At 49.8% G+C, this 57,671-nt stretch carries 42 protein-coding genes, 4 tRNA genes, 1 pseudogene and 1 riboswitch (1 of these 48 running past the window's edge); of the genes and pseudogenes, 33 read left to right on the top strand and 14 right to left on the bottom strand.

All coding sequences use genetic code 11. The features are described 5' to 3' along the window. The 3 genes from BQ2674_RS00235 to BQ2674_RS00225 all read left to right on the top strand — a co-directional run. Positions 1–646: the 3' portion of a 3-hydroxyacyl-CoA dehydrogenase family protein gene (locus BQ2674_RS00235; RefSeq protein WP_075571892.1), read on the top strand. The gene continues 278 nt to the left of window position 1, outside the view; only the last 646 of its 924 coding nucleotides appear in the window; its start codon lies beyond the left edge, outside the window; the stop codon is at positions 644–646. Between the two features lie 26 nt (positions 647–672). Beyond that, a complete protein-coding gene (locus BQ2674_RS00230) occupies positions 673–2,061 on the top strand; it encodes a short-chain fatty acid transporter (protein WP_075571891.1) in 1,389 nt (462 codons plus the stop codon). 204 nt (positions 2,062–2,265) lie between these two features. After that, a complete protein-coding gene (locus BQ2674_RS00225; RefSeq protein ID WP_075571890.1) occupies positions 2,266–4,299 on the top strand; it encodes a sigma-54 interaction domain-containing protein in 2,034 nt (677 codons plus the stop codon). A 650-nt stretch (positions 4,300–4,949) separates the two neighbouring features. On the opposite strand, the gene BQ2674_RS00220 is transcribed toward BQ2674_RS00225, so the two are convergent. After that, on the bottom strand, positions 4,950–5,312 hold the full coding sequence (locus tag BQ2674_RS00220) for a cupin domain-containing protein (RefSeq protein WP_075571889.1): 363 nt from the start codon (positions 5,310–5,312) through the stop codon (positions 4,950–4,952). A 14-nt stretch (positions 5,313–5,326) separates the two neighbouring features. Beyond that, entirely contained in the window at positions 5,327–7,162 is a 1,836-nt protein-coding gene (locus tag BQ2674_RS00215; RefSeq protein WP_075571888.1) for a phosphoethanolamine transferase, read from the bottom strand. 283 nt (positions 7,163–7,445) lie between these two features. Between BQ2674_RS00215 and BQ2674_RS00210 the strand changes: the two genes are divergently transcribed. The 4 genes from BQ2674_RS00210 (at position 7,446) to BQ2674_RS00195 (ending at position 8,752) form a co-directional block, all read left to right on the top strand. Next, positions 7,446–8,360: an FAD-dependent oxidoreductase gene (locus BQ2674_RS00210; RefSeq protein WP_075571887.1), complete on the top strand. Its 915-nt coding sequence runs from the start codon at positions 7,446–7,448 to the stop codon at positions 8,358–8,360. 137 nt (positions 8,361–8,497) lie between these two features. Then, positions 8,498–8,573, top strand: a tRNA-Asp gene (locus tag BQ2674_RS00205). Between the two features lie 5 nt (positions 8,574–8,578). Continuing rightward, positions 8,579–8,654 (top strand) — tRNA-Phe (locus BQ2674_RS00200). Positions 8,655–8,666: 12 nt separating this feature from the next. Next, positions 8,667–8,752: transfer RNA gene (locus BQ2674_RS00195), tRNA-Leu, on the top strand. Positions 8,753–8,900: 148 nt separating this feature from the next. Here BQ2674_RS00195 and BQ2674_RS00190 read toward each other — a convergent pair. Continuing rightward, a complete protein-coding gene (locus BQ2674_RS00190) occupies positions 8,901–9,623 on the bottom strand; it encodes an NAD-dependent protein deacylase (RefSeq protein ID WP_075571886.1) in 723 nt (240 codons plus the stop codon). A gap of 363 nt (positions 9,624–9,986) precedes the next feature. On the opposite strand from BQ2674_RS00190, the gene BQ2674_RS00185 reads away from it, so the two are divergent. Both BQ2674_RS00185 and ileS read left to right on the top strand, forming a co-directional pair. After that, positions 9,987–11,402, top strand: coding sequence for an alanine/glycine:cation symporter family protein (locus BQ2674_RS00185; protein WP_075571885.1), 1,416 nt, complete (start codon positions 9,987–9,989; stop codon positions 11,400–11,402). A 336-nt stretch (positions 11,403–11,738) separates the two neighbouring features. Next, positions 11,739–14,540 carry an isoleucine--tRNA ligase gene (ileS, locus tag BQ2674_RS00180; protein WP_075571884.1) on the top strand — a complete coding sequence of 934 codons (2,802 nt, stop codon included), beginning with the start codon at positions 11,739–11,741 and terminating at the stop codon, positions 14,538–14,540. 69 nt (positions 14,541–14,609) lie between these two features. Here the strand turns inward: ileS and BQ2674_RS00175 are convergent, their stop codons facing one another. From BQ2674_RS00175 to BQ2674_RS00150, 6 genes are all read right to left on the bottom strand, one after another. Beyond that, on the bottom strand, positions 14,610–16,118 hold the full coding sequence (locus BQ2674_RS00175; RefSeq protein WP_075571883.1) for an ABC transporter permease/substrate-binding protein: 1,509 nt from the start codon (positions 16,116–16,118) through the stop codon (positions 14,610–14,612). Further along, entirely contained in the window at positions 16,111–16,845 is a 735-nt protein-coding gene (locus tag BQ2674_RS00170) for an ATP-binding cassette domain-containing protein (RefSeq protein ID WP_075571882.1), read from the bottom strand. The genes BQ2674_RS00175 and BQ2674_RS00170 overlap by 8 nt, the downstream gene beginning before the upstream one ends. Further along, complete coding sequence (locus tag BQ2674_RS00165; RefSeq protein ID WP_075571881.1) at positions 16,845–17,717, bottom strand: SDR family oxidoreductase; 873 nt, start codon at positions 17,715–17,717, stop codon at positions 16,845–16,847. Before BQ2674_RS00165 ends, BQ2674_RS00170 begins: the two co-directional genes overlap by 1 nt. 5 nt (positions 17,718–17,722) lie before the next feature. After that, positions 17,723–18,187 carry a MarR family transcriptional regulator gene (locus BQ2674_RS00160; RefSeq protein WP_075571880.1) on the bottom strand — a complete coding sequence of 155 codons (465 nt, stop codon included), beginning with the start codon at positions 18,185–18,187 and terminating at the stop codon, positions 17,723–17,725. Between the two features lie 144 nt (positions 18,188–18,331). After that, positions 18,332–18,532, bottom strand: coding sequence for a DUF1858 domain-containing protein (locus BQ2674_RS00155; RefSeq protein WP_075571879.1), 201 nt, complete (start codon positions 18,530–18,532; stop codon positions 18,332–18,334). Positions 18,533–18,636: 104 nt separating this feature from the next. Further along, positions 18,637–19,956 (bottom strand): purple acid phosphatase family protein, encoded by a 1,320-nt coding sequence (locus BQ2674_RS00150; RefSeq protein WP_235828771.1) that lies wholly within the window; start codon positions 19,954–19,956, stop codon positions 18,637–18,639. Positions 19,957–20,388: 432 nt separating this feature from the next. On the opposite strand from BQ2674_RS00150, the gene cytX reads away from it, so the two are divergent. Further along, the gene (cytX, locus tag BQ2674_RS00145) at positions 20,389–21,546 is read left to right on the top strand and encodes a putative hydroxymethylpyrimidine transporter CytX (RefSeq protein ID WP_075571878.1); all 1,158 of its coding nucleotides are present in this window, start codon (positions 20,389–20,391) and stop codon (positions 21,544–21,546) included. Between the two features lie 54 nt (positions 21,547–21,600). Here cytX and BQ2674_RS00140 read toward each other — a convergent pair whose 3' ends face one another. Beyond that, positions 21,601–23,640, bottom strand: coding sequence for a transglycosylase domain-containing protein (locus BQ2674_RS00140; protein WP_075571877.1), 2,040 nt, complete (start codon positions 23,638–23,640; stop codon positions 21,601–21,603). A 321-nt stretch (positions 23,641–23,961) separates the two neighbouring features. Between BQ2674_RS00140 and ppsA the strand changes: the two genes are divergently transcribed. The 4 genes from ppsA to BQ2674_RS00120 all read left to right on the top strand — a co-directional run bounded on the left by ppsA (position 23,962) and on the right by BQ2674_RS00120 (position 29,341). Further along, positions 23,962–26,355: a phosphoenolpyruvate synthase gene (ppsA, locus tag BQ2674_RS00135; protein WP_075571876.1), complete on the top strand. Its 2,394-nt coding sequence runs from the start codon at positions 23,962–23,964 to the stop codon at positions 26,353–26,355. A 130-nt stretch (positions 26,356–26,485) separates the two neighbouring features. Next, a complete protein-coding gene (locus tag BQ2674_RS00130; RefSeq protein ID WP_159427190.1) occupies positions 26,486–27,682 on the top strand; it encodes a YadA-like family protein in 1,197 nt (398 codons plus the stop codon). Positions 27,683–27,877: 195 nt separating this feature from the next. Further along, on the top strand, positions 27,878–28,519 hold the full coding sequence (locus BQ2674_RS00125; protein WP_075571874.1) for a helix-turn-helix transcriptional regulator: 642 nt from the start codon (positions 27,878–27,880) through the stop codon (positions 28,517–28,519). After that, the gene (locus tag BQ2674_RS00120) at positions 28,520–29,341 is read left to right on the top strand and encodes a pyruvate, water dikinase regulatory protein (RefSeq protein ID WP_075571873.1); all 822 of its coding nucleotides are present in this window, start codon (positions 28,520–28,522) and stop codon (positions 29,339–29,341) included. A 94-nt stretch (positions 29,342–29,435) separates the two neighbouring features. Here the strand turns inward: BQ2674_RS00120 and rpmB are convergent, their stop codons facing one another. Continuing rightward, entirely contained in the window at positions 29,436–29,627 is a 192-nt protein-coding gene (gene rpmB / locus BQ2674_RS00115) for a 50S ribosomal protein L28 (RefSeq protein ID WP_075571872.1), read from the bottom strand. A 169-nt stretch (positions 29,628–29,796) separates the two neighbouring features. Here rpmB and recG point away from each other — a divergent pair. The 12 genes and pseudogenes from recG to BQ2674_RS00055 form a co-directional block, all read left to right on the top strand. Then, positions 29,797–31,842, top strand: a pseudogene (gene recG, locus BQ2674_RS00110) (ATP-dependent DNA helicase RecG); the annotation flags it as partial. A gap of 107 nt (positions 31,843–31,949) precedes the next feature. Then, positions 31,950–33,407 (top strand): IMP dehydrogenase, encoded by a 1,458-nt coding sequence (guaB, locus tag BQ2674_RS00105; RefSeq protein WP_075571870.1) that lies wholly within the window; start codon positions 31,950–31,952, stop codon positions 33,405–33,407. Between the two features lie 16 nt (positions 33,408–33,423). Beyond that, on the top strand, positions 33,424–34,161 hold the full coding sequence (locus BQ2674_RS00100; protein WP_075571869.1) for a WecB/TagA/CpsF family glycosyltransferase: 738 nt from the start codon (positions 33,424–33,426) through the stop codon (positions 34,159–34,161). 5 nt (positions 34,162–34,166) lie between these two features. Further along, positions 34,167–34,805, top strand: coding sequence for a phosphatidylserine decarboxylase (locus BQ2674_RS00095; protein ID WP_075571868.1), 639 nt, complete (start codon positions 34,167–34,169; stop codon positions 34,803–34,805). Then, positions 34,802–35,470, top strand: coding sequence for a CDP-diacylglycerol--serine O-phosphatidyltransferase (gene pssA, locus BQ2674_RS00090; protein ID WP_075571867.1), 669 nt, complete (start codon positions 34,802–34,804; stop codon positions 35,468–35,470). The genes BQ2674_RS00095 and pssA overlap by 4 nt, the downstream gene beginning before the upstream one ends. Positions 35,471–35,483: 13 nt before the next feature. After that, entirely contained in the window at positions 35,484–36,737 is a 1,254-nt protein-coding gene (locus BQ2674_RS00085) for a glycosyltransferase family 2 protein (RefSeq protein ID WP_075571866.1), read from the top strand. 10 nt (positions 36,738–36,747) lie between these two features. Next, positions 36,748–37,518 carry a 5'/3'-nucleotidase SurE gene (gene surE / locus BQ2674_RS00080; protein WP_075571865.1) on the top strand — a complete coding sequence of 257 codons (771 nt, stop codon included), beginning with the start codon at positions 36,748–36,750 and terminating at the stop codon, positions 37,516–37,518. Positions 37,519–37,719: 201 nt separating this feature from the next. Next, positions 37,720–37,812, top strand: a riboswitch (glycine riboswitch). A gap of 103 nt (positions 37,813–37,915) precedes the next feature. After that, positions 37,916–39,301 carry an alanine/glycine:cation symporter family protein gene (locus BQ2674_RS00075; protein ID WP_075571864.1) on the top strand — a complete coding sequence of 462 codons (1,386 nt, stop codon included), beginning with the start codon at positions 37,916–37,918 and terminating at the stop codon, positions 39,299–39,301. Between the two features lie 124 nt (positions 39,302–39,425). Next, a tRNA-Leu gene (locus BQ2674_RS00070) sits at positions 39,426–39,510 on the top strand. A 125-nt stretch (positions 39,511–39,635) separates the two neighbouring features. Next, complete coding sequence (locus BQ2674_RS00065; RefSeq protein WP_075571863.1) at positions 39,636–40,043, top strand: twin-arginine translocase TatA/TatE family subunit; 408 nt, start codon at positions 39,636–39,638, stop codon at positions 40,041–40,043. Further along, positions 40,027–40,734 (top strand): twin-arginine translocase subunit TatC, encoded by a 708-nt coding sequence (tatC, locus tag BQ2674_RS00060; RefSeq protein ID WP_235828770.1) that lies wholly within the window; start codon positions 40,027–40,029, stop codon positions 40,732–40,734. Before BQ2674_RS00065 ends, tatC begins: the two co-directional genes overlap by 17 nt. Before the next feature lie 132 nt (positions 40,735–40,866). Next, positions 40,867–44,301, top strand: coding sequence for a pyruvate carboxylase (locus tag BQ2674_RS00055; RefSeq protein WP_075571862.1), 3,435 nt, complete (start codon positions 40,867–40,869; stop codon positions 44,299–44,301). Between the two features lie 54 nt (positions 44,302–44,355). On the opposite strand, the gene BQ2674_RS00050 is transcribed toward BQ2674_RS00055, so the two are convergent. Beyond that, on the bottom strand, positions 44,356–45,546 hold the full coding sequence (locus tag BQ2674_RS00050) for an MFS transporter (protein ID WP_075571861.1): 1,191 nt from the start codon (positions 45,544–45,546) through the stop codon (positions 44,356–44,358). 198 nt (positions 45,547–45,744) lie between these two features. On the opposite strand from BQ2674_RS00050, the gene BQ2674_RS00045 reads away from it, so the two are divergent. After that, entirely contained in the window at positions 45,745–46,410 is a 666-nt protein-coding gene (locus BQ2674_RS00045) for a metal-dependent hydrolase (protein WP_075571860.1), read from the top strand. A gap of 67 nt (positions 46,411–46,477) precedes the next feature. On the opposite strand, the gene BQ2674_RS00040 is transcribed toward BQ2674_RS00045, so the two are convergent. Continuing rightward, complete coding sequence (locus tag BQ2674_RS00040; RefSeq protein ID WP_075571859.1) at positions 46,478–50,782, bottom strand: 2-hydroxyacyl-CoA dehydratase; 4,305 nt, start codon at positions 50,780–50,782, stop codon at positions 46,478–46,480. Positions 50,783–51,070: 288 nt separating this feature from the next. Between BQ2674_RS00040 and trpS the strand changes: the two genes are divergently transcribed. From trpS to BQ2674_RS00010, 6 genes are read left to right on the top strand one after another with little or no spacing between them, the layout of a single operon-like run. After that, complete coding sequence (trpS, locus tag BQ2674_RS00035) at positions 51,071–52,054, top strand: tryptophan--tRNA ligase (RefSeq protein WP_075571858.1); 984 nt, start codon at positions 51,071–51,073, stop codon at positions 52,052–52,054. 11 nt (positions 52,055–52,065) lie between these two features. After that, positions 52,066–52,644: a 5'-deoxynucleotidase gene (gene yfbR, locus BQ2674_RS00030; RefSeq protein ID WP_075571857.1), complete on the top strand. Its 579-nt coding sequence runs from the start codon at positions 52,066–52,068 to the stop codon at positions 52,642–52,644. Between the two features lie 26 nt (positions 52,645–52,670). Next, positions 52,671–53,969 carry an NfeD family protein gene (locus tag BQ2674_RS00025; protein WP_075571927.1) on the top strand — a complete coding sequence of 433 codons (1,299 nt, stop codon included), beginning with the start codon at positions 52,671–52,673 and terminating at the stop codon, positions 53,967–53,969. Between the two features lie 18 nt (positions 53,970–53,987). Beyond that, positions 53,988–55,013 (top strand): flotillin-like protein FloA, encoded by a 1,026-nt coding sequence (gene floA / locus BQ2674_RS00020; RefSeq protein WP_075571856.1) that lies wholly within the window; start codon positions 53,988–53,990, stop codon positions 55,011–55,013. 8 nt (positions 55,014–55,021) lie between these two features. Then, entirely contained in the window at positions 55,022–55,426 is a 405-nt protein-coding gene (locus BQ2674_RS00015; RefSeq protein WP_075571855.1) for a hypothetical protein, read from the top strand. Continuing rightward, complete coding sequence (locus BQ2674_RS00010) at positions 55,426–56,157, top strand: alpha/beta fold hydrolase (protein WP_075571854.1); 732 nt, start codon at positions 55,426–55,428, stop codon at positions 56,155–56,157. Before BQ2674_RS00015 ends, BQ2674_RS00010 begins: the two co-directional genes overlap by 1 nt. Before the next feature lie 42 nt (positions 56,158–56,199). On the opposite strand, the gene BQ2674_RS00005 is transcribed toward BQ2674_RS00010, so the two are convergent. Next, a complete protein-coding gene (locus BQ2674_RS00005) occupies positions 56,200–57,165 on the bottom strand; it encodes an exonuclease domain-containing protein (protein ID WP_075571853.1) in 966 nt (321 codons plus the stop codon). Between the last annotated feature and the right edge of the window lie 506 nt (positions 57,166–57,671).

Here is a 57,671-nt window from a genome sequence, read left to right as displayed (position 1 = left end):
GGAGTTAAAGCAGCATGTATTTGAAAAACTGGAAACGCTTTGCAGGGAGGATACGATTTTCTGCACCAATTCTTCCGTCATGAGTCCGACGGAAATCAGCGCGCTCATAAAGCATAAAGCGCGTTTTGTAGGTACTCACTTTTGGAATCCGGCCACACTTATTCCCCTTGTTGAAGTTATTAAGGCTCAAGACTCTTCGGAAGAAACGGTTCAGATCATATATGATTTGTTGGCGGATATAGGGAAACAGCCGATTATATGTCAAAAGGATGTTCCCGGATTTGTAGCCAATCGGCTGCAGCATGCATTGTGGCGGGAAGCCGTTTATATTGTCGAGCAGGGGATTGCCGACGCGGAAACGGTGGATAAGGCCGTTAAATACAGTTTCGGCTTGCGTTTGCCGCAGCTGCCGCCTCTCGTTAACTCGGACATGGTCGGTACCGACCTGACCTATAACATTCATAAGTATATTTTAAAATCTCTTTGCGATTCTCATGAACCGTCACCGCTTCTTGTGAAAATGAAGGATGAAGGAAAACTGGGATTCAAATCGGGTTCCGGATTTTATACATGGGATGATACGTCCATTAAGCGGGAAAACGGTAATTTGAACTCGTATCTGATAAAGATGCTTTATGACAAATAAGATGATTGAAACAGGAGGACCTTCATATGGCACAACCTAATACCGGTGCTGCAGCCGCTTTGAGCAGAAAAGAGCGGATTATGGATGCATTTACCAATTGGAGCTTGCGCTGGATTCCGGATTCCATGGTATTTGTGTTAATCTTAACTGTCCTGGTTTTTACGCTTTCCTTGATTTTTACGGAACACGGGCCGTGGCAATTAGTAGATGACTATGCAAAAGGCTTTTGGTCGCTTTTGACCTTTGCCATGCAAATGAGCATTATGATGGTAACCGGATTCGTTATTTCCGATGCTAAACCCGTAAAAAGAGGTATTGTTAAGCTCATTGACATTCCTAAGACGCCTAAGGCTACAATTATTGTTTTTGCCCTGATTACGGGTATTATTTCCTGGATTCACTGGGGTATGGGACTCATGCTGACCATTATTATGGGTAAGGAAATTGCAATCCGCAAAAAAGGAATGGGCCTTCATTACCCGTATATTGTAGCCATTGCTTATACAAGCATGAACATTATGGCCAACGGCATATCGCAGGCGGCACCCTTGTTATCGGCAACGCCGGGAAATTTTCTGGAAAATGTTATGGGCGTCGTTCCCATTACACACACGTCGCTCTCGCCGTTCATGATGACTTTTTTGGTATTTGAGTTGCTTTGCCTGCCTCTTATTTACTTACTTATTAAACCTAAAAAGGAATATGCCGTAGAAATTTCGGAAGACCTGTATGAAGAATTTACGAAGCCTGCACCGAGTGTGGCGAAAAATGTAAAGCCGACACCGGCACAGCGTATGGAACAGTCGCGGATACTCACCTTTCTGGCAGGTATTTTAATTTTACTTTGGGTCGGCAATTTGCTTATTACCGAAGGGGCCGCCAAAATTAATTTGAACACGATCAATTACACCTTCTTCGGTTTAGCAATGCTTTTACATGAAAGTCCTGCCAGCTTTGTCGAATCCGTAAAGACCGGTGCGAGTACGATTTACGGTGTTGTTATCCAATTTCCCTTGTATGCCGGCATATTTGGAATTATCAGTTATTCCGGCTTTTCCGAAATCATTACACACTGGTTTATTTCCATTGCTACGGTTGAAACCTATCCGTGGATTGTCTTCGTCTATACGGGAATTATGGATTTCTTCGTTCCTTCGGCAGGTTCGAAGTTTGTAATTGAAGCGCCGTATCTCGTTCCTGCCGCACAACAATTGGGTGTTCCCGTTTATCAGGTCATTAACGCTTACGGTACGGGTGCACAGGTTGCCAACTTGATCCAACCGTTTTGGGCTTTGGCATATTTGGCCGCGTTTAAAATAAAGTTCCAAGATATTCTCCCTTTCACTTTCTTGTTGTGGTTATTTTCCGGGATTGCAGGTTCCCTGTACTTCCTGATCTTTCCCTTAGGTTGGTAAGAAAATACGAAGAACGATATAGTAGTACCCGCATGGCCGCGAAATTCGGTATGCGGGTGCTTTTCATGGAAGAGCGCAGTTAAATACCGTTTTCCGTGGATTTCTTTGTTTCTTTTAGAGTATACTGATGGCAGATGCTGTTATATTCAATTAACGGCAGTATGATTCGGAAAAGGCTGTTGCTATTATAACAGGAGCATGATTATGTCTAGGGAAACAGCAAAATTGTTTACACCGGAAAATATTTTGCACGTAGGCAAAATGCGGGAGCAATATTTTAAAACAGGGTCTGCTGACGGCATTACAGGAGTTCGTGAAGAAATTTTGAAAGGATGGAAGTTATCATACAACAGCCCGTTTAGAGAGCCTTATTCTCAAAAGCCGACGGTCCGTAATTTGCAAGCACATCTGGAGAGGTCGAAACGATTATTGGATGTAGCTATTCCGTATATGAAAAAATTACACTCGTTTTTACAGCAAAAGAGTTTTTGGCTGACCTTGTTGGATGATAAGGGCGTTATTATAAAATTGGTAGGGTCGCCGGAAATGTTGGCAGAGCTGACGGCAACGGGTTTGGTTGAAGGCTCCGACAGGGGGAGTGATGTGCCTTATTGCGGTTTGTTCCATTTGGAATATTTAATGAAGAAGCCATTTATGCTTGTTGCTACGGAGCATGCTTCGCCTGTCGATGATAACCTGGCCGGTGCGGCTTGTCCGATCATTGACTTGAATAAAGAGGTCCCTATCGGCTTTTTAGCCGTTTCCGGTCATTGGTGGGATTCGCATGTCCATACGTTGGGGCTGGTTATTATTGCGGCAGAAGCTATTTCGCAGCAAATACGTTTGCGTGAAGCCAATTTGCGAATGAAGGAATTAAATGCCGTCGTGACACATGTGAATCACAGGCTGAAGCGCACTGTGGAAAATGTAAATTCAGGCTTAATTTATATAGATAATGCAGGCCGTATAAAAATGATTAACCGGGCGGCGGTTGTACTCCTGGGAATAAAAAAAGAAGAGGCGGATGTTGTCGGAACAAATGTATTTGCTTATTTGGATGCCGACATTACGGTGGACATAATCAGGCGAAATACAGCTGACGGCAAGACCTTCCAATACGCTCTGTCCAATTCGGCGAAACACAGGGACATGTATCATACCCGCTCTTCCCTGTATTTGTTCGTCAATACGATGGGCGGAGATGCGGATGAACAGGGGGCGGAGTATATTATTCAAGTTTGCAAGCAGAACAGTATTCACAAAACCGCGTTAAACCTCGTGTATTTGCAGGCGACATATACGTTTGACAGGATTATCGGCAGGTCTGAAGAAATAAGCGAAGTAAAGCGGATTGCCAAAGTCGCGGCGGCCCATGATACGCCTATATTGCTTTTGGGAGAGAGCGGTACGGGAAAAGAGCTCTTTGCCCAAGCTGTACATAATGCAGGCCCGCGTGCAGGCGGTCCTTTTATTGCCATTAACTGCGGCGCTATTCCGCGAGCTTTAATTGAGAGCGAGTTATTCGGCTATGAACCGGGCGCCTTTACGGGGGCCGATAAAAACGGTCGACCCGGTAAATTTGAATTGGCCGACGGCGGCACGCTGTTTCTTGATGAAATCGGCGATATGCCTTATGACGTGCAGGTGACTTTATTGCGCGTCTTACAGGCAAAAGAGGTCGTTCGCATCGGCAGCCGTAAAGCGAAGAAAATTGACGTACGCATTATTTCCGCTACCAATCAGGATTTGGAAAAACAGTTGGAAAACCGTACATTTCGTTCCGACTTATATTACCGCCTGAATGTCTTTACAGTCATGCTGCCGTCTTTGCGAGAGCGTCCGGGCGATATTGCATATTTGACCGATTATTTCATCGATCTTTATAATCGGAAATATGAAAAAATGGTACGGGCCTGCTCGACTGAAGTAGTGCGTGTATTTAACGAATATGCCTGGCCCGGAAATATTCGGGAATTGGAAAATGTCATTGAGCACGCAGTCATACTGAGTGAAAACGGTCGTATCGAGTTGGGTGATTTGCCCGATAAGTTCCAAAAAAAGAAAAAGCAAGCGCCGGGGTCGGCAAAGAACGGGGCTGAGAAAGAGAGGCTTATAGCCCTTTTACAGCAATATGAATATAATGTTTCTCGCGTAGCCAACGAGCTGGGCATCAGTAGGCCGACATTGTACAAAAAGATGAAAGCTTGCGGTATCTCTAAAAAAGACAATAAAAACTAATTGGAAAAAGGGTATAAGAGGACAAAAAGAGGCCGTAACGCAGCAGAGAGTTTTCACTGTTTGCGTTACGGCCTCTTTGTAAACCAAAAGAAGCCCTTCGGCAAACACTCGACATATGTTTACCGAAGGGACTTTTTAATACATTACCTAACCTTATTACTTCTTTAATATAATGGACTTACTACATATAACACTCACTATAACCGAATACATGCAATGATACTACGTTCTGCTATAACATAACACTCAGAAGTGGCATTGCCGGATAACGTTCTTCCGGCTGCAAGAAAACAAACAGTTAAGATGCTATATGTTAACTGCAAATCCTCTTTTGCAGAGTACGAAGTAAGGACGAGCGAACCGCCTCACCTTACGTACACCTCCTGTTTTGTTATTTGCGGCTTGACGTATGCCGCCTTTTATTGGCTGTAAGGCTGTTGCGTGTCGCTGTGTCCTGTCAAAACGTGATCCCGCGAGTCTATAGAGGAATAGTTTATCGTACGCGGGAATTCACTAACCGGTTCTATTTCCAAGGGAATCACCTCATTTCTATTATTTGCCTACAGTATAGCATAATATATTGCGTTGTCAAGATATTTGAAATGCAAAATACGCATTCCGGAAGTAAGCATATGAGAAACGGGGTTGCTTTATGAACGAAGGTTGTCAAATATAATGAGCGCCATAAAGACGATATCTTCGTCACCCGTATTATCCAGTCCGTGCGTGCAGCCGTCGGGAGTAAAGGTCACATCGCCGGGTCCGATCGGGCGATCCGTGCCGTTATCGTGATACGTACCGCGGCCGGACAGGATGTAATAAGTTTCGCTTTCACCTTTGTGCTCGTGAATTCCCAGTGAACAGCCCGGAGGAATGGTGACCTGAGCATAAAGCCCGCATTTTCCGTTTAATTCCGTTTCGTCGAGGAGACGCTTGATCAGGATATAGCCTTTGCCGCCGGAGGCATTTTCTTTTTTGATGACGGGCAGTTCATTTTTTACAAAGCTTTTCATGAATTTCATCTCCTTTAATATTCCGTATCTTCCGTTAAGGGAGTTTTGCCGAAGCGTGTGACGAGGTCTTTCTTTTCCCAATGCCACTTAGACGAAGCGAGACTGATGGAATCGTCGTAGTTGGGCGACTTTATGTTGAGGAGACCGCAAACGAGTTCGTAGACGAGATCGTTCGTAAAATAGGCGTTTTCATGGGACTTGAGTGCCGCCGTGATTTCCGGGTTGCGCCGCATGTAGTCGTCGGATAAGTAGATGAACATGGGAATGCGCAGGACCTTGAAGCTTGCGCCGTCGGGCTGGCGGGCAATATTCGGGTCGGAACCGTGGTCGGAGAAATAGAGGAGTGCATCCAAGTGAAGATGAGCCTCGGCGTAGCCGAAGACTTGCGACAGGAACCAATCCGTATAAAGGATTGTATTGTCGTAGTCCGCTTCCTGATTTATCTTGCCGTCATTAAAGTGTTGGAACTCCGCAGGATAGCGGTTGCGATATTCAATGTGGCTGCCCATGATATGAAGGACAATGAAATTTTTCTCATTAGGATTGACATTTTTAAGGAAGTGCAGCAAGGCACTGTCCAAGGTGGATTCCTTCAGGTCTCTATCGACCCATTCGGCTACGTCCGCCGTATTGGCAATAAGGGAAATGGGTGTATCCGCAACGCCGACAGAGCCTTGGTTACTGAACCAATATGTCCTATAGCCGGCTTTTTTTGCCATGTCAACGATAGAAATAGATTCGTTAAATTCTTTGTCATTGTAGAAATTCGATTCCGTCAGGGCGTGTTCCAATACGGGAACCGTATACCAGACGCAACTGTAAACGTTCGTGAATAAGGTGAAATGAGAGTCGTCTTTTACAGACGTCAGCCACGGCGTATTTTTCGGTGCCGCCGGATTATAGGCGTTCATCAGTGTGCGCGTCTCCGATTCTCCGATGATGACGATGACCGTGTTGGGCCCGATTGCAGGGTTCAATTGCACGGCTTGCAGGGCGGCGAACTTGCTGTCGTGGTTTGCCGCGTAAAGGCGGGAGCGGTCCAAGTAGTCTTTAGTGTCGAGAAAGGTCCGTATGGGGAAAGAGTTGGGCAGGAGTTCGTCGCAGAGCATCCAGACCGACGGTATGATAATAAGAAGAGATAAAACGGGCAGTATCTTGCGGTAGACCGTTGTTTTCGGCAGCGGTGGCAATGTATAGTGCGTTAAAAAGAAAAACAGCACAATAACGAGCAAAGTAAAGGTCGCACCGGCAATCATGGCCGGACCGAGAGAATGTAGGTATTCCAGCGTTTCCGCCGGGCCGGTCTGAAAAAGAATGAGTGATCCCGATGTGGTGATGCAGGAACCGTACAGGTCATAATAGGCCCATTGAATGAGATTGACAAAAATGGCCGCAAAATAGATTATTGTCAAAAGCGCTGCGCCGATAACGCGGTGAATATACTGCTTCACTGCCATGGAGAGACAGAAAAGAACGGCAAAGAGAAAGAGCCCGTTATAAATATCGTAAATATTATTTAAATAAATAGTATTGCCGTTTATGAGCGTCTTATAACTGAGGAGAGGTCCCGTAACGATCCACGATATGCCGGTGATTGCCGGCGGCAGGATGTTTCGCCAGGACAGTTTTTTTATATATAATGCCAACGAGAGGACAACTGCGCCGACAGCCGGAACAAGTCCCCAAATCATATCGGCTATGTTGTCTTCGCCGAGACCGAGAGAAACGAAAAATTGCCATTGTACGCAAAGTGCATAAATGATAATAAAAACGGTGATTAGCGAGAAAATTCGTTTTTTCGTATACGCGCCTGCATCAGCCTGTACAGATAACGCGCTTGTCCGTGTCATGCAGAAAGGCTCCTTATAATAGGTAAAATCGATACATACCGAACTTATTATACAGCAATGCATGTAAATAACCTAGTATTTCTCGAAATGATTGCCAATTTATATAGACGGGATTGCAGTATGCGTTCACAAAATAGATGATTTTATAATATTAAGGATTGATAATATGTAGTTGCGTATATTTCATAGTATGGTACACTGGAAAAGTAAGGAACTCCGGTTTGATCCGGTAAAAAGCTTGATAAACGGTTGGAGTACCAAGTCTGAAGGGAGTGTTTGTTCAGTGAGTGATACAGGAAAAAAAGTTGCCGTTATCGGCGCAGGGCCGGCAGGATATACGGCTGCACAGGAATTATCGAAGAACGGGTACAGCGTAGACATATTTGATAAAGAAAGCCGTATCGGCGGCGCTATTTATACGGGGATTCCCGAATATCGCATGTCCAAAGCCTTTTTGGATAAGGTTTATGACGTTATGACAAAGGATGCGAACATTACCTTTCATTTTGACACGAAAATTGACGGCAAAGCATTTGCCGAACTGCGGCAAAACTACGATAAGGTTCTCATTGCAACGGGCGCACAAATTGAAAACACTTATGATTTCACTGTCGGACAGGGGCTTGGTGCAGGGCTTACGCTCCTCTACGATTTGAATATCCTCGGCAAACAGGACGATTATAAAAAGTACAAGGAAGCTGTCGTCTGGGGCGGCGGTAATGTTGCCATGGACTGCGCCCGATCGCTCATTCGTATCATTGACAGGGTAACTGTCGTGTATAGGCGGTCGGAAGCGGAAATGCCGGCAAACAAAAGTGAGATCCGCGATGCCAGAAATGAACATGTCGACCTGGAATTTCTCAGCAACATTAAAGAAATCATCCGCGATACCGAAGGCAATGTCACAGGTGCCGAGGTTATCAAGATGGAATTGGGCGAACCTGATGAATCGGGACGTCGTTCGCCCCATGAAATTCCCGGTTCCGAATACGTCCTGCCGGCGGATCTCATTATCATGGCTATCGGGCAGAAGGTGGACTTGTCCGTTCTCGACGAAACACTGGCTATCGAGGATAACTTCCGGACGAATTTGGAAAATGTCTACATTGCCGGCGATGCCAACGTAGGCCCCGCCACTATCGGCAAGGCTCTCATGGAAGGCAAAGCGGCAGCTGCAATGATGCAAAAACCGTGGTAAATAGATGTAAGGCCATGCAAAAAGAGAATGCCTCTTTGCATGGCCCTCATTCCAAGATATAATCTTGCCAAGATCTGTGCGTCTATGGTATAATCCAATTTGTTCGGGGCGATTACGTCGCCTTGAGAGTATGAAACGGCCTCGTGGTGTAGCGGTTAACATGTCGCCCTGTCACGGCGAAGATCGTCGGTTCAAATCCGATCGAGGTCGCCATATTTGCTCAGGTAGCTCAGTCGGTAGAGCAGGGGACTGAAAATCCCCGTGTCGGCGGTTCAATTCCGTCCCTGAGCACCATCAATTTTATATGCGGTTGTGGCGGAACGGCAGACGCGCTACTTTGAGGGGGTAGTGAACGTAAGTTCGTATGGGTTCAAGTCCCATCAACCGCACCATGCTGACAGTAAAGCGCTTTACGGACATTTCGTAAGGCGCTTGTTTTTTGCTGACTACGTTTAATCTTGAGCGGTTTGACTACATTTTGACCACATAAACGAATGACCGCCCTTGCCGCTGCAGCGGCAAGGGCGGTCATTCGTTTGTTTACACGGAAATGGTACTGAATACTTCGCCGATAGGCTCGCGAAGGACAAGGTCGGCACTGTCGTCCATGTCCGTTGCGCCCTTGTTGATGAGGACGAGTTTATTGCCCTTGTAGTAATGTATAAGCCCGGCTGCCGGATAGACGACAAGAGACGTACCGCCGATGATGAGCATGTCGGCCTGACTGATATACCGGATGGTAGCCGTAATGACCGAGTCATCCAAACTTTCTTCGTAGAGGACGACGTCCGGTTTTATAGGACCGCCGCAAGCGTCGCACATAGGAATACCTTCGGCCGCTTTCATATACTCGGCGTCAAAAAACTTGCGGCAGTGCTCGCAGTAGTTGCGGTGTACGCTGCCGTGAAGTTCCAGGACGTTCTTACTGCCCGCTTTTTGATGGAGACCGTCGATATTCTGCGTAATAACGGCTTTCAATTTTCCTGCTTTTTCCAGCTCCGCCAATTTTAAGTGGGCCGCATTGGGCTTCGCATCAAGACAGAGCATTTTGTCGTGGTAAAAACGATAAAATTCGCTCTTATTATTTTTGTAAAAGGTGTGGCTCAAGATCGTTTCGGGGCGAAACTTATAATGCTGATTATAGAGGCCGTCAACACTGCGAAAGTCGGGAATGCCGCTTTCCGTAGAGACTCCGGCGCCGCCGAAAAAGACGATGTTGTGAGAGCTGTCAATGAGCTTGGCAAAACGTTCCGTGTCGGTCATGATATATTCTCCTATACAAATAATGGGTAAACGGCGTCAGTTTTTATTCCACTATACCATTATTTTAGGAGATTGACCAATTGAAAGTATAAAAAGCGAATATATTTTTCTTTGGACGAACACAATAATTTCATAATGCGGGAAAGAAGAAATAAGCTTTGTGCAGGAAAATATCCGAGTAATAGCGAGTAAAAACTTATAACATAAAGATTTTGCACCTGAATTATAAATTAAATCAAATATCATAATTTAAACCGGACAATATGCTTTAGAGAAATAAAGTGAATATTTATTGACGATTACGGTAATAGATATTATAATTTCTGTATGTGAAAACGAATTTTAATAAAAAGGAGTGTTCGTATGACCGCATTGATTTTAAACGAGCTGGATTACCTGGACAGTGTCCTCTATTATCCCGTTCTCGTTGTTATCTTGGTAATTGCGGGCTTTTATTTTTCCTGGAGCACGAAGCTTGTGCAATTACGTATGTTCGGAGAGAGTATTCGCGTTGTCATGGAAAAGCCTCGGGAAGAAAAATCTATTTCGTCCTTTCAGGCGCTCATGGTATCGACGGCGTCCCGCGTAGGTACGGGAAATATTATCGGTATTTCTACGGCTATTTGTCTCGGCGGTCCGGGCAGTGTCTTCTGGATGTGGCTCATGGCTCTTATCGGCGGCGCCAGTGCTTTCATTGAAAGTACGCTCGCACAGATTTACAAGCGCCGTGACGAGCACGGCGGCAGCTACGGCGGCCCGGCTTACTATATCGAAACGGCTCTGCACAGTCGTTTTCTCGGCGCGGCCTTTGCATTCTTTCTGATTTTAACGTATGCAGTCGGCTTTAATCTCTTGGCATCATTTAATTTGCAGTCGACCTTTGCGGTATACGATTTTTATCAACCCGGCAGGACGTCCTGGATTATCGGTGCAGTCCTGGCTGTTCTTGTGGGCTATTGCATCCTCGGCGGCGGCAGACGTATTGTCCGCGTGACCGCTTGGATTGTGCCGCTCATGGGCGGCATTTATGTACTGGCGGCGATTTTTGTCATTGTAACGCATATTACAATTTTGCCGGACGTTTTTATGATGATTTTTACCGATGCCTTCGATTTTCGGTCCATCTTCGGCGGTATTGCCGGCTCTTGCCTTATGTACGGCGTAAAACGCGGCCTTTATTCGAATGAAGCCGGCATCGGTTCCGCCCCGAATGCGGCGGCTACGGCCGATGTAAGTCACCCTGTCAAGCAGGGCCTCGTACAGATGCTCTCGGTATTCCTCGACACACTGCTCATTTGCTCGGCAACGGCTATGATGTGCCTGTGCTCGGGCGTGCCCATCACGAAAGGGGCCGCCGGTGCGGTCTACGTGCAGCAGGCCATGATTGCCGAGTTCGGCGGCTACGGCCCTGTCCTTATTACGGTATGCATGGTTCTCTTTGCATTCTCCACACTTATCGGCAACCTCTTCTATGTCGATAACTGCCTGAACTTTCTTCATAAGAAAGTGCCGAGTACGACTTTCATGGTCTGCTACCGTATTATAGCTGCGATCATTATTTTTGTCGGTGCCGGTATGTCCATGGCGGCAGCTTGGGATGTGGCCGACATTTTCATGGCCTTCATGTGTCTTATTAATATACCGTCCTGTGCCATTTTGGGCGGCGTAGCCGTAAAGGCGATGAAGGATTATGAAAAGCAGAAAATGGCCGGTCAAAATCCTGTCTTTCTGGCTAAAAATATCGGTCTCGATGACGCAAATCTGGATTACTGGAAATAACAATGCACGGCATAGAGGCGGCACCCGTATAGAAGCACCATCTTGACAAAGGCTGTAAATGCCGCTACAATACGGCTATATATAGAAGTATATGTAAAAGCGATGAAAAAGACGGTTAAGGCGACAGCTTCGCCAGCGAGTCGGTGACGGTGGGAGATCGACGGAAGCGGGTTTTGACGGATCACTTTGGAGCCGCAGCCGTGAGCCGGTTGCCGGGAAGTCCCCGTTAACAACATTGAGCGGCTGCGTTTGCAGCCAATAGGGTGGTACCGCGGTGATTACATCTTCGTCCCTTTGGGGATGAAGATGTTATTTTTTTTTGGAGGAGGAAAGACAATGGACTACAGCAAGACCTTACATTTGCCGGAAACGGAATTTCCCATGCGCGGCAATTTACCGAAGCGGGAACCGGAATTTTTGAAATTCTGGCAGGAGCACGACATTTATCGGAAACGCTTACAAAAACGGGAAGGCGCGCAGAAATTTATTCTCCATGACGGCCCTCCTTATGCGAACGGCAAACTGCATATCGGACATGCTTTGAATAAAGTGCTGAAAGATATTATTTTAAAGTATAAGACGCAGAACGGTTATTATACGAAGTACGTGCCCGGCTGGGATACGCACGGACTGCCTATCGAGCACGCCGTCATTAAGGAAACGGGTCTCAATCGTCATGAAATGGCGCCCCTCGACTTACGCAAGCGGTGTCATGATTACGCTCTTGAACGGGTGGCCGAACAAAAGGCCGATTTTATTCGCTTCGGCGTTCTCGGTGACTGGGACAATCCGTACCTCACCTTGGCGAAACATGTAGAGGTGGCACAGATCGGTGTTTTCGGCCAAATGGCCAAGAACGGCCACATCTATAAAGGCTTGAAATCCGTATACTGGTGCCCTCACTGTGAAACGGCTCTAGCCGAAGCGGAAATCGAATATAAAGAGGTCAAATCCAACTCCATTTACGTGCGATTCAAAGCGGTCGACTTGGGAAAACATGCGCCGGCCGGCTTTGACCTCGATCATGCGTATGCACTGATTTGGACGACGACGCCGTGGACTATTCCGGCCAATGTGGCTATCTGTGCCAACGAAGAAATCGAGTACGCTTGGGTTGTTATAGGCGATGCTGCTTTCCTGATGGCAAAAGAACTGGTCGCAGGTACGATGGAAGCGGCTAAGATTACGGAGTACGCCGTTCTTCCCGACGTCATGACAGGGAAACAAATTGAAGGCCTCGTGTTCCGTCATCCCTTCTATGAGAAACGGCGCGTTCCCGTTATTCTCGGCGAACATGTTACGCTCGAAGCCGGTACGGGTCTCGTACATACGGCTCCGGATCACGGCGCGGAAGACTTTGAAGTCTGCAAGAAGTACGCCGCCTGGGGCCTCGGACCGCTCGGTACGGTTGGTCCGGACGGCAAGTACACGAGTGTTGTGCCCGGCTATGAAGGCAAATTCGCCTTGGATATGAACGTGGAAATGATTAAAGAACTCGCAGCTTGCGGCGCTCTTTTTGCCAAAGGTTCCTTGCGCCATCAATATGCCCATTGCTGGCGTTGTAAGAATCCCATTATTTACCGTGCGACGGAACAATGGTTTTCCTCCGTCGACGGATACCGCAAAAAAGCCCTGGAAGCCATCGACCGGGTACGTTGGATTCCGTCCTGGGGTCATGACCGCATTTATAATATGATTCGCGATCGCGGTGACTGGTGTATTTCCCGTCAACGTGTATGGGGCGTGCCCATTCCCATCTTCTATTGCCGAGGATGCGGCAAGCCGACCATTAATGACGATACTATTTCGCACTTGCAGGAAGTCTTTGCGGTTGAAGGATCCGATGCGTGGTGGGCTCACGACGAAAAAGAATTACTGCCGCCCGGCTATAAATGTCCGGAATGCGGCTGTGAAGACTTCCGCAAGGAAACGGATATTATGGACGTCTGGTTCGACAGCGGTTGTACGCACCAGGGCGTGTTGAAGCACGATCCGGAACTGGACTATCCTTGCGAAATGTATCTTGAAGGTTCCGATCAGCATCGCGGCTGGTTCAATTCATCTCTGCTCACGTCCGTCGCCATTAACGGATATGCGCCGTACAAGTCCGTCCTGACACACGGCTTTACGGTTGACGGAGAAGGCCGTAAGATGAGTAAGTCCGTAGGCAACACGGTGGCGCCGCAGGAAGTCATTGACCAGTACGGTGCCGACGTCATGCGCCTTTGGGTGTCGTCCGCCGATTATCAGGGTGATGTACGGTTGTCGCCGAAGATTTTGAAGCAGCTCGGCGACGTATATCGCAAGATTCGCAACACCTTCCGTTTCCTCTTGGGGAACATCAGCGATTTCGACCCCGAACGGGATGCGGTCGCTTATGAAAATATGACGGAAATCGACAAGTGGGCTCTCCTGCGGCTGGAACAGGTCCTCGAAACGGTTACGGCCGCATATGAAGACTACCAGTTCCATGTCATGTACCATGCAATTCACAACTTCTGCACCGTCGACCTCAGTTCTATTTACCTCGACGTCATGAAGGACTGCATGTATACGGAAAAAGAAGACGCACCGTCCCGCCGCAGTGCGCAGACGGCCATGCACATTATTTTAGATACGCTGGTCAAAATCGTTTCTCCCGTTCTTTCCTTTACGGCGGAAGAAGTTTGGCAGTTCATGCCGAACGTTTCGGGCAAGGAAGAAAGCGTCCTCCTGACGGAGTGGCCGAAGTTTCACAAGGAATATTTGGATGAAACGCGGGCTGCCCGCTGGACCGAATTTCTCTCGTATAGAGGCGATTTGACGAGAATCCTCGAAGGCGCCCGCCGGGAACGCAAAATCGGTCATTCCCTCGACGCGGCCGTTACGATTTATACGGACGGTACGACGTACGATTTCCTGAAAGAGATGGAAGACCGCTTGGCAACACTTCTCATTGTCAGTGAAGTGCGGCTTGTAAACGGCAGCGCGCCGGGTAATGCCGTTGCCGGCGAAGACCATCCGGACATGCGGGTTGTCGTGGAACCGTCGCAGTATGATAAATGCGAACGCTGCTGGACTCATGACGTGACAGTCGGCAAAGACCGTGAGCATCCACCCCTTTGCCGCCGCTGCGTGAATGTATTGGAAAATAAATAAACTTGAGAAAGATATAGAGGCGTGCTCGTTATCTCGACAGTACGCCTCTCTTGTTTTATCCGGGTCGAATTAAATCAGTCCGCGGGATTGCAAGTACTCGACGGCCACATCATGAGCACTGCGGCCGTTGACACGGACATCGTAATTCATAGTACGCATTTCTTCTTCCGTAATGCGGCCGGCCAGTTTTTCCAGGGACGTTTTCAGTTCCGGATGTACTTTCAGCGTTTCTTCCCGTAAGAGGGGTGCGCCCTGATAGGGTGGGAAGAGGTGTTTGTCATCCTGCAGGGTGACCAGATCGTACTCTACGAGTTCGCTGTCCGTCGAATACGCATCTGTTATAGTAACGGCACCGCTTGCAATAGCCTGATAGCGGAGGGAAGGTTCCATCGTTTTCACATTCAGCGTCAAACCGTACAATGATTGGAGGCCGCGGTTACCGTCTTCACGGTCTGCAAATTCCAAGGTGAAGCCGGCGACGGCGCCGCTCTCCACCTTGTGTAAATCGGAAATGGTCTTTAAATCGTTTGCCTCCGCATAAACGCGGGGCACGGCGACGGCATACGTGTTTTCATAGGACATCGGTTCCAGGAAAATGAGATTATCTTGGGCCTTTATACCGTCCCGCGCCTGTTCATAGACCGTGCGTGCATCGTTGGAAGGGGCCGGCCCGTCTTTTAATAAAGAAGCCGTAACGGTTCCCGTAAATTCGGGATATATGTCGATATCGCCGTTTTTCAGGGCTTCGTAGAGGAAAGAGGTCTTGCCGAAATTCGGCTTTACTTCGACCGGGAACGAGGTGTCATGCTCAATGAGTTCCTTATACATATTAATCAGAATTTCCGGCTCCGGTCCGAGCTTTCCGGCAATGACAAGGGTATTGCTTTTGGCCGTCAGGGGAACGAAGGAAAGGGCCAAGCCTAAGAGGGCGACGGCAAAGAAATAGGCCAGGTACCGCAGCGAACGATGTTCGAGGAAATGCAAAATACTGTTGAAAATAACCGCCAACAAGGCGGAAACGACGGCGCCTATGAGAATTAAGGCGCTGTCGTTGCGGTCGATCCCGAGGAGAATAAAGGAACCCAAGCCGCCGGCGCCGATGAGGGCGGCCAGGGTAGCCGTGCCGATGATCATGACGGCAGCCGTACGAATCCCCGCAGTAATCATGGGCAGGGCTAAGGGCAACTCGTAATTTTTCAGCTTTTCCCATTTCGTCATGCCCAAGGCTTCGCCCGCTTCCTGCAAGGACGGGTCTATTTCATGCAGGCCCGTAACCGTACTTTGCAGAATCGGGAAGAGGGCATAAATGACGAGTGCCGTCAAGGCGGGCAGGACACCGATGCCGAGAAGGGGAATCATAAGGCCCAGAATAGCCAGGGACGGGACGGTCTGCATGATACCGGTAAGCTGCAAGATAAATTCCGCCGCCGCTGTACTACGGCACGCCAGGACAATACCGACCGGCAAGGCGATGAGAACGGCCAGAAAAAGTGCACTCAGTGAGAGCTGCAGATGCTGCAGCAAGGCGACATACAAGTCATATTGCCGTTCGGCCAGGGTGGTGAATAAGCTAGTCATGGAACTTGTCTCCTAAGGCGAAAAGGTTCTTAACAAAGTCGTTCCCCGGATTCGCTTTAATTTCTTCGGCCGTGCCGATTTGAATAACGGTGCCGTTTTCCATGATACAAAGTCGGGTGCCCAAATAGCACGCCTCGCCGATATCGTGGGTGACGAATACGACGGACAAATGAAATTCCCGGTGCAGCCGTTTTACCATTTCCCGCAATTGGCTGCGGGAAATGGGATCCAAGGCACTGAAGGGTTCGTCCATGAGAAGAATACGCGGTTGGCCGATAAGGGAACGAATAATGCCGACGCGTTGCTGTTGACCGCCCGATAATTCGCGCGGGTAACGACGGGCATATATGGAGGGATCCAGTCCGAGAATGTGAAGCCATTTTTCCGTCAAGCGGGCAATCTCTTTTTTCGCAAGGCCTTTCATCGTCGGGACAAGGGCAATGTTTTCGGCAACCGTCAGGTTGGGAAAGAGCGCGATTTGCTGCAGCACGTATCCCGTATCAAGGCGCAGATCGCGCAGCGGGATGGAACGAATATCCCTGTTGTCTCGCAAAATGGTGCCGCCTGTGGGCTCGAGCAGACGGTTCAACAGTTTGAGAAATGTTGTCTTGCCGCCGCCGCTTGCGCCGACGAGGACAAAAAACTCGCCGTCATCAATTTTCAAGGTTGTTTCCTGCAGAGCCGTAGAGGAACCGTACGATTTATAAACCTTATCCAGCGTAAACATCAGCCGCTCTCCCGTATACGCGCGTAATCTTCCGTCAGAACGGTACGAAGGTCTTTGGCCGGCCGCCCCGTAATCAGGCGAAAATCGTCCGTAACCGTATTTAAAAGTCCTCTTTCGGCAGCTTCGTAGAGGGACGCCAGGACAATGCCGAAGCCTTTCGGCGTATCGTACTTTTGCGCAAAGGCGGCCGTACTTACAGGCGAGAAAGCGATTTTTTTGCCGCCTACGGCAGTGAGAATATCCGCCAGTTCAGGCATCGTATAGTTTCGTTCCTGCGTGAGTGTGTATGTCTTTTCCAAGTAATGACTGTCCCTTGCCGCTTTAATAATGGCCGCAGCGCTTTCGGCGCGGGAAATAAAGGATATCGTGCCGTGCGGTACGGGATAAATCAGTTTTCCCATAGTCTGCAATTCGGGCAAGTACGGTATGAGGGGATCCGTATACATGGCGTTTTTTATAATCGTATACGAAAGACTGCTGCAGGCGAAGCGGCGGTTCGTGTATCCGAAAAAGGGGGCCATATGGAAAGGATTCGTATCCTGATCGGCGAAGAAACCGACAAAGATGACGTGTTTTACCTTTGCCCGTTCCGCCGCGGTGATGACATTTTCCGTTTCCGGCACGCGGACAATACTGGGATGCGTAATGCTGGGGATGTAAATGAGTATTTCCGTATTATGGAAGGCAGGCACAAGCGTTTCCGGCTGTAAGTAGTCCGCCTTGACGACTTCAAGTCCCTGCTCCGCGTATGCTGCGGCTTTTTGCGGGTTTCGTACGGCTAAACGGATTTCGTCCGTTTGAAAATGCCGCAGCGCTTCGCTTACGACGTGTGTGCCCAGCCGGCCTGTCGCGGCCGTAATAGTGAGTTTCATCGCTATCAGTCCTTTCGGTTGGCTAAAAGCATCAGCTCTTCCGTCAATTTTTCCGCGAAGAGCGCCGTTGTTTGCACGAGAGTTTCCTGCTGTTCGGCCGTCAAGCGGGCCAGGGCTTTTTCTTCGGCTTTATCCATGGGCTCGATGACGGAAGCCGCAAAGTCCCGGCCCGTGTCCGTTAAGGTAAGCAGTTTTTTTCGCTTGTCTTCGGCTGAAGCCGTAACGGCAATGTAGCCTTTTCGGGCAAATGATTTTACGGTCGCGTTGACGACCTGCTTGGTTGAATACGTGCGCATCGCAATGGAATGCTGTGAAATCCCGCCGGGTGTGTGATACAGCCAAAGCAGAATTAAGAGGGACTTTGATTGGAGGCCGCGTTTTCGGGCATAGTTTTCATATAATGAAAATTGCGTATCTCTAAGTCTCGTATACATGCGATTTAAATCCTTTGTCTTTGCGGTAACGGTCATAGTCGGTCCTTTTAATAGTAATAAATAGTCAAATAATTTTACTGAAATACTAAACCTGAACAGGCGGCTTGTCAAATAAAAGTTTGAGCGGGCGCAACAAAAAAAGACGAACCGCCGTTCGTCTTTTAGATGTATTATTTTTACTTATGCTTCCGCAATGCAGTCATTCAGATCCGCAATCAAAGCGTCTACATCAATGCCGTGGGCACCGGCGCCTTCACCGATGGTTTCAAAGTGAGAAGCCATGCAGCCTACACAGCCCAAGCCGTAGTCCTGAAAGATTTCAATGATTTGCGGATATTTCTGAACCGCTTCAATAATATTGGTGTCTCTTGTAATGGCCATGATATAATATGCCTCCCGTTATTTATACTAAGTTGGTAATCTTTTGCTAGCCATATTATAACATACTTCCTGCGTATTACTATAGGTAAAGGCCCTGAAATTGGTTACTTTCTTATTTCTGCCGTATCGAGGAGCGTGCCGTCCGGCAAGAAGCAACGGAAGCGGACGGAGTTTGCCGTGGCTTCCATGGTCATGTAATTGTCCGTTTCCGGCTGCGGCGGGACATAGATATCAAGGGAATGCCGCTTCCACAGGCTCGGGTAGCGTACATCCCCGGCAACGCCGGTAAGAAGATACAGCGTACCCGTTTCGTCGCGTTTAAAATTTCTGATTCGGCCGCGGTTGCGGTATGTGTGCAAGTGGCCTGAAAGGACGACGTCCACGCCATACCGGTCGAAAAGGGGCATAAAGATTTTTCCTTCATCGGAAAACCCTTCTTCACGGGCCGTCGGCCGTGTTTCCGGGTTGAACGAGTATTGGAGCACGTCTTTGTGCATGAGGACGATTTTCCACGGCGCCTTCGTTTTTTCCATATCTTCTTTAAACCAGGCCACTTCATCTTCGAGCAGATTGGGCTCAAAGTCTTTTAATTCCGTAAACTGCGTGTCCAAGACGGTAAAATGAATATCGCCCCAGTCGAAGGAATAGAATTGATTAGGATAATCGGGCAGACCGTTTTTCGGCAATTCAAAGAGATGTGTATAAGATAGGGGCATGTGCATTTGCCAATCCAAGTCGTACATTTCGTGATTGCCGTCCAAGGGAACGACGGGAATACGGCGAATCATGTCTTCACAGGCATCGAACCAGGCATTCCACTGGTAATCGGCCTGCCCGTTGTCGACGAGGTCACCGATATTGATGAAAAAACGGGCATCTTGATTGCGTTCCCAAGCCGGCATGGCCGTATTACGCCAAACGCTGTAGTCGGCCGATTGGGAGTCCGGGAAAATGAGAGCCTTGAAATCGGTTCCGTCTGCCGTTTTCAGAGGCAGCCAGCTGCTCCGTTTGTCCGCATAGCCGACCCGGTATTCGTAGTCCGTGCCGGGGGTCAGGCCGCTGATGGCGGCGCTGTGGATATAGGTCTGTCCGCCGCCGTCGCTGAACTGTGTGTCCGTTGCGCTTACGGTCAGCGTATCTTCCGCGTCTTTCAGACGATATTCGACGACCGCTTCCGCTTCATCGTAAGACGATTGCCACATAATTGTGCGGGACGTGCGGCTGTCCGCCGTAATGACCTGGCGGATATTGGCTGCATCGACGTCACTTGTCAGCTTATAATGAGCAGCCGTGGCTTTTGTAGCTTTTACAGCCTGCTTCGCGACCGACTTCGTCCCCGGTATGAATTCATATACACCGAAAGCGGCTGCGACGACGGCGGCGCCTGTTGCTTTCAGAAAATCCCTGCGCGTTAACTGCTTCAAGATGATACCTTCTTTTAATAAAAATAATAAAAAATGTAAGTGTATAATATGACACCGTGTCAAATTTGTCAATGTAGTCAGTGTAAAATAATTATGGAAAAATTTTACAGGTAAAGGCAAGAACGGTACCTTGGAAAAACTGATAATGCGGCGCCTCGCCGGAGATGATTTTTATTTGGCCCGGTATTTGACACATTGTCGGACAAGCATCTGAGGCAGTATTTATGAGACCTTGAAAAAGGGACGAAAAGCATTGACACCCATATGAATCATGGTATACTGAAAACAGAATTCAATAGGGGAGCTTAACGGCTGAGAGGAAGTATTAGCTTCGACCCGGAACCTGATGTGGATAATCCCACCGTAGGAAAGAACGGCAGTTTCGCGGTCATTTTGAGATGGCCGCTTTTTTTGTGCCTAAAGGAGAAGTGTATGGAAAACGGAAAAACATCGGTTATAAACAACAGCTTGCTTTGGTTCGGCGCCGGCATTTCTATTGCTGAAATATTAACGGGGATGCTTGTTGCGCCTTTGGGGTTTGAGCAAGGGGCAATTGCCATTTTGTTAGGTCACGTTATCGGCGGTATCGTTATGTATGCTGCCGGACTTATCGGTGCGAAAACGGGGTTAAGTGCCATGGAAACAGTGCAGATGGCATTCGGCCGCAACGGCGGCAAATGGTTTGCCCTGCTCAATGTAATCCAGCTTATCGGTTGGACGGCAGTTATGATTACTACTGCCGCTGTTGCGGCCGAAGCCCTGGTTCCTTTAGGCAATGTCTTATGGAGCGCTGTCGTCGGCGCCGGCATTGCTTTGTGGATCGTCGTGGGCGTGAAAAACTTGGGCAAAATCAATGTCTTTGTTATGGCCGCCCTCTTCGTATTGACCCTCTTTTTGTCTCATGTTATCTTTCGCGGCGGCCTGCACGGCATAAACGGTACCATTACTTTCGGCGGTGCCGTGGAACTTGCCGTCGCCATGCCTTTATCGTGGCTGCCCGTCATTGCCGATTACACGCGATATGCCAAGTCGCCCGTTAAGGCGACGGCCGGCAGCTGCATTACTTACTTTGCGGCCAGCTGCTGGATGTTTTTCATCGGCATGGGCGCTGTCTTATATGCGGGAAATGATAATTTGGCGGACATTATGGCACAGGCAGGTATGGGTGTGTCGGCTATTTTAATTATTTTATTGTCCACCGTAACGACGACCTTCCTGGACACTTTGTCGGCCGGCATCAGCTGTAAGTCCGTCTGCACCGCTTTTTCCGAAAAAGGAGCGGCTCTCGTTGCCTGCATTCTCGGCGTCGCCTTGGCCGTTTGGACTGATGCGGGACGGCTGCAGGACTTCTTATACCTCATCGGCTCCGTCTTTGCACCCATGACGGCCATATTGTTGACCAATTATTTTATCCTTCGCGAAGACAGGCGGGATGAGAACGTAAATATTTTAAACATGGTGCTGTGGATCGGCGGATTCGCTCTTTATCGTTATGTTCTCGACGCGGATACGCCCTTGGGGGTTACCTTCCCGGTCGTCATTGTCATTATGGTTTGCAGTGCTCTCCTGCATAAGCTGATACGTAAATAAATTTATAGCAAAAAAGAGATTCGCTCCGTCGGGAACGAACCTCTTTTTTTGCTTTTAGCGTTTCTTTTTATTAGCCGGTTGCTTAGGAGTTTCTTTTACCGAGTCTTTTTGGTCGGGTTCTTTTACTGTTTCTTCTTTACCGGCGTCCTTTTTATCGTCTTTCTTTTCTTCCTTTACTTCTTCTTTTTTCGGCGGCGGTTTGTAGGAAATCCGCCCCATGCCGGCAGGCACGTCAAAGTCGTCGGCAGGTGAGTCGCTTACGGCCGAGGTCATATAATCGTGCCAAATTTGTGCCGGCACGGTACCGCCGTAAACTTCGCCGAGGCTTTGATCGCCTGTATCATCGCCGACCCAGACCGCCGTTACGATATCCGGCGTATAGCCGATAAACCAGGCGTCATGGTTATCATCGGTCGTACCCGTTTTTCCGGCTGCGGCGCGGCCGATAGAAGCGGCCGTACCGGTACCGTGATTAATCACTTCTTCAAGCATGGACGTCATTTCATATGCTTCCTTTTCGGACATAACCTGTGTTTTTTGCATGTCACTGTCCGAGGAGTTGTCCTCCAGTACATTGCCGTTGCGATCGAGAATTTTGACGATTGCCGTCGGCTTGACGTGGACGCCTTTATTGGCAAACGTTCCGTAAGCACTTGCCATTTCCAGAGGTGTTACGCCTTTGGTCAAGCCGCCGAGCGCAGCTGCCGCCAAGTTGTTGTCGTTCGGGCTGCCGTCTTCCACAAGGGTTGTAATTCCCATTTTTTTGGCATTGGCAATGACATTGGACGGCCCCACTTTGTCAGCCAGCTGCACGGCAATCGTGTTGACGGAGAGTGCGAGTGCCAGGTGTAAGGGTATGCTGCCTCTGTAGGAGTTGTCCGCATTGTTCGGTGACCAGTCGCCATAGGTCACTTTTTTATCTTCCATTACCGTTTCAGGCGTCATATCGTGCTGCAGCGCCGTCATATAGACGAAGGGTTTGAATGAGGAGCCCGGTTGGCGTACGGCCATGCTGGCGCGGTTGAAGCTGTCCTGTCCGCGGCCGCCGACCATGGCTAAGATGTGACCGTTTTTCGGGTTGATGGAAATGATGGCGCCTTGCGGCTGTGTTAAGCCCTGTCCGTCCGTATGCGTTTCCGGCAGATTTTCCAGGGCTTTGACGGCGGCATGCTGCTTATCCGTATCAAGGGAAGTGTAGATTTTAAGTCCTTCTTTATACAGTGCGTCGTCACCGTATTTTTGGGCGACTTCCTGAGCGACGTAGTCAATGAAGTATGCCGTTTCATCCGGTGAGTTGTTGGCTGCTTTCTGCTTGAATTCTAGGTCCGTGCTTTTGGCTTTTTCCGCCTGATCGTGAGAAATATAGCCGTACTTTTCCATTTGTCCGATGACTACATTCTTGCGTGCCGCCGCTTCACTTTGACTGGAGGAGTAATAGTTCGGGCTCTTCGGCAAGCCGGCAAGGAGGGCGCATTGCGCTAAATTCAATTCGCTTACGTCTTTGTCGAAGTACGTCTGTGCCGCCGTCTGAATACCGTAGGCGCCGCGGCCGAAGTAAATCTGGTTCATGTACAGTTCCAATATTTCTTTCTTGCTGTACTTGCGTTCCAGCTCCAGTGCCAGCATGGCTTCCTGAATTTTACGTTTCAGCGTCTGGTCCTGCGTGAGGAAGGCGTTTTTGGCGAGCTGCTGCGTAATCGTACTCCCCCCTTGGGCGATGCCACGGTTCGTCAGGTTTGTGACGACGGCACGCAGTATGCCGATGGGGTCGATGCCGATATGGTCGTAAAAACGATTGTCTTCAGCAGCAATAAAGGCGTTCTGCAGGTTTTGCGGTACCTTGTTGATATCGATAGGCAGCCTGTTCTGATCGGAATGTAAAATCGTTATCAGTCGACCCTGGCCGTCAAAAACTTGTGATGAAACGGCGGGACGCATGTTATTGCCCACTTCCGGCAAGCTTTGATAGGCCGCGAATATATAGCCGAACATGAGGCCTGCAACGACGACGAGTAACAGAGCCGCTATGACGCGAACGGAATGGAGCGGTCCTCTTTTCTTCGCGCGCTTGGCCCTGTGTCTGGGTATATACATTATATCCTCCTCCGGTATAATCCAATAGGATAGCGATAACGCATATCGTCGGAATATTATCGTTCCTATTATAGCATATATACATATGATGGGAATACAGAAAAAGCCCTGTTAATCGCGAGAAATGGAAAGAATCGAAACATCTTTTTTCATCATCCAGGCATAGATATGGAGCTATAAAATAAATAGCATATACTAATAAAAATAAAAACCTCGATTACTGCAAAAATATTGACAGGAGAAGGTTGAATTGTATACTATATAAGCGAGGAAAATTAAAACAGGTATTTACCAAAGACATTTCATTGGAGGTAATCACACATGGACAGAAATACTGCATTTGTTTTATGGTTTGATGAGCTGCGCCGGGAAGATGTGAATATTGTAGGCGGTAAATCTTCTTCTTTAGGAGAATTAACATCGGCTACAAACGTGCCCGTTCCTTACGGATTTGCGACAACGGCTGCAGGCTACAGATATTTCATGCGGAAAACGGGCCTCGATAAGAAAATAGAAGAATTATTGAAAGAATTGACGGATGTGGAAGACCCTGTACAGCTCCGTATCGTTACGGCGAAGGTGCGTGACGCCATTTGCGCGGCCGACATGCCGCAGGAGTTGGCTGAATCCATCAGAAAAAGTTATGATGAACTGGGTAAAAAGGTGGGCGAAGCGGAACCGTTCGTTGCTGTTCGTTCCAGCGCCACGGCGGAAGATTTGCCTGATGCCAGCTTTGCGGGCCAACAGGATACATATTTGAATGTCAAGGGCGCGGACATGGTTATTCAAAAAGTAAAGGAATGTTATGCCTCGACCTTTACGGACAGAGCCACTTATTACCGCACGAAGAAGGGATTTGATCATCTTGAAGTCGCCCTCAGCGCTGCCGTACAGATGATGGTTTTTTCCAAGAGCTCCGGCGTTATGTTTACGGTCGACCTCGTCACCGGTGATGACTCGACCATTACCATCGAAGGTGCCTGGGGTCTTGGTGAATACGTCGTACAGGGAACGGTTACGCCCGATAACTTCCGCGTGAAAAAAGATGACCTGTCCATCGTTTCGAAGATGATTAATACGAAGCCGATTCAACTCGTACGCAAAGCAGGCGGTGATTGTGAAGAACTGCCTGTGCCGAAGGAATTGCAAAAGGTGCAGGTTTTGACGGAAGAACAGGTCAGGGAACTGGCATCTTATGCCAAAGCCATTGAAAAGCATTACGGCTGCTACATGGATATGGAATGGGGCGTTGACGAACGGAACGGCAAGATTTGGCTCTTGCAGGCCCGCCCGGAAACGGTTTGGTCCAAAAAGAATAAAGACGGCAAAGGCGCTGTACAAGGAGATGCTATGGAAACGACAACGGAACGCGTAATCGTAGTAAAAGGATTGCCTGCCAGCCCGGGACGCGCTGCAGGTAAAGCGCATGTCATCTTGGATCCGTCCCGCATCGGCGAGTTTAAGGACGGCGAAATTCTCGTCACGACCATGACGGCGCCCGATTGGGTTCCGGCCATGAAAAAAGCTAAGGCAATTGTCACGGATGCCGGCGGTATGACCTGCCACGCCTCCATCGTCAGCCGCGAGCTGGGAATTCCCTGCATTGTCGGTACAAAGAGCCGCAGCACGGAAGCGACGACTACGATTAAGGACGGTACGGAAATTACGGTTGACGCGACGAACGGTGTCGTCTACGAAGGCTATGTGGAAGATCTCGTCAAACCGCAGGAAGGGGCTGCGCAGGGCGGTTCCGTAACCGTTGCGGAAGCGGCACCCGTTACGGGAACGAAAATTTACATGAATCTCGGCAATCCCGATATGGCGGAAAAATACAGTGTATTACCCTGCGACGGCATCGGGCTCATGCGGGAAGAATTCATTTGGACGACTTTCATTCATGAGCATCCGCTCTATCTCATCGAAATCGGTCATCCCGAACGGGTTGTCGACCAGTTGGCCGAAGGTATCCGCAAGATGTGCCAGGCTATGGCGCCCCGCCCGGTAACGCTGCGCTTCAGCGACTTTAAGTCCAGCGAGTACCGCGATCTTAAAGGCGGCGATAAATTCGAGCCCGTGGAAAGCAGTGCTCTTCTCGGTTGGCGCGGTGCTTCACGATACTATGATCCCAAGTACATTGAGGCTTTCAAGTTGGAATTGAGAGCGGTCCGTAAAGTACGTGAAGAGTTCGGCCTTAAGAATTTGAATGTCATGGTTCCTTTCTGCCGCCGCGTTGACGAAATGGAACGGATTGTATCCCTCATGGATGCGGAAGGATTACACCGCGGGCCGGATTTCAAAGTATGGCTCATGGCGGAAATTCCGTCCAATATTATTTTGGCGGATCAGTTCAATAAATTTGTTGACGGGTATTCCATCGGTTCCAACGATTTGACCATGCTCGTCATGGGCTGCGACAGGGATAACGAAACGGTAGCTCCTCTCTTTGACGAACGGAATCTCGCCGTTAAACGGGCTATTCGCCATCTCATCGAAGTGGCTCATAAAGAAGGCAAGACCGTTTCCATTTGCGGTCAGGCGCCGAGCGTATATCCGGACTTTACGGAATTCCTGATTAAGAGCGGTATCGATTCCATTTCCGTCAACCCCGATGTAGTTGCGGCTACACGCAAGAGCGTAGCTCAAATCGAACAGCGCATCCTTATGGATTCTCTCACCGGCAGGGGCAGAGCGGATACGGAAGATTATAATTGGTAACTGTAAAATAAATATGTCTTGTAAACCGGCTTCAAGATATAGAAGTACCTTTCTTTATATCTCGGAGCCGGTTTCATAAATATAATTTAAGGAGATCTTTGTTATGAACATGTTCAGGAAAACCGCAAGTATGAAAATGGTAACGGCCGCAGTTTTAGCGACACTGGTGTGCAGTGCGAATGCCGTTTATGCAGCAATACCCGAAACGGGCACGACCCCGGAAGTTAAATTTGATAGTGATCAAAATGGAATTTTTATCGGAACTAATCAAGGAATTGCAAGCACAGGGTGGAGTAATAAAAATGTACTCGCCATAGGCTACGGACATCACGGCACAATGGATGATTTGGGCCGTGATACGACCGTGTTGGGAAACAGCTCCGGCGGAGCCGGAGAGGGGTCTACCCTTGTAGGACAATTAACGGGAGCAACGGGGTCTAAAAACGCTGTCGTCGTCGGCAGCAACGCATCGGCCGGCATGAATAGAACAGGAGATGTCGCTATCGGCTCCTATGCGGACAGCCGCGGTGATGAAAGCGTATCGGTCGGCTATTTCTCCAAATCCAGGGGAAACGGCAGTGTAGCCTTGGGCGCCCGTTCCGAAACGGGAGATATCGATGCCGGACGTGCCGGGTATTTGGCTGACGGAAAGACGACATCAGCTTGGCAGTCTACACGCGGGCCTGTTTCTGTCGGTTCAAGTGCAAGCGAAATTACGCGGCAAATCATCGGTGTTGCCGCCGGAACGGATGATACGGATGCCGTAAACGTAATTCAATTGAAAACGGTGGAAGAAAAGGCCTTGACCGTCGTAGCTGCCGGTCAGGCACAGACGGCGCAGGAAATCGGCCGTGTCGATAACCGTATTGCCGGCGTGGAAAGCATGCAGGTACAAACGCAGCGGCAAGTGCAGCAGCTTGACGGTCGTCTCGACAAGGTCGGTGCTCTTTCGGCAGCCATCGGCGGTTTGCAGACATTGCAGTATGATGCGGCGGCACCTACGCAAATCATGGCAGCCGTCGGTCATTACAGCGGTAAGACGGCAACAGCCCTGGGTATTGCCCACTTTACGGACAAAAATCTCCTCCTCCATGCCGGCGCGGCTTTCGGCAACGGTGAAAAAATGTATAATGTCGGGGCAACGATCAAAATCGGCAGCGGCGATAAGGCGCAGGGAAAGATGCTTTCCGGGCAGGAGCCGGAAGTGCTGAACCGATTAGTCAAGGAAAATGAGGCCTTGAGGAAGGCCAACGAAAAGCAGCAGGAACAACTTGACATGCTGCAGCAGAAGCTCGAAGCCATGTCCAGGCATATCGGCATGAATTAAGATAAGGTGCGAGAGACGGTATAGCCTTTTGCCGGATAAGATGAATCCCGTCCGCTCACGCTGTGAGCAGCGGGATTCTCTCGTTATGCAAATGAGTATATGCCGATATGGTCTGCATACTTTTAATTTACGTATAAATATAGTAATATAAATAACAACAGCATATACTGATTTTGTGCGCAGGAGGTGAAATGCGTGCTATCTGAGCGACAGGAACGAATTTTGGAAATTGTACGTACAAGCAGCCCTATAACGGGGCAGCACATAGCGGCGCAGCTGCACGTGACAAGGGCGGCCTTGCGGTCGGATTTGGCTATTTTAATGATGCTCGGTCTTATTGGCGCGCGGCCGAAGCTGGGCTACTTCTTTACAGGCCATAAGGAAGAAGATCTGTTGTCCCGCACGCTTATGGAAATAAAGGTCAACACCTATCTCTCGCAGCCCGTCATTGTCGGCGAAAAGGCGACGGCCTATGATGCGGTCATCGCTATTTTTACGGAAGACGTGGGGACCGTGTTTGTCGCTTCCGACGATGTCCTCGTCGGTCTCGTGTCGCGCAAGGATTTGCTCAAGGCGGCTATGGGAAATAATGACTTGCGCTCCCTGCCGGTGCGCATGGTCATGACGCCGGTCAGTAAAATTATTTACGCAGAAAGCGGTGAGACGGCCATCGTGGCGGCCCAAAGGCTGCTTGATTATGAAGTGGACTGCATTCCCGTTGTCCGCGTCGCGGAAGACGAAAAGACGAAAAAGAAGGAGCTTCATGTTTTAGGACGTATTTCCAAGACCAACATTACGCGCATCTTCGCGGACTGCGCCATGGGGAGGAGAGAATAAATGGACAAACCCGTTATTTACGCTTGTTCCGATTCACTCGGCGAGACGGCGGAACGCGTTGCCCGTGCGGCGGCAAGCCAATATGACAAACAGGAATTTCATATCGTTCGCATGCCTTATATTCGTTCAGAGCAGCAAATAGAAGAAATAGTAAAAAAAGCCATTGACGAAAATGCCATGATTTGTTATACGATCATTTCACCGGCCCTACGTAAAAAGCTGCAGGCTCTGACCGCAGGCACGCATATTTCTGTCGTCGATATTATCGGACCCATGATGAACGGCATCGGTACGTTAACCAATACGGTGCCGACGATGAAGGCCGGCATGATTCACCGGCTGGACGGAGAATATTTTAAGCGTGTCGACGCCATTGAGTTCGCCGTTAAATTTGACGACGGAAAAAATCCGATGGGTTTCTTGAAGGCCGACGTTGTTATTATCGGTGTCTCGCGTACGTCTAAAACTCCCTTATCCATGTATTTAGCCGGTAAGCGAGTCAAAGCGGCCAATCTGCCCTTGGTTCCGGAAGTGCCGTTGCCGCAGGAACTTTTTGAAATACCGGCACGGAAAATCGTCGGCCTCATTATCGATCCCTTTAAGCTCAACTTTATTCGTTCCGAACGGCTCCGTACGATGGGCCTGGAGCCGGATGCAAGCTATGCCAATGTGGAACGGATAAACGAAGAACTGGAGTACGCCCAAAACGTCATGCGCCGCCTTCATTGCCCGGTTATCGACGTATCGGCTAAAGCCATTGAGGAAACGGCCAACCTTATTTTGGATATTGTCAAACGAAATAAAGAATTATATGACGAATAAACAAAGAGGGCCGTGCCGACAGGTGCGACCCTTTTTATATGAGTGCATAATAAAAAGAGATGACTCCTTGCGAATCATCTCTTTTTATATTGAGCTACGCATCGCGTTGTACTTTGCCGGAACGAAGGCAACGAGTGCAGACGTTAATCCGTTTTACTTCGCCGTCTACGATGGCACGTACTCTTTGGATATTGGGCTTCCACGTTCTCTTTGTTTTCAAGTGGGAATGACTGACGTTCATACCGCTCATAGTACCTTTGCCGCAAACTTCACAATAATTTGCCATGACTACACACCTCCTTGCAGTGTTACAGTACAACATTGGAATCATATCACAAAAAGTGAGTCAAGGCAAGTATTCGACCCTTTCTCTTCATGCTTCAGTGTACAAGAGTATGGTACAATAGAAACGAAAAAATAACAAGGAGCGACTTTCGGCTCCGACTTATGATACATGTAGGGATATAATGGCTCAATCAATTACGACGATAAAGGGAATAGGCAAACAAAAAGCGGTGCTTTTTACAAAAGTCGGCGTCTATACGGTAGGCGACTTGATACAATATTTTCCGCGGGCATATGAAGATCGTTCGCGTATTTTCCGCATCGGCGATTTGACGGGGAAAGAGGATCGTGCCGTCCTCATTAACGGGACGGTCCTAGCCGTTCAGGAACTGCGGCCCCGCCGCGGTATGTCGCTCTTGAAAGTAATCATCAGCGACGGTACGGGTGCCATGGAACTCGTCTGGTTTAATCAGTCTTTTAAGAAGCGGCAGTTCCGCAAGGACATGATTCTTCATGCTTTCGGCAAGGTTGAACGGGCTTACGGCAAGTTGCAGATGAACGCGCCTGAAGCGGAAGCGGGAAGAGCGGAAGCAGGCGGCCTTGTACCGATTTATGCCCTTACGGACGGCCTCTATCAATCGGATTTTCGCCGTGCCGTGACATACGTGTTTGCCAATTTACAGGAATATGCAGGCGAATTGCCGGAGCTTTTGTCGGCCGAGGTTACGGGCAATGTTGTCGACGCATATACATATAAGACGGTTCATTTTCCGGCATCCTTTGAGGCCTTGCGCGAGGCACGGCGAAAGCTTGCCTTTGAGGAGCTCTTTTCACTCCAGGTGGGCTTACTTTTGAAGCGGCAGAGGGAAAAGGCCGGTCGTGCCGTTAAATTCGGACCGAACGGAAGTCTCGTTAAGGGCCTTATAGAAAACCTGCCTTTTTCTTTGACAAAGGATCAGGTTTCCGCCTTTTCGGATATACAAAACGACTTGGAAAGGTCAAGCCCCATGCGACGCCTCGTCCAGGGGGATGTAGGCTCGGGCAAGACCGTAGTCGCCGCCCTCGCCTTGGCCAAGGCCGTAGAAAGCGGTTATCAGGGGGCGCTTATGGCACCGACGGAAATATTGGCGACTCAGCACTATGAAGAATTTGTCCGTCTTTTTGCACATTTACCCGTGAAAATTGCCTTGCTGACAGGGCGTATCGGTGCCGGTGAACGGCGGGAGCTTTTGGAAGACTTGGCCGTGCGGAACATCGATATCCTCATCGGCACGCACGCTCTCATTCAAAAGGATGTGGTTTTTGCAAGTCTTGCCCTCGTCGTGACGGATGAACAGCATCGTTTCGGCGTCGGCCAACGTGCGGCACTGCGCGACAAGGGGTATAACGTGCACACACTCTTCATGACGGCCACGCCCATTCCGCGTACCTTGGCGCTGTCCGTTTACGGCGACCTCGACGTGTCGTCCATTCGGGAAATGCCGCCGGGGCGAAAACCGGTCAAAACCTATGCCGTAGGCGAAGGTATGCGGCAGCGCATATATGCGTTCATGGAGAAGTTAATTGCAGAAGGGCGGCAGTGTTATGTTGTCTGCCCCCTCGTGGAAGAATCGGAACAGGCGGATCTGCAGGCGGCAACGGCTATGTATGAAGATTTGCAGCATCATGTTTTTAAGTCGCGTGTATGCGGTCTCGTGCACGGCCGCATGGCAGGAAAAGAAAAAGAGACGGTTATGGAAAGCTTTCGCGCAGGCCGCATAGATATCCTTGTCGCGACGAGCGTCATTGAGGTGGGCATCAGCGTCCCGAAGGCGACACTCATTCTCATTGACGGGGCGGAGCGCTTCGGCCTGGCGCAGCTGCACCAGCTGCGGGGACGCGTCGGCCGCGGCAATTTGCAGGCTTACTGCATTCTCATGGCTAAAGGTGGCACGAAAGAGACGCGGCTGCGCCTGAAATGGATGGAAACCGTTTACGACGGATTCACCTTGTCGGAAAAGGACCTGCTCCTGCGCGGCTCGGGACAGCTTTTCGGCTACATGCAGCACGGCCTGCCGGATCTGCATGTTGCCGACGTCATCGGTGATGCGGACCTGCTCGTACCGGCGCGGGAAGCGGCGGCCTCGTATTTACGCAAGTTCGGTAATGAAGAAAAAGCGGTGGACATGTTAAAAATCCGTTTCGGTGCCGATTTTACGAAAATCCTCGACAATTAAGTCATAACGTAATGTAATATATACATAATGTCGATTATCCGTTATAATTAGGGATAAAGCTGTTGTGGGTGAAAATTCCCTTTATTACATTTTATAGAGGTGTGAATATGAGAACTGATAAATTTGGCATACAAGGTCTTACCTTTGATGATGTGCTGCTGGTACCGGCTAAATCCGACGTATTACCGAAGGATGTGGATATTTCCACCAATTTAACACGGGATATAAAACTGAACGTACCTATTATGAGCTCCGGCATGGATACGGTTACGGAAGCTCCCATGGCTATTGCCGTTGCCCGTGAAGGCGGCATCGGCGTTATTCATAAGAACATGTCCATTGCCGAGCAGGCACGGGAAGTAGATAAAGTGAAACGGTCGGAACACGGTATTATTATTGATCCTATTTTTCTTCACCCCGACAATATTTTAGCCGACGCCAATGAACTCATGGGCAAATATCGCATTTCCGGCGTTCCCATTACGGTCGACGGCAAGCTCGTAGGCATCATTACAAACAGGGACATGCGTTTTGAAGAAGATATGAGCCGGCGCATCGGTGATACGATGACACGGGAGAACCTGGTTACGGCACCGGTCGGCACGTCCCTGGCGGAAGCCCGGGAAATTCTTCGCCGCCACCGCATTGAAAAGCTGCCTCTTGTCGATAAAGACAACAACCTGAAGGGACTCATTACGATTAAGGATATTGAAAAAGCTACGAAATATCCGAATTCCGCAAAAGACTCGGACGGTCGGCTTCTCGTCGCGGCCGCCGTCGGCGTAACGCATGATATGATTGATCGCATTGATGCTCTCGTAGCGGCTAAACTGGATGTCGTCGTCATTGATACGGCGCACGGTCATTCGCAGGGTGTGTTGAATACGTTGAAAGAAATTAAAAAAGCCTATCCCCATCTTCCGGTCATTGCCGGCAATGTCGCGACGGCCGCCGCAACGGAAGCTCTCATTGAATGCGGTGTAGATGCCGTTAAGGTCGGTATAGGACCGGGCTCTATCTGTACGACCCGTATTATTGCGGGTATCGGCGTGCCGCAAATTACGGCCGTCTATGAATGCGCTCAAGTGGCACAGCGCTTCGGTATTCCCATTATTGCCGACGGCGGTATTAAGTATTCCGGCGATATGGCCAAGGCTATCGCTGCCGGCGGCAATGTGGTCATGATCGGCAATGTTCTGGCCGGCACGGAAGAAAGTCCGGGCGAAACGATTATTTACCAGGGCCGCAGCTATAAAGTATATCGCGGTATGGGCTCTATCGGAGCCATGGAAAAGGGCAGTAAGGATCGTTACTTTCAGGAAGATGCAAAGAAGCTCGTACCCGAAGGCATTGAAGGCCGAGTACCGTACAAGGGACCGGCGGCAAGCACGATTTTCCAAATGGTCGGCGGCTTGCGCGCAAGTATGGGATATTGCGGCTGCCATACGATCAAAGAAATGATTGAAAATACGCAGTTTATTCAGATTACAAGTGCCGGTTTGCGGGAAAGCCATCCTCATGACATCAGCATTACGAAGGAAGCTCCGAACTACAGCGTAAACTAGGAAGCGGAGGGTCGTCATGAACGACGCTATCGAAATATTGTCCATACCCGTACAAAATGTTTCCATGCGGGAGGCGACGGACTTTGTATTTCAGTGCATTGAAGAAGGAAGAGCCGCGTCTATTGCTACAGCCAACGCGGAAATGTTGATAAAAGCCCGTGAAGACGAGGAACTGGCGCGGATTTTACAGGATGCCGATATGGTTGTTCCTGACGGCGCCGGCGTTCTATGGGCGGCGGAGCAGCAAGGCAAGTGCTTTAAAGAACGCGTTGCCGGCGTGGATTTGGCGTGCAGTCTCATGGAGGCCGGTGCCGCCAAGGGGACGAAGGTTTATTTCTTCGGCGGCGCGCCGGGTATTGCCGAATTAGCCGCCGCCAATATGGAGAAGGTTGTCGGTAAACTTTCCGTTGCGGGCATTCACTCCGGCTTTTTTACGGCGGAGGAAGAAAAAAATATTATTGAAGACATACGAAACTCGGGTACGCAGATTCTCTTCGTCGCCTTGGGCGTACCGAAGCAGGAAAAATGGATCAGCAAGCATCGGTATGAACTGGGACCGTGCGTTTGCATGGGTGTGGGAGGTACCTTCGACGTTCTCGCCGGGAAGGTATGCCGGGCGCCTGCGTGGATGCAGAAACACCGCCTCGAATGGCTTTTCCGCTTGTATAAAGAGCCGAGCAGAGCTTTGCGTATGTTGGCATTGCCCAAGTTTGTCGCTGCCGTGAAGTTCGGCAAAAATTCCGGGGCGAGGTGAACGAGATGAAAAAACCCTTTATCATTGAAGACGGGTATATTTTTATTGCCGTGCCGCTTATATTGGCCCTGGCAGCGGCGTATTTCATGAATTTGTACGTTGCCGTCGTGCCCTTTGTATTGGCGGCATATTTTATGTATTTTTTTCGCAATCCCCATCGTATTATTCCTGCCGACGAAGCGCTCCTTGTATCACCGGCGGACGGTACGGTTGTCAGTGTCGGGAAGGTGAATGAGGACTTGTATTTAGGGCAGGAATGCCGCCGTATCGTTATTTTTCTGTCCATCTTCGATGCCCACGTAAATCGTACGCCCCTGTCGGGCATCATTAAATTTCAACAATATACGTGCGGCCGTTTTCGTCCTGCTTATAAAGAAGGCGTAGGCTATGAGAACGAACGGTATTCTTTGGGCATAGACAACGGCAAGACAAAATTTTTGATCACGCTCATTGCAGGCGTCCTGGCGCGGCGTGTCGTGTCGTGGGTTACCTTGGGCGACGTGTTGGAGCACGGCCAGTTGTACGGCATGATAAAATTCGGTTCCTGTATTGAAGTATATGTACAGGATAATGTGGAGATTTTCGTCAAAAAGGGCGATCGCGTTCGCGGCGGAGAATCGGTAATCGGGAGGATCGTAGAATGAAAAATGTAATTCCCTGCTTATTTACATCCGGTAATTTATGTTTCGGCGTACTCAGTATGATATTGTCCGCACAGGGCAATTTTTTCTGGGCGGCTCTTTGTATCTTTTTCGCCATGCTCTGTGATGCCATGGACGGCAGGTCCGCACGTGCTCTCGGTGTGAGCGGTGACTTCGGCAAAGAACTCGACTCATTGGCGGACTGCGTTTCTTTCGGCGCAGCGTCGGCTTTTTTGGTCTATAACTACACGCTTCATACATTAGGCTGGGTTGCGGTCATACCTGTTCTCATTTACGCTGCTCTCGGCGGTATCAGACTTGCCCGATTTAACATAAATACGAGTATCGTCCACGGATATTTTCAGGGCATGCCCATTCCTAACGGCGGCTGTCTCTTTGCGACATACGTCCTTTCGGGCGTTCAGCTGCCTCCTGCCTTGGTTGCGGTGTTAATGGTGCTTGTAGGTTATGATTTGGTCAGCAAAATTCATCACCCCGATTTTAAAGGGCAGAGTGCGGATATATTGCACAAGTCGGCCTTAGCCGCTACGCTCCTCATCGGTGCAGCCATTGTCTTCTACGACTGGCATCTGGTTATTACACTGCCCTTCGCCTTATATATTGTATTCGGATTGATTAACACGGCTATGAACGGAATGCGCGTGTAAACCGGGAGTTTTGATGGAATATATAGCGGATTTGCTGATGATTCCGGTACAAGTAATTATCGTCTTTTATACGTTATATTATTTTGTGCTTGCTCTTTTCGGCTTAATCAAAAAAGAAGATAAGACCATGGCACCGCCGCGGCATACCTTTGCGGTCGTCATTTGCGCCCACAATGAAGAGCTGGTTGTAGGGGCACTTATTGACAACCTTTATGACCTCAATTATCCGCGCCACATGTATGATATTTATGTCGTCGCCGATAATTGTACGGACAGGACGGCCGAAGTTTGCGAGAGCTGCGGTGCTTTTGTCAAAGTGCGCGTCAATGCGGAAGATGTCGGCAAGGGTTATGCCATGGATTGGATGTTTGAGCGACTTTTGCAGCAGGAAAAGCAGTATGACGCCTTTGTCGTTTTTGATGCGGACAATTTGGTTCATCCCGAGTTTTTGCGCGAAATGAACAACCACCTGTGTAAGGGAGAAAAGGTCATTCAAGGGTATATGGATTCTAAGAATCCGACGGACTCATGGATTGCCGGCACCTTTTCCATCGCCTTTTGGCTCATTAACCACATGTGGCATCGGGCTAAATATAATATCGGCCTGTCGACGGCCTTGGGCGGCACGGGCATGTGTATTGCGACGGATGTCGTCAGAAGATACGGTTGGGGCTGTGATTGCCTGACGGAGGATATGGAATTTTCCATGAAAATTCTTCTCGAAGGTGTGCGAACCTGTTGGGCTCATGACGCCATTATTTACGATGAAAAGGTCGTCTCCTTTTGGCCCTCGTGGCGGCAGCGCAAGCGATGGGCTCAAGGGCAGTGTGACTGCGGCGAACGGTTTATACCGAAACTTTTTACCAAAGGTATACGGACCGGAAATATTCGCATGCTTGACGGCATCATCACGTTGTCGCAACCGTTTTTTATGATGATGTCGACTATATATGCCTTTCTGTCGTACATTAATACGTCCTTTTATCCGTTTTATACGAATATACTGAATCAGCTCGTACCCATGGAAATTTGGACGTTTCTCTTTATAGCCCAATACGCGATTCCCGTTATTGTGCTGCTGCAAATAAAAGTACCGTTAAAATCGTGGCTTTATCTCATTGTATATCCTTTGTTCATGTACAGCTGGATTCCCGTAAATTTCCTCGGTTTCAGAGATAGACATGATATGAAGTGGAGTCATACTATACATACGCGGGCCGTTTCTTACGGTAATACGAAGTTGTTGCGCAAGGAAAATAAAAAATAGGAGCGACTATATGCATATTTTATTGACCAACGACGACGGCGTGTCGGCACGGGGCATACGGATTTTGGAAAAGGTGACGGCCGCCTACGCCGAAAAGGTAACCATTGTCGCGCCGGTCGGCCAGCGAAGTGCCGCGTCACATTCCATGACAATTAATAAGAATCTCTATTGGCGCGAGTTGGAAAGCGAATATGCCAATGTGCGTAAAATAGCTGTCAACGGTACGCCTGTAGACTGCGTGAAAGCGGCTATGGAGTTTTTCCTTACGGATAACTTACCGGATCTTATCATTTCCGGCATTAACGACGGGTATAACCTGGGCAGTGACGTTCTTTATTCCGGTACCGTGTCGGCAGCTATGGAAGGCCTTTACTATCAGGTGCCGGCCATTGCGGCATCCCTCGGCAGGATGAATGAAAAGCGGTGTATGGAAACGGCATATCTCGTTACGAAGCTGATTGACAGTGTTATTGTGGGCGGAAAATTTCCGGGCATCTTAAATCTGAACGTGCCGGCCCGTAACGGAGAGATTACGTTGGAAAACGTTGTCGTCGTGCCCCAGACCGTGCAGATATACAATAATGTAATCTTGAAGAAAAGCGATCTCGACGGAGCTGCCTGCTTCCGCGTCGTCGGTGATATAGACATGACCGATGCGCCGAAGAACACGGATGTAGCTCATATTCGCGAAGGCCATATAACCGTGACGCCTCTGCGCTGGCAACAGACGGCAACGGCGGTTATGGAGACGGTGGAGAACTTGATTCACAACGGTCATTGAAGATTGGTAAAGTAAAGGGACATTGTAAATTGCAATAACAAATTGACACTGTCCTTTAAAGAAAAGGGCTTGCATAAATACAAGCCTTGATTTATAATGGCAACAACCGAATATAGATGGATGAAGCATGTGGGAGAAGACTCGGCTGTCTACCGAAGGAGTTAAACTCTCAGGTGTCCTATACGGACGAAGACCATGTGCGGACATATCTCTGGAGAGTCCCTAACGGGCGCCGAAGGTGCACGAAATACACAGTATTTCTTATCTCTCAGGCAAAAGGACAGAGCGTGAAACGATCTATTGCGACGTGACGTATATAGATACGTTTTCCTTTTTCCTGTCTCCGGAGTATACGGTGACAGGTTTTTTATTTTAAGAAAAAGGGAGTCGATTTAAAATGAATGTAGACATGTTGAATGCCGTAGACAGTTTTATTTGGGGGCCGCCCTTGCTGCTCCTTCTTATCGGGACGGGGATCATACTGACGGTTCGCCTGAGTCTTATTCAACTCTTCAGGCTGCCTCGTGCCTTGAAATTGATCTTTGCCGCCGAAAACCGCGGTGACGGTGACATTGACAGCTTTAAGGCTCTGTGTACGGCTTTGGCGGCCACTGTAGGGACGGGAAACATCGTCGGTGTCGCAACAGCTGTTCATGCCGGCGGACCGGGGGCCGTCTTTTGGATGTGGGTGGCCGCTTTTGTCGGTATGGCGACGAAGTATGCCGAAGGATGTCTGGCTGTCAAGTACAGGACGGTTGACAAAAACGGCGACATCGCCGGCGGCCCGATGTATTATATTGAAAGAGGCCTCGGTAAGAAGTTTAAGCCTTTAGCGGTTATTTTTGCGTTCTTCGGTGTTCTTGTCGCATTCTTCGGTATCGGGACCTTTGCGCAGGTAAATGCGATTGTCGAAATCACGCAGCTTGCGACGGATATTCCCGTTCCTTATACGGCCGCCGCTTTGACGCTTGTCGTTGCAGCCGTTACCATCGGCGGGCTCCAATCCATTGCCAGGACGGCATCCAAAGTTGTACCGGCTATGGCGGCCATTTATATCGCCGTTACCGTTGGCTTCCTCGTCATTTTTAGAGCGCAGGTTCCGGCGGCTTTGGCGGAAATCGTTACGGCCGCCTTTACCCCGACGGCTGCTGCCGGCGGCTTCCTCGGCGCTACAGTCCTTGTGGCCATGCGTAACGGTGTGGCCCGCGGTGTATTTTCCAATGAATCCGGCCTCGGCAGTGCTCCTATTGTAGCGGCCGCCGCCAAGACGAAATGGCCTGCCGAACAGGGGCTCGTATCCATGACGGGGACCTTCATCGACACAATTATTATTTGTACGCTGACGGGACTGGTGCTTGTTATCAGCGGTTCCTGGACTGGCGATGTGAACGGGGCGGCATTGACCAATATGGCTTTTCAGCAGGCATATCCGCAGATGGGAAGCCTCATCCTTTGCGTAGGGCTTACACTGTTCGCTTTTACGACCATTCTTGGCTGGAATTATTACGGCGAACGCTGCATTGCCTACCTCGTAGGAGTCAAGGGGATCATGCCGTACCGTATTGTCTTTATTATTCTCGTTGCTTGCGGTGCCTTCGTTAAACTTGATGTCATCTGGATTCTCGCCGATATCGTCAACGGCCTGATGGCGATCCCGAATCTTATTGCCCTTATCGGTCTGAGCAGTGTTGTCGTTGCCGAAACAAAGGCCTACTTCGCGTATATTAAAGAAAAAGAAACGACTGAGCAGGATATAAAGGTCGTTACCGACGCGGAACGATAAATATATACAAGCCGTCATTCGTTAAGGAGGAAGCTGCGGAATCCGCTTTCGGCGGTAAAAATTCCTCCTTGACGGATGTAGTTCGCATAGTATACAATAATCACTGTGTTAATGCACAATATATGCCGGAGTGGCGGAATGGCAGACGCACTTGACTCAAAATCAAGCGATGAACAGTCGTGTGGGTTCAAGTCCCACCTCCGGCACCACTGGAGACAGCACCTACGGTGCTGTTTTTATTTTGCCCGTAAAATCTTTCTCAAACAATTTGTTTGCGGCCGCTCCGGCGTATGCTATACTGAGCGAGTAGAAGCTTTAAAGGAGGGGTGCGGTCATGTTTAATGTGGGTATGAGCGAGATGGTGTTGGTTTTCATTGTTGCGCTCATCGTGTTCGGACCGGACAAGCTGCCTGAAATCGCCCGCACGTTGGGTAAAAGTATTAATGAAATAAAAAAAGCCGGCAATGAACTTGTCGAAGCGGCGGCGGATACGAAAGAGAACGGTAAGAGGGCCGTCGATATAGAGTTGGTGGAAGTAAAGGATGCCATGAAGAAATTTTCCGAAGCGCAGGAGCTGTTGCGCGAAGAAGAGGCGGCTGCGGCTGCAGTGAGTGTGACAAATGATGTGACGGCACCGGCAAAGCGCGACCGGTCCGACGAAAATGAGACGGCCGCAGTGCAGAAAGAGCGGATAGAAACACGGGCAGCAGAACAGGAGCGGGACGGTGGCAGAACAGAGTAAGCAGGAAATGCCCTTGCGCGATCACTTGCAGGAGTTCAGAAAACGAATCATTATATGCCTTATTGCCGTAGGGACAGCCTCGTTCTTTGCCTATTCGTACGTGGACGAAATCATCGCTCTTCTTTCGGCGCCGGCAGGGAAGCTCTATTTCATGAATCCGGCGGAAGTCTTCTTTACATACCTGGAAATCGCCGTTTTTGCAGGTGTCCTCATAACCTTGCCCCTTCTTCTCTACGAATTGTGGGCTTTTGTTGCGCCGGCCCTGTGGCCCGATGAAAAGCGGGCGGCCCTTTTGATTTTGCCGTCGGCGATTGTCCTTTTTTACGGAGGTCTCGTTTTTGCCTATTGCTTCGTCATCCCGGCGGCAGTCGGTTTTTTCATGAGTTTTGCATCGCAATCGCTGCAGCCCCTGTTTTCTTTGGAAGCATACCTGTCCTTTCTTATGGCCTTGACCCTGCCCTTCGGTTTTATCTTCGAGCTGCCGCTCATTGTCATTTTTTTGGCCAGGCTGGGTATCGTCTCGAGCGCTTTCTTGCGGTCGAAGCGGAAAATCCTCATTGTCGTTTCTTTTATCTTTGCGGCGATAGTTTCGCCGACGACGGATATTTTTACGCAGACTATGATTGCCGTGCCGCTTATCGTTTTGTATGAAATGAGCCTGTTTATTGTTCGCGTCGTGATGAGAAAATAAATCTTGTATACAGTATTTATTAGCGCCGCCCCTTTGTTGGGGGCGGTTCTTTTGCTATAATGTAAGAATACGGTGTACCATTATGCAAGAAAATTGTAGACCATTTCTACTGACAGCAGGAGGTAAGCTTTCATGAAAAAGATTAATTCGGTTTTGGTGGCCAATCGCGGTGAAATCGCTATTCGCGTCTTCCGTGCCTGTAATGAATTGGGCATACGCACAGTAGCCGTTTATTCTAAAGAAGATTCACTGTCATTGCACCGTTTTCGTGCCGATGAGTCTTATTTAGTCGGAAAGGGTAAAAAACCGGTCGACGCGTATTTGGATATTGAGGATATTATCCGCATCGCTCATGAGCATGATGTGGACGCGATTCATCCCGGCTACGGGTTCTTGTCGGAGAATGCGGAGCTCGCGAAGCGCTGCGCTGAAGAAGACATCATTTTTATCGGACCCAAAGTGGAACATCTCATCATGTTCGGTGATAAAATCAACGCCCGCATTCAGGCGAAGAGAGCCGGCATTCAATACATACCGGGCAGCGACGGCCCGGTTATGAATTATGCCGAAGTGGAACGCTTTGCCAAAGAGGTGGGACTGCCCATTATGCTCAAGGCGGTTAACGGCGGCGGCGGCCGCGGCATGCGTATGGTAGACAAAATGGCCGACCTGCAGGACGCATATGAACGGGCTAAGTCGGAAGCGAAGCTGGCCTTCGGTAACGACGAGATTTACTTGGAAAAATGCATTATTAATCCGAAACACATCGAAGTGCAGATTATGGGAGATGAACACGGTAATGTCGTTCACCTCTTTGAACGGGACTGCTCCATTCAGCGGCGTCATCAGAAGGTTGTTGAAATCGCCCCTGCCTTCTCCTTATCGAAGGAGTTGCGCCGGGATATTTGCGATGCGGCTATCAAGTTGATGAAAAATGTCAACTATGTCAATGCCGGCACGGTAGAATTTCTCGTAACGAGTGATGAAAAATTCTACTTCATTGAAGTAAACCCGCGTGTGCAGGTTGAACACACGGTTACGGAAATGGTTACGGGCATCGACATCGTGCAGACGCAGATTAAGGTTGCCGAAGGGTACCAATTGGGCAGCGAAGAAATCGGCCTGCCCGGCCAGGAGTCTATTCATTGCCTGGGCAACGCCATTCAATGCCGTATTACGACGGAGGATCCGTTGAACGGCTTTATGCCCGACTCGGGAAAAATTATTGCCTACCGCAGCGGCGGCGGTTTCGGTGTGCGTCTCGACAGCGGAAATGCTTATACGGGTTCTATTATTACGCCTTATTATGATTCCCTTCTCGTCAAAGCGACGACCTATAACCTGACCCATGCCGGCGCCGTACAGAAGATGATTCGCGTGCTGAAAGAATTCCGCATTCGCGGCGTTAAGACGAATATAGGTTTTCTCATTAACGTATTGAGCAGCCCGCTCTTTATGAACGGAAATTATGATGTCAACTTCATTGACGAACATCCGGAGCTCTTCAAGCTGCCCGTTACGCATGACCGCGGCACGAAACTCCTGAAATACATTGCCGACACGACGATTAACGGCTATGCCGCCGCGGGGCATCAGGCAAAACCGGATTTCGAACACCTGGAGCTTCCCGTAACGCCTAAGAGTGATTATCCGGACGGGACGAAACAGATTTTTGACTCCTTGGGGGCGGAAAAATTCTCCCGGTGGATTTTGGATCAAAAGAAGATACTCTTCACGGATACGACCATGCGCGACGCGCACCAGTCGCTTATGGCGACGCGCGTTCGCTCTATCGATATGCTGCGCGTTTTGGAAGCGACGGCAAAGAAGCTGCCCGGCATGTTTTCTTTTGAATGTTGGGGTGGTGCGACCTTCGACGTGGCTTACCGCTTCCTCTATGAAGACCCGTGGGTACGCCTCCGTGAAATGCGCAAACTCGCGCCGAATATTCTCCTGCAAATGCTCATCCGCGGTGCCAATGCCGTCGGCTATACGAGCTATCCCGACAATGTAGTCAAGAACTTCGTTGACTTGTCCGCAAAAAACGGTATCGACGTTTTTCGTATATTCGACAGTCTGAACAGCTTGGATAATATGTACGAAACGGTTCAGGCCGTTCGCGAAACGGGTAAAATCGCTGAAGTCGCTCTTTGCTACACCGGCGACATTCTCGACCCGTCGCGGGCAAAATACGATCTCAATTACTATATCAATATGGCAAAGGAACTGCAAAATGCGGGTGCGAATATCATCGCTATCAAGGATATGGCGGGCCTGCTCAAACCCGAAGCGGCATATCGCCTTGTTTCGGCTCTGAAGGACGCGGTTTCTTTGCCCATTCACCTGCATACGCATGACGGTTCCGGCAACGGCGTAACGACCTATTGCCGCGCTATTGATGCGGGCGTCGATATTGTGGACGTTGCCTTCTCATCCATGGCGAGCGGTACGAGCCAGCCGAGCATGAATACGCTTTATTATGCGCTCAGCGGCAAAGAACGGCAGCCGGAAATGAATATTGACGCTATGGAAGAAATGTCCCGCTACTGGGCGACCGTACGGCCGTACTACAAAGGCGTCGACAAAGCCGAACCCTATTCCAATACGGAAGTGTATCAGCATGAAATGCCGGGCGGTCAGTTCTCCAACCTGCGGCAGCAGGCGAAGGCCGTCGGTCTGGGCGAGCGGTGGAATGAAGTTAAGAAGATGTATCATGACGTGAACATGATGTTCGGCGATATCATTAAGGTAACGCCGTCGTCCAAAGTCGTCGGCGATATGACTTTGTTCATGGTGCAGAATGACTTGACGGAAAAGGATATTTACGACAGAGGCGACACGCTCGACTTCCCGCAGTCTGTCGTTGAGTTCTTTGAAGGGCGAATCGGTATTCCCTATCAGGGCTTCCCGGAGAAGCTGCAGAAAATTATCCTCAAAGGCAAAAAGCCGTTGACGGAACGTCCCGGCAAAGCCCTGCCGGCAGCGGATTTTGAAGCCATTGCCAAGAAGCTTGACGATGCCGGCTACAATCACACACCGGAAGACGTCAACGCGTACTGCCAGTATGCGAAAGTATTTGCGGACTACAGTGAACGATTTAAGGAATTCGGTGATGTAAGCGTCCTCGATACGCCGACATTCTTCTTCGGCATGGCGAAGAATGAAGAAATTCACGTGGCCATTGAAGAAGGTAAAGATCTCGTTATTACTTTGGTCAATATCAGCGATCCTGATGACGACGGAGTACGTACGATTACCTTTATGTTTAACGGCGCGGAACGGGAAATTCGCGTTCAAGATAAGAGCGTGGATATGCATACGGTTGCCAAGAAAAAAGCGGATCCCTCCAAACCGGGAGATGTGGGTGCCACCTTGTCCGGTTCGGTTGTAAATATTCTGGTTACGAAAGGCCAGAAGGTAAAGAAAGGCGAGCCTCTGATCGTAACGGAAGCCATGAAGATGGAAACGACAATTACGTCGCCTTTGGACGGGACGGTCGGAGAAATTCATGTGACCAAAGGACAGGCTATTATCAGCGGCGACTGCCTCGTAGAAATTGAAGGATAAGCATAAACGAAAAAACCGCGCATTCCGAAAAATGCGCGGTTTTGTGTATGTAGTTTAAATTCCCGCTGAACGAAGGTCGGATTTATGGCGGCGTACTATAATACTGATGGCGATAAGGATGCAGCCGCAGGCGATATAGATGTAGCGCATGCCCAGCCAGGTGGCAATGGCGGCGCCTAAAATCGGTCCGATGACGGCGCCGATTTGCTGAGCCGAAAAGAGCAGGCCGAAAACATGGCCTTTTGTATTATCTGTTGTCGTCTTTGCCAAGATTGCGTTAATGGACGGGTTTATGCCGGAGAAGAAAAGGCCGACCGTAAATTGAGCGGCTGCGAAGAGATAAAGCGTCCGCGGTAAAGACTGCATGACAAAGGCAATCCCTGCGGTCGTGAGGGCGGCAATAAGGGATGTATAAAACCCCTTGCGTTGGCCGAAACGCCCCCAGAGCGGAGCCGTTACAGCGCCGGAAAAGCCGCTTAAAGAGAAGACCAGTCCCGCTGTCAAGACGATATTGTCGGAATGCCCCGCCAGCTCTTCCACGTATGTAGCCATTACGGGTTGAACGAGGAAGATAACCATTTGAACAAAGACGGCAAAGAAGAGCATGTCGCGTACAACGGGCGCCTTGCGGAGACTGAAGGATTCCGTCTCATTATAAGTTTCCTCGGAGATAACCGCATGAGGCGGTTCGGATATGAAAAAGAAGAGCAGAAGAAAATTGATAAAAAGCGCGATTGCCGCCAGATAAAAAGAAACTCTCATGCCGAAAATACCGGCTAAAACACCGCCGAACAGGGGGCCGACAATACTTCCGGCCGTAAGGGTGCCCTGCATAATGCCGAGGCAAAGCCCCAATTTCTGCGGAGGTGCATAGATAGTCATGATGGCCAGTTCCATAGGCCAGAGACCGGAGGCGAAGCCTTGAAACATACGTACGAATATAAGTTGCAACGGTGTTGTGACGATACCGCCCAGGAAATAGCTGATAGCCAAAAGAAAACTGGCACGCAGCGCCATAAGGCGTTTTCCCTTTGTATCGGCCATTTTGCCCCAGATGGGAGCCATTACGGCGCTGATTAGAAATGAGGAAGAGAAAACCGCACCCGACCAAAGGTGGACATCTGCCGCCTGCACGCCTAACTCGGACGTCAAATAGACCGGCAAAAAAGGCATGATCATCGTATAACTTGCCGCCATAAAAAGGATATTGCACGTCAGAACGGCAAGACAGGTTTTCCAGTTCATAGTTTCACTCTTTCCTAATCGTATAGTATGCCGTAATTTATTATACGAACCGCGTGCCGTTCTGGCAAGATTGCGGTTCTTCCTTTTTGACGGATCGGACTTTATAATAAATACAGTGATGAGGTTTACTGATGAAGCCGTGTTTGAAAAGGACTTGCAGACGTGCGGGCAAGTATGGGCGGTAAGGAGGAGAAAAATATGGAATTTATGTACTACGGTCATTCCTGTTTTGCCTTAAGACAGGAAGAAATAACACTTCTTGTGGACCCGTTTTTTACGGGAAACACGTGGGATGTTGCCAAGGCGGAAGATATTACGTGTCAATACATCTTTGTCAGTCACGGCCATGATGATCACTATGGAGACAGCGACAGCATCGGTATGCGGAATAATGCCTTGTTTATATCGACGCCCGAGGTGGCGCGCAAAGCGGCAGAAGCGGGTTTGGAGACAAGGGTGATGCATCTCGGCGGCAAGGGAGCCTTTCCGTTCGGAACTATCCGAATGGTTCAAGCCTTACACGGCTCCGGTGTCCCCGGCGGTCATGCGGCAGGCGCGCTCATTACCTTTTTCGGCAAGACCGTTTACTATGCCGGTGATACGGCGTTCTTCAGTGACATGGGCCTTTTAAGTCGGTTCGGCAAGATCGACTATACTCTCCTTCCTATCGGTGACACGTACACTATGGGAATAGATGATGCCCTCCTGGCGGCATCGTATATCAAAGCGGATGTGACCGTGCCCGTTCATTATAAAACGTGGCCCGCCATTGATGCGGAACCGCAGGAATTTGTACGGCGCTTAGCCGATGAGTACGGTCAACGGGGCTTGGTCATAGAACCCGGCACAAGCGTTGAATTATAAAAAACGACATGCGTACGCATATAGAGACCGGGACTCGCCAAGCGGCGAGCCCCGGTTTCATGTTTTCTTATTCTTTTAACGAACCGTTAATGCGGACACCCTGCAGGAACGGAAGTAAAGGTTTTTCCGTCTCCGCGGACGGCTCGCGGATGCTTTCAAAGGTTGTTGTCAGCATCAGTTTCAGACGGTTCGTCTGGTTGACGGCGCTGGCACCCGGGTCATAGTCGATGGCGACGATGTTTGTCTCCGGGAAAGCGGCCTTTAAGGTCTTGATCATTCCCTTGCCGGTAACGTGGTTCGGCAGGCAGGCCCAAGGCTGGAGGCAAACAACGTTCTTTGCGCCGCGGTGGATGAGGTCGATCATGTCGCCCGTAAGGAACCAACCTTCGCCGGCTACGTGACCGAGGGAGAGATATTCCTTTGCTTCTTTGGCGATATCGTAAATGGACGTAATCTTATCGAAGCGTTTGCTATTGGCGACGGCATCGGCATAAGGCTTGCGGTACCAGTCGAGAAGACGGATTGCCGTCTTGCCGGCCAGAGACGACAGGAAAGAGCCTGAGAGATATTTGTGGCGGAATTGATTGTCCAGCAGACCGTAATAGAAAAAATCAGCCAAGCCGGAAACTATGATTTCACCGCCCTCTTCTTCGATCATTTTGACAATCTGATTATTGGCAATCGGGTGAAATTTGACATAAATTTCACCGACAATGCCGATGCGCGGCTTTTTCAGGTCTTCCCAAATGGGCAGTCTGTCGAAGTCGGCAATGAGGTTGCGAATATTTTCTTTAAACGTGTGAACATCGGCTTTTATAAGGTCGCCGGACAGTTTGTCCTGCCACTTTTGGAAGAGCGCTTCCGCCGTACCGCGCACTTTTTCGTAAGGTCGCGTGCGGTACAGCACTTGCTGCAGGGCATCTCCGTAAATCATCCCTTGAAGCAGGCGATGCCAGAAACCGATTTTCGGTTTAAAACCGGGCTGCTTGTTAAGCCCCTTCGTATTAAGCGAAATAATGGGGATTTTCGGCATATTCGCATCGGCCAGAGCCTTGCGCAGCATACCGATATAGTTTGTCGCCCGGCAACAACCGCCGGTCTGCGAAACGATGACCGATGTGTGTTCGAGATCGTACTTCCCCGAGCGGAGAGCCGTCATAATCTGGCCGAGAGACATGATAGCCGGATAACACGCGTCGTTGTGAATAAAGGAAAGGCCCGTGTCGATAGCTTCCTGTCCCTGATGAGACAGGATCTCGATATTATAGCCCTCGTGGCGGAAAGCGGCCTTAAAGAGCGGGAAGTGAATGGGCGTCATTTCCGGCGCCAAAATAGTGTGCGTTTTTTTCGCTTCTTTCGTGAAAATTGCTTTTTTGTACGAATAGAGCTCGCTGACGGGCGCAGTCATCTGTTTGCGGTGGTTCATGACGAAAAGCAGGGAGCGAAGCCGGATGCGGATGGCTCCGAGGTTGGATCCTTCGTCTATTTTTAGGAGAGTATGAATTTTATTGCCGTGCGCCAAAATTTCCTGCACCTGGTCGGCGACGATGGAGTCGAGGCCGCAGCCGAAGGAATTCAGTTCGACGAGCTCCAAGTTGCTGTGCAGTGATACATATTGGGCCGCTCTGTAGAGGCGCGAGTGGTAAGACCACTGGTCGACAACGCGGAGCTTGCCCGGAAATTGGCCGAGCGGTGCGACCCCGTCTTCCGTGAGAACGGCCAGGCCGAGACTGTTGATGAGCTCCGGGATACCGTGATTGATTTCCGGATCCAAATGATAGGGACGGCCGCTCAGGACAACGGCACGGTCACCGGATTTTTCCAGTTTGGTCAGTGTTTTCTTAGTGAGCTCGTAGTAGTCGTTTTTGAACCTTTCTTCCTCTGCCCAGGCGGCAAGAGCCGCCTCTTTTATTTCCGCCTTGCCGAGTCCCCAATCCCGCAGCTCTTCTGCCAGGCGTTTGACGATGCGTTTTTTATCGTACAAGGGCAGAAAAGGGGTGATAAAGGGTGTCTGCGTTTCCGTCAGGCGTTCGTTCATATTATGCTTGATAACTTCAGGGTAGCTCATGACCATAGGGCAGTTGAAGTTATTGTCCTTGCCGCCTTCAAGCGGACCGTTTTGAATGCACGGATAGAAGATGCGGTCGACCTTTTTCTCCAAGAGGTTTTCAATATGCCCGTGAACGAGCTTGGCCGGATAGCAGGCCGAATCGGACGGAATTGTATCGATAGCTTTTCCGTACAGCTCTTTAGACGATTGGTCCGACAGAATTACGCGGTAACCGAGGCGGGTAAAAAAGGTAAACCAGAAGGGATAGTCCTCATACATGTTGAGTACCCGCGGAATGCCGACGGAACCGCGCGGCGCGTCGGATAAGGGTTTATAATGCATAAACAGACGGTTGTATTTTTGCTTGTACAGGTTCGGCAATACTTTCGTCCGCTTGGCGGAAGAACCGGCGGCGCCGCGTTCGCAGCGGTTGCCCGTAATGAAGAATCGGCCGTCGTTAAAGGTATTTACCGTGAGCAGGCAATTATTCGAGCAAAGGCCGCAATGACGAATGGATGTGGCAATGCTGAGATTGCGGATACCTTCCATGTCAAGGAGTGTAGACGGCACGCCGTCTTCGCAGTAGGCCTGCCGGCAAATAAGGCCCATACCGTAGGCGCCCATAAGGCCGGCAATGGACGGACGGATGACTTCGCGGCCCAAAAGCTGTTCAAATGCGCGCAGGACAGCGTCATTATAGAAGGTGCCGCCTTGAACGACAATGTGCTTGCCCAGCTTGGACGGGTCTTTTACTTTAATAACTTTATACAGCGCATTTTTTATGACTGAGTAGGACAGGCCGGCTGAAATATCCGCCATCGTGGAGCCTTCCTTTTGCGCCTGCTTTACTTTAGAGTTCATGAAGACAGTGCAGCGCGAGCCGAGGTCAATCGGCTCTTTCGCGAGGAGGGCCGCTTCGGAAAACTCGTGAATGGACATTTTTAAGGATTTTGCGAATGTGTCGAGAAAAGAACCGCAACCGGCTGAACATGCTTCGTTTAAGATGATGTCCTCAATGTGGCCGTCTTTTAAACGGCAACACTTCATGTCTTGGCCGCCGATATCAAGAATGAAATCGACGTCCGGGCAGAAATGGGCCGCCGCCTGGTAGTGGGCAATCGTTTCCACTTCACCCAAGTCGATGTGAAGAGCTTCCTTTAAGAGAAATTCGCCGTAGCCCGTAATGCCGGTCTTGGCGATGAAGGCGTTTTTCGGCAGGTTCGAATAGATTTCGGAAATAATCGACTTCGCCGCCGTAAGCGGACTGCCTTCATTGTTTTGGTAATGAGAATAGAGGATTTCGTTGTTATCGCCCATGAGAACGGCTTTAATTGTCGTCGAACCGGCATCGAGGCCGAGGTAACAAGGGCCGCTGTATGCGGACAGGTTGCCTGTAGGGACCGTGTTCTTGCCGTGTCTGTTGCGAAAGGCCTGCAGCTCTTCAGGCGAATTAAAGAGGCGTTCAATGCGGTCCGTTTTAGGCAGGGACGAGTCGTCCACGTTGCGGATGCGGTTCATGAGGGCCATGAAGGATTGCGGTTTTTCGTCAAAGCTGCCCAGTGCGGCGCCGATGGCTACATAGACTTGTGCATTTTCCGGCGCAACCGTTCCATTTTCACCCAGGTTGAGGGTTGTGGCGAACTGCTTGCGCAGCTGCGGCAAAAAGGTGAGCGGCCCGCCGAGAAAGCAAACCGTTCCCTTAATGGGACGGCCGCAGGCAAGACCCGTAATCGTTTGTAAAACAATGGACTGGAAGACGGATGCGGCTACGTTTTCCTTGCTTGCGCCTTCATTTAAGAGAGCTTGAATGTCCGTCTTGGCAAATACGCCGCAACGGGCCGCAATGGGGTAGAGCGTGTCGGCCTGTTTTGCCATCTCGTTGAGGCCTAAGGCATCCGTGTGGAGGAGTGTCGCCATTTGATCGATGAAGGCGCCCGTACCGCCGGCGCAGGCTCCGTTCATGCGGTGCTCGTTGCCGCCCGTGAGGTACGTAATTTTCGCGTCTTCACCGCCCAATTCGATGATTACGTCCGATTGGGGATGGTATGTGCGGACTGCTTTGGTACCGGCAATGACTTCCTGAATGAAAGGAATGTGCAGATGTTCGGCCAAGGCCATGCCGCCGGAGCCGGTCATGGCAATGGAAATCTGTCTGTCTCCGAATACTTCAAAGGCATTTTCCAAAAGCTCCAACACCTTGCCGCGAATGTCCGTGTAGTGCCGCACGTAGCAGGCGTGAAGGCATTGTTTTACATTATTGAGTACGGCAATCTTTACGGTCGTAGAGCCGATATCGATGCCGATATGGAGTAAGTCTTTCATGTGTTTCTCCTGCGTCGGATAACCGACGGTATAGTAAAGACCACAATAAAGGTATAAATTATAAATGTGGTGTATGTCCAATTATACCATATAAAGAGAACAGAAAAAGATAAAATATTTTTGACAGTGTCAATGAGGTGACCAAGCTTGACAGTGTTTGTGAAAGCGGCTAGAATTTATAAAAGAAATATTCGCGAACGGTTGTAAGCGCCGATAACGCGGAACAAAACTCCTTTCGTCCCTGCCAGAGGGGTGGAAGGCTTTTTTTGTAATTATGAGGAGGCTATTATGTCGATTATTTTCTCGGGTATTCAGCCGAGCGGAGAACTTACATTAGGGAATTATTTAGGCGCCTTGCGTAATTTCTCAAAGATGCAGGACGGCAATGAATGCTACTACTGTGTTGTCAATCAGCATGCCATTACGGTTCCGCAGGAGCCGGCCATGCTTCATGAACGGACGCGGCAGCTGGCGGCCATTTATTTGGCAGCCGGACTGGATCCACAGAAGGCTACACTCTTTGTGCAGTCCGAAGTGCCCGAACACGTGCAGCTTGGCTGGATTATGACGACCTTATCGTATGTGGGTGAACTGGAACGGATGACTCAGTATAAGGATAAGGCCGCAAAACGGGGCGACTCCATTCCGGCAGGCCTCTTGGCGTATCCGCCTCTTATGGCCGCTGATATCCTTTTGTATCAGACAAATCTTGTACCCGTAGGAGACGACCAAAAGCAGCACATGGAGATTACACGCGACCTGGCGCAACGCTTTAATCGGCTGTACGGCGAAGTTTTTACGATCCCCGATATTCTTCTCGGCCAGGACGGCACTCGCGTCATGAGTCTGCAGGAGCCGACGAAGAAGATGAGCAAGTCCGACGAAAACCGGACGGCTACGGTTTATCTCCTCGATGCACCGAAGGATATTGAAAAGAAAATAAAACGGGCTCAAACGGACAGCGACAATGCCGTTCGTTATGACGTGCAGGCAAAGCCGGGTATATCCAATTTAATGGACATCTTTGCGGCCGTTACGGATAAGAGTCATGAAACGATAGAGCGGGAATACGCGGATAAAGGCTACGGTACCTTTAAAAAAGATGTGGCCGATGCGGTTGTTTCCGTGTTGGAACCCATTCAACAGCGCTATGAAGAGATGATCGGTGCGCCCGAGTTGGATGAAATCCTTACACAGGGCGCTGAAAAAGCGCGGGCCAAGGCGGCAGTGACGTATGAAAAAGTTCTTCATGCCATAGGCTTATATCGCTGAGGAGGCGTCATATGAGTCACTTTTTTGCCATGCTCAGCCGTATGAAGTATATTCGCCGTTGGGGCTTAATGCGCAATACGCAGGATGAAAATATTCAGGAACACACCTTGCAGACGGCCATGATTGCCTTTCATCTCTGCGTCTTACGCAACGTGCGCTTCGGCGGCAAGGTTGACCCGCAGCGGGCGGCGGTTCTCGCCATGTACCACGATGTGACGGAGATCTTTACAGGTGACATGCCGACGCCTGTAAAATACTTTACACCTCTCATGCGTAAGACTTACCGCGAAGTGGAAAAGTTGGCCGGCCGCAGGCTTATCGAATCCCTGCCGGAAGACCTGCGCGCTCCATATGAATCGCTCATTCTCGATGCTGAAAACGATCCCGTTTGGCCTCTCGTGAAGGCGGCGGATACACTCAGCGCCTACTTAAAATGCCTGCAGGAAAAGCATGCGGGAAACACGGAGTTTAATGAAGCCTTTGCAGGCATTGAAAACAAACTGAAGTGCCTGCACATGCCCGAAGTGGACTGCTTTATGACCGAATACGCGCCGGCATTTCTCCTGTCTCTCGATAAGATGAATTCATGAGTAAAAAGGTCTTACAGGTGGATATTATGTTGAAAAAATCACGTGTTTTTCTAACTATACTTTCTTTGATGTTCGCCTTTTTTGCGGCATTGCCTGTAAGTGCCGCCGATACGGTGCGCATTGTACACGTATCCGGCGAAATTGACAATGCCCGGGTCGCCCTGGTGCGGCGGAGTCTTACTGCCGCCGAAGATGAAGGCGACAAGGCTGTTGTCGTTGAAATCAATACGCTCGGCGGCGAAGTGGAGAGCGCTTTGAAGATCCGCGATATGCTGCAGCAAACGAATGTGCCCACTATCGCCTATGTTTCATCGCGTGCCTGGTCGGCAGGGGCACTTATCGCCCTGTCCTGCCGCCATATCGTCATGGCGCCCGGCAGCAGTATAGGCGCGGCAGAACCCATACCGGCGACGGAAAAAAATATTGCCGCCTTAAAGGCGGATTTCAGCGCGACTGCCGCGGCAACAGGGAAAAATCCCCTCCTTGCCGAAGCGATGGTCGATAAAACGCTGGGCTATTACGGCTATGCCGATGCAGGGCAGATATTGGCGCTGACCGATGTTCAGGCGCGGGCGCTGAATCTTTCCGAAGGCACGGCCGATTCCGAAACGGAGGCTCTGCGCCTTTACAGCTTGGGAGAAGCAACCGTTGTCAGTGACGAGATGGAGCCGCGCGATATGTTTGTCGGTATCCTGCGGCAGCCTATTGTGCGTATGATTTTGGTTGCCCTTATTTTAAGCGCCTTGGTCATTGAAATTAAAATGGGCGGCATCGGCGCCGGCTTGGGCATGGCCGTCGTCATGGGAGCTCTCCTGTTAGGCGGCAGCGATGAATCATGGTTCAATTCCATGAAGCTTATTGCTCTCTTCGTATTGGGTGCCGTCTTTATCGGCATTGAACTGGTCACTCCGAGCGTCGGCGTCTTCGGCCTTGCCGGAGTCGTCATGGTTTTCGGCAGCCTTTTCTTTATGCTCGGCGCCGATATGTCGGCTTTATATATTCTGGCAGGCAGCATAGTCTTTGCGGTTCTTCTTTTTATACTTTTGGGAAAGCGGCTGCCGAAGAGCCGTTTTCTTGCCAAGGTTACGCTTCATAATCGTTCGACTCGGGAAAAAGGCTATTCGTCACAGGAAGATAAGAGTAAATATCTTTATGAAGAAGGCAAAACGATAACGATTCTTCGTCCGTCCGGCACCGTACGCATCGGCAAAGAACGGGTTGATGCCGTATCGGGCGGTGAATTTATCGATAAGGACACGGAAGTCCGTGTCATTCAGGTAGAAGGTACACGGGTGATTGTCGAGCCTGTTATCAAAAATAAATAAGTTTAGGAGGGTTTGTATATGGTAAGTATTATTGCATTGCCGCTTATCCTTATTATAGGTGCGGTCATCATCATTTCCCTTTTTCTTCATTTTGTACCCGTCGGCCTCTGGATTTCCGCCAGAGCGGCAGGTGTCAGTGTGGGAATCTTCAATCTTATCGGCATGCGCTTGCGCCGTGTCGTGCCGTCCAAGATCATTCTTCCCTTGGTTAAGGCCAACAAGGCCGGACTCGACGTGAACGCCAATCAGCTGGAAGCACACTATCTGGCGGGCGGTGATGTGGACCGCGTTGTAGATGCGCTTATTGCGGCTCATCGCGCCACAATGTCCCTGACTTTTGAACGGGCCTGCGCCATCGACCTGGCCGGCCGCGATGTGTTGGAAGCCGTGCAGATGAGCGTCAATCCGAAAGTCATTGAAACGCCTTTTATTTCGGCAGTGGCTCAAAACGGGATTGAACTGAAAGTACGGGCTCGCGTCACCGTTCGTGCCAACATTGATCGCCTTGTCGGCGGTGCCGGGGAAGCGACGGTTATCGCCCGCGTCGGCGAAGGCATTGTCACGAGCGTCGGTTCTGCAGGCGATCATTCGCAGGTATTGGAAAATCCCGATGAAATTTCCAAGACCGTATTGAATAAGGGTCTTGACGCGGGAACAGCCTTTGAAATTTTATCTATCGATATTGCCGATGTCGACGTAGGTCGTAATATCGGTGCGCGTCTTCAAACGGACCAGGCTGAAGCGGATAAGCGCATTGCCCAGGCGAAGGCGGAAGAACGCCGTGCCATGGCCGTGGCGAAAGAACAGGAAATGCATGCCTATACGCAGGAAATGCAGGCAAAGGTCGTCGAAGCGCAGGCGGAAGTTCCCCTCGCTATGGCACAGGCGCTGCGTGAAGGCAATCTCGGCGTAATGGATTACTATAACATGAGCAATATTCAGGCAGATACGAAGATGCGTAAGGCCGTTGCCGCAGCAGGCATGCCTGACGGCGCGGGCATAACGGAAGACGACGGCAAGCCGACGGAAATCGATACGAAGTAGGTGATGGTATGGATTTTACAACTGCCGCAATCCTCATCATGGTCATTTTTTCCATCGGTTCTGAAGTGCTTCGTAAGAAACGGCGCTATCCGACGCGCGGCCGGCAGCCGCGCGGAAACGAGCAGCCGGTAAAAGTGCCGGCTAAGAAGACTGAGCGTAAAAAGAAACCGACCGCCGCAACAGAGCTGCCTGAGCGGCAGGGCGAAGCGGCAGAACAGGCTGAGGCGGTGTACGCTTTTAAAGCGGAACCGCCGGCGCCCGTGAGCGAAGCCGGACCGGCAATATCGGTCAGGAAAACGGGACGTCTTCGTCCTTGGGGGAAGCTGACGGCCGGACAAAAACGGCTGCAGGCGGGCTTTGTCTGGTCCGAATTGTGGCAGCCTCCTTTGGCCTATAGAAGGAAGCGGCACTGATGATAAATGAAGAGCGAATTACCGTAGATTCCGTACCGTGCCTTTTTGTGGAACCGGGCGACTGCGTGAAGGGAACCGTCCTTTTTTATCACGGCTGGTCGTCGGCGAAAGAATTGCAGGTCTTACGCGCACGCATTCTTGCGGCTTACGGCTATGCCGTCCTCGTTCCCGATGCCTTGTACCACGGTGAGCGCGGCTCCATTGACTACGACAGCAAGGCGGCATATCCTTTCTTTTGGCAGGCCGTTTTAGCCAACCTGCAGGAAGCACCGCAGCTGGTGGCATATATGCGGGAACGGCGGTTCAAGACGCCTTTCTTTGTCATGGGGCATTCCATGGGCGGTATTACGGCTCTCGGTGTGTTGGCGACGGAAAAAGCCGTTCGCGGCGCCGTCTCCATGAACGGATCCGGTTGGTGGAATGAGTCGGAACGGAGGTTCCGCGCTGCCCATAAGTTGGATTGGCAGTCGGAGTATACGGATATGATTGCCGCCATTGACCGTGTGGACCCGTATTATAAGATGGATTCCCTGAAAAAAAAGACGGTCCTTCTTTTAAGCGGCGGTGCCGATGATGTTGTTGACGGCGCGGCTCAAGTCATGTATGCGGACAAACTGCGGCAGCATCATATTGACTGCGAAATAATTACGTATGAAGGTCTCGGTCATTTTGTGACGACCAACATGATGGGCGATGCCGTACAATGGCTGGACAAAAAGATAAAGGAATAAACAATAAAGAAATCCGCAGCGTGCTGCGGATTTCTTTATATCTTAGCCATATAAGCCTTCGCTGAAGTCAAGGCCTTCGTCCGTTGCGTAGTACGTGCCTTTCTGCCGGCCGTGTGTAATATATCCCTTGGACAGCATCGCGGCGAGGAGAGCTTCATCGACGGGAGCGGGTGCGAACATTTCTTCGGGAGTTCCTTCCTCCCGTTCTATGACGGCAATGGCAGCGGCCATAATATCTTCTTCCGTCGGCCCTTGTCCTGTGGAGTAGATACGCGGCAAGGCCGTAGGATAGTCCCTGTGTGAGAGCAGCAGAAACTGACCGGCTGCAATGGCTTCGCTCAGCTCGTTATTTTCTTCAAAATCCAGCTTTGCTTCGTCGCAAATGGCGGGAAGTGAATTGGAGTTAAAGTTGTAGAGGCTTTTTGCCGTTTCCAAGGTGTCGATGAATTGAAGACGCGGTGCATCGATCTTGTACACGTCCAATGCGTGAAGAATACAGCCTATGACAAAGGGGGCGTTATGGGCGACGAGAACCGTGTCGATAAACAATTTATTTACGCCGGCGTTCCAGTACTCGCCGAACTTGTCTGCCTTTGCCAAAACGGGCCAGCTTACGTCCGGGTCCGTTACTTCGGACAAGTTGTTTTCAGGGGGCTGAACATAAAAATAATGACGGTCCTTTAACTCTCCGTCTTCAAAGTCGGCGAAGGCGAGCTTGTAAATGGAATAAGGCTGCTTTGTCGCGAGGGACAGCGAAATGGCCGTGAAGCGCCGCGGGAAACGGTGTGTATAGCCTTTGATGTCGGTGTTGTAGCGAATGTATCCGCCCTGCCCCTTGAGATCGTGGCTATGGAGATTTTCCGTCTTCACATGCTTGCGATGAGCCAAGGCCTTGTCTCTTTTTTCGGCGTTATCGCGCTTTTTTATATTGGAATAGAGGGAATAGAGAACGGCAGCCACAAAAACCAGAGTTAAAGCCGTGCCTCCGAGATGAAGTAATGAGTCCATGGAACAATCCTTTCAGCGAATAAGGACGGTAAGTGAGTATAAAAATATAAGTGCTTTTATATTATAGCAAACTTACAGGTCATTATCATTAGTTCCTGCAACTTGCGGTATTTTGTTTAGAGTACTTCTTAAAAAAACGTTAAAAAATTGAAAACGAAAAAAAGTTTGGACGATTGATTATACCGGATTGTATAATATGTGTATAAATCAGGACTTATATACAGGGGATAGTAGGTCATGTAATTTTCATATGAATAAAGGCGAGACATTACATTAACATATAAATGGATTCGTTGACAAGAACATGGCTGCGTGCTATTATTTAAAAACTAATTCGGTTCGACGTGGAGCAAGAACGAATTGGTGTGATCTTACTGAACCGGCCTTGACATAAGGGGAAGAAATTTGGTAAGATAAGCAAGTCGCCGCAAGGCGAAAAGACCTTTGAAAACTGAACAATACAATACCAAAAAAACGCCAGAGTGCGAGGTCTTACGAAAGTAAGG

It is taken from the genome of Megasphaera coli (genome assembly GCF_900095855.1).
In the GTDB taxonomy this organism is placed as follows: domain Bacteria; phylum Bacillota; class Negativicutes; order Veillonellales; family Megasphaeraceae; genus Megasphaera; species Megasphaera massiliensis_A.
Note: the sequence above shows the minus strand (reverse complement) of the source record. Positions and strands in the feature narration are given on the sequence as shown.

What these genes read in the sequence shown, in the direction of transcription:
- BQ2674_RS00130 (WP_159427190.1), top strand. Translation starts at nt 26,486, where the DNA reads ATGAAAATGGTAACGGCCGCAGTTTTAGCGACACTGGTGTGCAGTGCG.
- BQ2674_RS00025 (WP_075571927.1), top strand. Translation starts at nt 52,671, where the DNA reads ATGTTGAAAAAATCACGTGTTTTTCTAACTATACTTTCTTTGATGTTC.
- cytX (WP_075571878.1), top strand. Translation starts at nt 20,389, where the DNA reads ATGGAAAACGGAAAAACATCGGTTATAAACAACAGCTTGCTTTGGTTC.
- ileS (WP_075571884.1), top strand. Translation starts at nt 11,739, where the DNA reads ATGGACTACAGCAAGACCTTACATTTGCCGGAAACGGAATTTCCCATG.
- BQ2674_RS00215 (WP_075571888.1), bottom strand. Translation starts at nt 7,162, where the DNA reads ATGACACGGACAAGCGCGTTATCTGTACAGGCTGATGCAGGCGCGTAT.
- surE (WP_075571865.1), top strand. Translation starts at nt 36,748, where the DNA reads ATGCATATTTTATTGACCAACGACGACGGCGTGTCGGCACGGGGCATA.
- BQ2674_RS00005 (WP_075571853.1), bottom strand. Translation starts at nt 57,165, where the DNA reads ATGGACTCATTACTTCATCTCGGAGGCACGGCTTTAACTCTGGTTTTT.
- BQ2674_RS00185 (WP_075571885.1), top strand. Translation starts at nt 9,987, where the DNA reads ATGACCGCATTGATTTTAAACGAGCTGGATTACCTGGACAGTGTCCTC.
- BQ2674_RS00010 (WP_075571854.1), top strand. Translation starts at nt 55,426, where the DNA reads ATGATAAATGAAGAGCGAATTACCGTAGATTCCGTACCGTGCCTTTTT.
- floA (WP_075571856.1), top strand. Translation starts at nt 53,988, where the DNA reads ATGGTAAGTATTATTGCATTGCCGCTTATCCTTATTATAGGTGCGGTC.
- BQ2674_RS00085 (WP_075571866.1), top strand. Translation starts at nt 35,484, where the DNA reads ATGGAATATATAGCGGATTTGCTGATGATTCCGGTACAAGTAATTATC.
- yfbR (WP_075571857.1), top strand. Translation starts at nt 52,066, where the DNA reads ATGAGTCACTTTTTTGCCATGCTCAGCCGTATGAAGTATATTCGCCGT.
- BQ2674_RS00015 (WP_075571855.1), top strand. Translation starts at nt 55,022, where the DNA reads ATGGATTTTACAACTGCCGCAATCCTCATCATGGTCATTTTTTCCATC.
- BQ2674_RS00155 (WP_075571879.1), bottom strand. Translation starts at nt 18,532, where the DNA reads ATGGCCATTACAAGAGACACCAATATTATTGAAGCGGTTCAGAAATAT.
- BQ2674_RS00220 (WP_075571889.1), bottom strand. Translation starts at nt 5,312, where the DNA reads ATGAAAAGCTTTGTAAAAAATGAACTGCCCGTCATCAAAAAAGAAAAT.
- BQ2674_RS00050 (WP_075571861.1), bottom strand. Translation starts at nt 45,546, where the DNA reads ATGAACTGGAAAACCTGTCTTGCCGTTCTGACGTGCAATATCCTTTTT.
- pssA (WP_075571867.1), top strand. Translation starts at nt 34,802, where the DNA reads ATGAAAAATGTAATTCCCTGCTTATTTACATCCGGTAATTTATGTTTC.
- BQ2674_RS00140 (WP_075571877.1), bottom strand. Translation starts at nt 23,640, where the DNA reads ATGTATATACCCAGACACAGGGCCAAGCGCGCGAAGAAAAGAGGACCG.
- trpS (WP_075571858.1), top strand. Translation starts at nt 51,071, where the DNA reads ATGTCGATTATTTTCTCGGGTATTCAGCCGAGCGGAGAACTTACATTA.
- BQ2674_RS00160 (WP_075571880.1), bottom strand. Translation starts at nt 18,187, where the DNA reads ATGACCGTTACCGCAAAGACAAAGGATTTAAATCGCATGTATACGAGA.
- BQ2674_RS00040 (WP_075571859.1), bottom strand. Translation starts at nt 50,782, where the DNA reads ATGAAAGACTTACTCCATATCGGCATCGATATCGGCTCTACGACCGTA.
- BQ2674_RS00100 (WP_075571869.1), top strand. Translation starts at nt 33,424, where the DNA reads ATGAACGACGCTATCGAAATATTGTCCATACCCGTACAAAATGTTTCC.
- BQ2674_RS00225 (WP_075571890.1), top strand. Translation starts at nt 2,266, where the DNA reads ATGTCTAGGGAAACAGCAAAATTGTTTACACCGGAAAATATTTTGCAC.
- BQ2674_RS00095 (WP_075571868.1), top strand. Translation starts at nt 34,167, where the DNA reads ATGAAAAAACCCTTTATCATTGAAGACGGGTATATTTTTATTGCCGTG.
- BQ2674_RS00190 (WP_075571886.1), bottom strand. Translation starts at nt 9,623, where the DNA reads ATGACCGACACGGAACGTTTTGCCAAGCTCATTGACAGCTCTCACAAC.
- BQ2674_RS00055 (WP_075571862.1), top strand. Translation starts at nt 40,867, where the DNA reads ATGAAAAAGATTAATTCGGTTTTGGTGGCCAATCGCGGTGAAATCGCT.
- BQ2674_RS00075 (WP_075571864.1), top strand. Translation starts at nt 37,916, where the DNA reads ATGAATGTAGACATGTTGAATGCCGTAGACAGTTTTATTTGGGGGCCG.
- BQ2674_RS00120 (WP_075571873.1), top strand. Translation starts at nt 28,520, where the DNA reads ATGGACAAACCCGTTATTTACGCTTGTTCCGATTCACTCGGCGAGACG.
- BQ2674_RS00165 (WP_075571881.1), bottom strand. Translation starts at nt 17,717, where the DNA reads ATGAAACTCACTATTACGGCCGCGACAGGCCGGCTGGGCACACACGTC.
- guaB (WP_075571870.1), top strand. Translation starts at nt 31,950, where the DNA reads ATGAGAACTGATAAATTTGGCATACAAGGTCTTACCTTTGATGATGTG.
- BQ2674_RS00170 (WP_075571882.1), bottom strand. Translation starts at nt 16,845, where the DNA reads ATGTTTACGCTGGATAAGGTTTATAAATCGTACGGTTCCTCTACGGCT.
- BQ2674_RS00230 (WP_075571891.1), top strand. Translation starts at nt 673, where the DNA reads ATGGCACAACCTAATACCGGTGCTGCAGCCGCTTTGAGCAGAAAAGAG.
- BQ2674_RS00045 (WP_075571860.1), top strand. Translation starts at nt 45,745, where the DNA reads ATGGAATTTATGTACTACGGTCATTCCTGTTTTGCCTTAAGACAGGAA.
- BQ2674_RS00175 (WP_075571883.1), bottom strand. Translation starts at nt 16,118, where the DNA reads ATGACTAGCTTATTCACCACCCTGGCCGAACGGCAATATGACTTGTAT.
- rpmB (WP_075571872.1), bottom strand. Translation starts at nt 29,627, where the DNA reads ATGGCAAATTATTGTGAAGTTTGCGGCAAAGGTACTATGAGCGGTATG.
- BQ2674_RS00065 (WP_075571863.1), top strand. Translation starts at nt 39,636, where the DNA reads ATGTTTAATGTGGGTATGAGCGAGATGGTGTTGGTTTTCATTGTTGCG.
- ppsA (WP_075571876.1), top strand. Translation starts at nt 23,962, where the DNA reads ATGGACAGAAATACTGCATTTGTTTTATGGTTTGATGAGCTGCGCCGG.